General features: G+C 63.8%; 53 protein-coding genes. 35 read left to right on the top strand and 18 right to left on the bottom strand.

Annotation, left to right across the window (positions count from 1 at the left end):
* Positions 1 to 16: 16 nt before the first annotated feature.
* The 7 genes from QM672_RS24105 to QM672_RS24075 all read right to left on the bottom strand — a co-directional run bounded on the left by QM672_RS24105 (position 17) and on the right by QM672_RS24075 (position 6642).
* A complete protein-coding gene (locus tag QM672_RS24105) occupies positions 17 to 1204 on the bottom strand; it encodes a serine hydrolase domain-containing protein (RefSeq protein WP_415085655.1) in 1188 nt (395 codons plus the stop codon).
* Between the two features lie 14 nt (positions 1205 to 1218).
* Positions 1219 to 1941 carry a glutamine ABC transporter ATP-binding protein GlnQ gene (gene glnQ / locus QM672_RS24100; protein WP_415085685.1) on the bottom strand — a complete coding sequence of 241 codons (723 nt, stop codon included), beginning with the start codon at positions 1939 to 1941 and terminating at the stop codon, positions 1219 to 1221.
* A 2-nt stretch (positions 1942 to 1943) separates the two neighbouring features.
* Positions 1944 to 2600: a glutamine ABC transporter permease GlnP gene (gene glnP / locus QM672_RS24095; RefSeq protein WP_311936622.1), complete on the bottom strand. Its 657-nt coding sequence runs from the start codon at positions 2598 to 2600 to the stop codon at positions 1944 to 1946.
* Positions 2601 to 2714: 114 nt separating this feature from the next.
* Positions 2715 to 3467 (bottom strand): transporter substrate-binding domain-containing protein, encoded by a 753-nt coding sequence (locus QM672_RS24090; RefSeq protein WP_415085652.1) that lies wholly within the window; start codon positions 3465 to 3467, stop codon positions 2715 to 2717.
* A 65-nt stretch (positions 3468 to 3532) separates the two neighbouring features.
* Positions 3533 to 4420 (bottom strand): PhzF family phenazine biosynthesis protein, encoded by an 888-nt coding sequence (locus tag QM672_RS24085; RefSeq protein ID WP_415085650.1) that lies wholly within the window; start codon positions 4418 to 4420, stop codon positions 3533 to 3535.
* A 78-nt stretch (positions 4421 to 4498) separates the two neighbouring features.
* Positions 4499 to 5374 (bottom strand): helix-turn-helix domain-containing protein, encoded by an 876-nt coding sequence (locus QM672_RS24080; protein ID WP_367624640.1) that lies wholly within the window; start codon positions 5372 to 5374, stop codon positions 4499 to 4501.
* 248 nt (positions 5375 to 5622) lie between these two features.
* Positions 5623 to 6642, bottom strand: coding sequence for a 1-aminocyclopropane-1-carboxylate deaminase (locus QM672_RS24075; RefSeq protein WP_311936614.1), 1020 nt, complete (start codon positions 6640 to 6642; stop codon positions 5623 to 5625).
* 137 nt (positions 6643 to 6779) lie between these two features.
* Between QM672_RS24075 and QM672_RS24070 the strand changes: the two genes are divergently transcribed.
* From QM672_RS24070 to QM672_RS24010, 13 genes are all read left to right on the top strand, one after another.
* On the top strand, positions 6780 to 7256 hold the full coding sequence (locus tag QM672_RS24070) for an Lrp/AsnC ligand binding domain-containing protein (RefSeq protein ID WP_367624639.1): 477 nt from the start codon (positions 6780 to 6782) through the stop codon (positions 7254 to 7256).
* Positions 7257 to 7466: 210 nt separating this feature from the next.
* Positions 7467 to 8870, top strand: coding sequence for a rhamnulokinase (locus QM672_RS24065; RefSeq protein ID WP_415085647.1), 1404 nt, complete (start codon positions 7467 to 7469; stop codon positions 8868 to 8870).
* A gap of 36 nt (positions 8871 to 8906) precedes the next feature.
* Entirely contained in the window at positions 8907 to 9662 is a 756-nt protein-coding gene (locus QM672_RS24060; protein ID WP_415085645.1) for a DeoR/GlpR family DNA-binding transcription regulator, read from the top strand.
* A gap of 97 nt (positions 9663 to 9759) precedes the next feature.
* Positions 9760 to 10443 (top strand): class II aldolase/adducin family protein, encoded by a 684-nt coding sequence (locus QM672_RS24055; RefSeq protein ID WP_367624637.1) that lies wholly within the window; start codon positions 9760 to 9762, stop codon positions 10441 to 10443.
* Between the two features lie 66 nt (positions 10444 to 10509).
* Complete coding sequence (locus QM672_RS24050; protein ID WP_367624636.1) at positions 10510 to 11283, top strand: SDR family NAD(P)-dependent oxidoreductase; 774 nt, start codon at positions 10510 to 10512, stop codon at positions 11281 to 11283.
* A 248-nt stretch (positions 11284 to 11531) separates the two neighbouring features.
* Positions 11532 to 12629, top strand: coding sequence for a LacI family DNA-binding transcriptional regulator (locus tag QM672_RS24045; protein ID WP_367624635.1), 1098 nt, complete (start codon positions 11532 to 11534; stop codon positions 12627 to 12629).
* Between the two features lie 85 nt (positions 12630 to 12714).
* Positions 12715 to 14064, top strand: coding sequence for an extracellular solute-binding protein (locus tag QM672_RS24040; RefSeq protein WP_311936595.1), 1350 nt, complete (start codon positions 12715 to 12717; stop codon positions 14062 to 14064).
* A gap of 150 nt (positions 14065 to 14214) precedes the next feature.
* The gene (locus QM672_RS24035; protein WP_415085641.1) at positions 14215 to 15147 is read left to right on the top strand and encodes a carbohydrate ABC transporter permease; all 933 of its coding nucleotides are present in this window, start codon (positions 14215 to 14217) and stop codon (positions 15145 to 15147) included.
* A complete protein-coding gene (locus QM672_RS24030) occupies positions 15140 to 15961 on the top strand; it encodes a carbohydrate ABC transporter permease (protein WP_415085639.1) in 822 nt (273 codons plus the stop codon). The genes QM672_RS24035 and QM672_RS24030 overlap by 8 nt, the downstream gene beginning before the upstream one ends.
* A gap of 129 nt (positions 15962 to 16090) precedes the next feature.
* The gene (locus QM672_RS24025) at positions 16091 to 16861 is read left to right on the top strand and encodes an SDR family NAD(P)-dependent oxidoreductase (RefSeq protein WP_367624631.1); all 771 of its coding nucleotides are present in this window, start codon (positions 16091 to 16093) and stop codon (positions 16859 to 16861) included.
* Between the two features lie 35 nt (positions 16862 to 16896).
* Positions 16897 to 17790, top strand: coding sequence for a sugar phosphate isomerase/epimerase family protein (locus QM672_RS24020; RefSeq protein ID WP_311936583.1), 894 nt, complete (start codon positions 16897 to 16899; stop codon positions 17788 to 17790).
* A gap of 23 nt (positions 17791 to 17813) precedes the next feature.
* Entirely contained in the window at positions 17814 to 18881 is a 1068-nt protein-coding gene (locus tag QM672_RS24015) for a sn-glycerol-3-phosphate ABC transporter ATP-binding protein UgpC (RefSeq protein WP_311936580.1), read from the top strand.
* Between the two features lie 232 nt (positions 18882 to 19113).
* Positions 19114 to 20910 carry a flavin-containing monooxygenase gene (locus QM672_RS24010; protein ID WP_415085636.1) on the top strand — a complete coding sequence of 599 codons (1797 nt, stop codon included), beginning with the start codon at positions 19114 to 19116 and terminating at the stop codon, positions 20908 to 20910.
* An 82-nt stretch (positions 20911 to 20992) separates the two neighbouring features.
* Here QM672_RS24010 and QM672_RS24005 read toward each other — a convergent pair whose 3' ends face one another.
* From QM672_RS24005 to QM672_RS23965, 9 genes are all read right to left on the bottom strand, one after another.
* The gene (locus QM672_RS24005) at positions 20993 to 21784 is read right to left on the bottom strand and encodes a glucose 1-dehydrogenase (RefSeq protein ID WP_367624629.1); all 792 of its coding nucleotides are present in this window, start codon (positions 21782 to 21784) and stop codon (positions 20993 to 20995) included.
* An 11-nt stretch (positions 21785 to 21795) separates the two neighbouring features.
* Positions 21796 to 22767 (bottom strand): sugar-binding transcriptional regulator, encoded by a 972-nt coding sequence (locus QM672_RS24000; RefSeq protein WP_311936572.1) that lies wholly within the window; start codon positions 22765 to 22767, stop codon positions 21796 to 21798.
* Between the two features lie 140 nt (positions 22768 to 22907).
* On the bottom strand, positions 22908 to 23672 hold the full coding sequence (locus QM672_RS23995) for an SDR family oxidoreductase (RefSeq protein ID WP_415085633.1): 765 nt from the start codon (positions 23670 to 23672) through the stop codon (positions 22908 to 22910).
* Between the two features lie 14 nt (positions 23673 to 23686).
* A complete protein-coding gene (locus QM672_RS23990) occupies positions 23687 to 25186 on the bottom strand; it encodes a sugar ABC transporter ATP-binding protein (RefSeq protein ID WP_367624627.1) in 1500 nt (499 codons plus the stop codon).
* 147 nt (positions 25187 to 25333) lie between these two features.
* Complete coding sequence (locus QM672_RS23985; RefSeq protein WP_415085630.1) at positions 25334 to 26272, bottom strand: sugar ABC transporter substrate-binding protein; 939 nt, start codon at positions 26270 to 26272, stop codon at positions 25334 to 25336.
* Positions 26273 to 26350: 78 nt separating this feature from the next.
* Positions 26351 to 27331, bottom strand: a complete 981-nt coding sequence (locus tag QM672_RS23980; protein WP_415085628.1) for an ABC transporter permease — start codon at positions 27329 to 27331, stop codon at positions 26351 to 26353.
* Between the two features lie 66 nt (positions 27332 to 27397).
* Positions 27398 to 28879, bottom strand: coding sequence for an FGGY-family carbohydrate kinase (locus tag QM672_RS23975; protein WP_415085626.1), 1482 nt, complete (start codon positions 28877 to 28879; stop codon positions 27398 to 27400).
* Positions 28879 to 29853, bottom strand: coding sequence for a transketolase family protein (locus QM672_RS23970; RefSeq protein ID WP_311936554.1), 975 nt, complete (start codon positions 29851 to 29853; stop codon positions 28879 to 28881). Before QM672_RS23970 ends, QM672_RS23975 begins: the two co-directional genes overlap by 1 nt.
* On the bottom strand, positions 29850 to 30764 hold the full coding sequence (locus QM672_RS23965) for a transketolase (protein WP_367624624.1): 915 nt from the start codon (positions 30762 to 30764) through the stop codon (positions 29850 to 29852). The genes QM672_RS23970 and QM672_RS23965 overlap by 4 nt, the downstream gene beginning before the upstream one ends.
* A gap of 393 nt (positions 30765 to 31157) precedes the next feature.
* On the opposite strand from QM672_RS23965, the gene QM672_RS23960 reads away from it, so the two are divergent.
* The 5 genes from QM672_RS23960 (at position 31158) to QM672_RS23940 (ending at position 37323) form a co-directional block, all read left to right on the top strand.
* Positions 31158 to 32219, top strand: a complete 1062-nt coding sequence (locus tag QM672_RS23960) for a LacI family DNA-binding transcriptional regulator (RefSeq protein ID WP_311936548.1) — start codon at positions 31158 to 31160, stop codon at positions 32217 to 32219.
* A 27-nt stretch (positions 32220 to 32246) separates the two neighbouring features.
* Complete coding sequence (locus QM672_RS23955) at positions 32247 to 33491, top strand: ABC transporter substrate-binding protein (protein ID WP_376717669.1); 1245 nt, start codon at positions 32247 to 32249, stop codon at positions 33489 to 33491.
* A gap of 104 nt (positions 33492 to 33595) precedes the next feature.
* On the top strand, positions 33596 to 34477 hold the full coding sequence (locus tag QM672_RS23950; RefSeq protein WP_367624880.1) for a carbohydrate ABC transporter permease: 882 nt from the start codon (positions 33596 to 33598) through the stop codon (positions 34475 to 34477).
* Positions 34474 to 35334: a carbohydrate ABC transporter permease gene (locus QM672_RS23945; protein ID WP_415085623.1), complete on the top strand. Its 861-nt coding sequence runs from the start codon at positions 34474 to 34476 to the stop codon at positions 35332 to 35334. Before QM672_RS23950 ends, QM672_RS23945 begins: the two co-directional genes overlap by 4 nt.
* 24 nt (positions 35335 to 35358) lie before the next feature.
* Positions 35359 to 37323 (top strand): glycoside hydrolase family 127 protein, encoded by a 1965-nt coding sequence (locus QM672_RS23940; protein WP_415085621.1) that lies wholly within the window; start codon positions 35359 to 35361, stop codon positions 37321 to 37323.
* Between the two features lie 107 nt (positions 37324 to 37430).
* Here QM672_RS23940 and QM672_RS23935 read toward each other — a convergent pair whose 3' ends face one another.
* Positions 37431 to 38129 carry a GntR family transcriptional regulator gene (locus QM672_RS23935; protein ID WP_311936539.1) on the bottom strand — a complete coding sequence of 233 codons (699 nt, stop codon included), beginning with the start codon at positions 38127 to 38129 and terminating at the stop codon, positions 37431 to 37433.
* Between the two features lie 94 nt (positions 38130 to 38223).
* Between QM672_RS23935 and QM672_RS23930 the strand changes: the two genes are divergently transcribed.
* From QM672_RS23930 to QM672_RS23885, 10 genes are all read left to right on the top strand, one after another.
* On the top strand, positions 38224 to 38826 hold the full coding sequence (locus tag QM672_RS23930; protein WP_311936536.1) for an amino acid synthesis family protein: 603 nt from the start codon (positions 38224 to 38226) through the stop codon (positions 38824 to 38826).
* A 16-nt stretch (positions 38827 to 38842) separates the two neighbouring features.
* A complete protein-coding gene (locus QM672_RS23925; protein ID WP_415085618.1) occupies positions 38843 to 39688 on the top strand; it encodes an alpha/beta fold hydrolase in 846 nt (281 codons plus the stop codon).
* A complete protein-coding gene (locus QM672_RS23920) occupies positions 39685 to 40620 on the top strand; it encodes a flavin reductase family protein (RefSeq protein WP_311936530.1) in 936 nt (311 codons plus the stop codon). Before QM672_RS23925 ends, QM672_RS23920 begins: the two co-directional genes overlap by 4 nt.
* Entirely contained in the window at positions 40617 to 41654 is a 1038-nt protein-coding gene (locus QM672_RS23915) for an LLM class flavin-dependent oxidoreductase (protein ID WP_367624619.1), read from the top strand. Before QM672_RS23920 ends, QM672_RS23915 begins: the two co-directional genes overlap by 4 nt.
* Positions 41655 to 41658: 4 nt before the next feature.
* A complete protein-coding gene (locus QM672_RS23910) occupies positions 41659 to 43122 on the top strand; it encodes an aldehyde dehydrogenase (protein WP_367624618.1) in 1464 nt (487 codons plus the stop codon).
* A gap of 4 nt (positions 43123 to 43126) precedes the next feature.
* Positions 43127 to 43477, top strand: coding sequence for an NIPSNAP family protein (locus tag QM672_RS23905; RefSeq protein WP_415085615.1), 351 nt, complete (start codon positions 43127 to 43129; stop codon positions 43475 to 43477).
* Between the two features lie 18 nt (positions 43478 to 43495).
* On the top strand, positions 43496 to 44506 hold the full coding sequence (locus QM672_RS23900) for an ABC transporter substrate-binding protein (protein ID WP_415085613.1): 1011 nt from the start codon (positions 43496 to 43498) through the stop codon (positions 44504 to 44506).
* Positions 44507 to 44671: 165 nt separating this feature from the next.
* Entirely contained in the window at positions 44672 to 45544 is an 873-nt protein-coding gene (locus QM672_RS23895; RefSeq protein ID WP_311936515.1) for an ABC transporter permease, read from the top strand.
* A gap of 1 nt (position 45545) precedes the next feature.
* Positions 45546 to 46346 carry an ABC transporter permease gene (locus QM672_RS23890; protein WP_311936513.1) on the top strand — a complete coding sequence of 267 codons (801 nt, stop codon included), beginning with the start codon at positions 45546 to 45548 and terminating at the stop codon, positions 46344 to 46346.
* Positions 46343 to 47425 (top strand): ABC transporter ATP-binding protein, encoded by a 1083-nt coding sequence (locus tag QM672_RS23885; RefSeq protein WP_415085610.1) that lies wholly within the window; start codon positions 46343 to 46345, stop codon positions 47423 to 47425. Before QM672_RS23890 ends, QM672_RS23885 begins: the two co-directional genes overlap by 4 nt.
* Before the next feature lie 68 nt (positions 47426 to 47493).
* Here the strand turns inward: QM672_RS23885 and QM672_RS23880 are convergent, their stop codons facing one another.
* Positions 47494 to 48135 carry a TetR/AcrR family transcriptional regulator gene (locus tag QM672_RS23880; RefSeq protein WP_367624614.1) on the bottom strand — a complete coding sequence of 214 codons (642 nt, stop codon included), beginning with the start codon at positions 48133 to 48135 and terminating at the stop codon, positions 47494 to 47496.
* A 307-nt stretch (positions 48136 to 48442) separates the two neighbouring features.
* Here QM672_RS23880 and QM672_RS23875 point away from each other — a divergent pair, with 307 nt between their 5' ends.
* From QM672_RS23875 to QM672_RS23845, 7 genes are all read left to right on the top strand, one after another.
* On the top strand, positions 48443 to 49555 hold the full coding sequence (locus QM672_RS23875) for a sugar ABC transporter substrate-binding protein (protein WP_367624613.1): 1113 nt from the start codon (positions 48443 to 48445) through the stop codon (positions 49553 to 49555).
* Between the two features lie 185 nt (positions 49556 to 49740).
* Entirely contained in the window at positions 49741 to 50706 is a 966-nt protein-coding gene (locus tag QM672_RS23870; protein ID WP_415085607.1) for an ABC transporter permease, read from the top strand.
* Between the two features lie 7 nt (positions 50707 to 50713).
* On the top strand, positions 50714 to 52219 hold the full coding sequence (locus QM672_RS23865; protein ID WP_415085605.1) for a sugar ABC transporter ATP-binding protein: 1506 nt from the start codon (positions 50714 to 50716) through the stop codon (positions 52217 to 52219).
* Between the two features lie 11 nt (positions 52220 to 52230).
* A complete protein-coding gene (locus QM672_RS23860; RefSeq protein ID WP_149249472.1) occupies positions 52231 to 53172 on the top strand; it encodes an ABC transporter permease in 942 nt (313 codons plus the stop codon).
* A 16-nt stretch (positions 53173 to 53188) separates the two neighbouring features.
* Positions 53189 to 54223 carry a zinc-dependent alcohol dehydrogenase gene (locus QM672_RS23855; protein ID WP_415085603.1) on the top strand — a complete coding sequence of 345 codons (1035 nt, stop codon included), beginning with the start codon at positions 53189 to 53191 and terminating at the stop codon, positions 54221 to 54223.
* 86 nt (positions 54224 to 54309) lie between these two features.
* Complete coding sequence (locus QM672_RS23850) at positions 54310 to 55809, top strand: aldehyde dehydrogenase family protein (RefSeq protein WP_415085601.1); 1500 nt, start codon at positions 54310 to 54312, stop codon at positions 55807 to 55809.
* Positions 55809 to 57407: a GMC family oxidoreductase gene (locus QM672_RS23845; protein ID WP_415085599.1), complete on the top strand. Its 1599-nt coding sequence runs from the start codon at positions 55809 to 55811 to the stop codon at positions 57405 to 57407. The genes QM672_RS23850 and QM672_RS23845 overlap by 1 nt, the downstream gene beginning before the upstream one ends.
* Positions 57408 to 57547: the final 140 nt, after the last annotated feature.

Genomic DNA, 57547 nt, shown 5'->3' with positions numbered 1-57547 from the left:
TGAAGCTGCCGGGCTCTCAAATGATCTTCGCGATCGCGTCGAACAGCGCAAGATTGAGATCCTTGGCGTCGTCGACCACGGCCTCGGGCTGGGACGAGACCTTGGCGACGACCATTTCGGCTTGCGGGTCGACATAGAGCCACTGGCCGTGAATGCCGAGGGCGAAGAAGGCGCCGTTGCCGGTGCCGGTCTGGTACCATTTGTTGCGATAGCGCCCTTGCGGCAGCCATGCCGCGGAGGTGCCTTCGGCCCAGGCCCTGGAGGAGCCGCCGATAGTGGTGTCGGTGACCCATTCCTGCGAGACGATCCGGCGTCCATTGGCCATGCCACCCTGGCGCATCATCTCGCCGATGCGGGCGAGATCGCGCGGTGTCATGTTGATGCCGCCGCCGGTGCGCGGCGTACCGGCCCTGTCGACCGTCACATAGGCGTCCTGCCGGGCCCCGAGCGGCTGGAACAGGCGCTCTGATGCGAGGTCCGGAAAGCGCTGTCCCGAGGCGCCCTGGATGATCAGGCCGAGGACGTCGGAATTGGGCGAGGCATAGTGATAGGGGCCACCGTGGGGAGCCTTGCCCTTCTTCAATCCGGCAATGAACTCAACGACCGTTTCGATCTTGTCGTCGGGGTCTGGCGGGTCCAGGAGACCGGCACGCCGATAGCGGGCATAGGGACCGCGCGGGTCGTGGTAGATCTCCTCGAAATCCAGGCTCACCCTCATGTCAAGGACGTCCCTGACGCGCGCATCGCCATAGGCCGAGGCTTTGAGGGCCGGCACATAGCGCGATACCAGCTCGTCGAAATCGAGCAGCCCGTCGTCGCGGAGGATCCCCGCGATGATCGAGGTGACGGATTTGCTGGTCGAGAACAGGATATGCCGGCTCTGCAGCGTAAAATTCGGGGCGTGGAAGTCTGCAATGATGCGGCCGGACTTCATGACGACCATGGCGTCGGCGCAAGTCTTGCGGAGGAGTTCGGCCACCGTGACAGGCCGCCCTTCGAGCCTCACTGTCTCGTCCAACAGGTCCCTCGCATCGACGACCGGCTCCTCCGCCAGGCCGGGCGTGGCTGCGATCCGAGCTGTCGGAATGAGTTCGCAGACATGGCGAAACGCCCAGACGTTCCAGGGCGCCGCGCGCCAGTTGCCGAGCCGGACCGCGTCCCTGGCGAAACCCCACGCCGCCTCGAACGCCGATGGATAGGTCATCAGGGGATACTCCGTCAGTCGATATGCTTGAGGAAATCGGCAAAGCGCTCGCTTGGCGGATCCGACAGCAGGTCCGCGGGCTTGCCATCGTGGACGAGTTGGCCGCCATCCATGAAGAGCAGACGTGAGCCGACACGCTTGGCAAATCCCATCTCGTGGGTCACGACGACCATGGTCATGCCTTCGAGCGCCAATGTCTGCATGACCTTCAGAACCTCCTGGCGCAGTTCCGGATCGAGCGCGGATGTCGGTTCGTCGAAGAGCATCAGCTTGGGCCCGACGGCCAGGGAGCGGGCGATGGCGACGCGCTGCTGCTGGCCGCCGGAAAGCTGCGAGGGGTAGTGGTCCATGCGTTCGCCGAGGCCCACCTTCTGCAACAGGGCGGCGGCGATGTCGCGCGCCTCCGCCTTGCTCTTGCCGCGCGCTCGGATCGGGCCGAACATCACGTTCTGAAGGGCGGTGAGATGCGGGAACAGGTTGAACTGCTGGAAGACCATGCCGGCCTCGAGCCGGATGCGCCGCACATCGCGCGACGTGCCGGGGACGCTGATGCCATCGACCAGGAGGGTGCCTTCACTCACCCTTTCCAGCACGTTGATGCAGCGGAGCATGGTCGACTTGCCGGACCCGGATGGGCCGATCACGACGGCAACCTCGCCGGGATCGATGGCAAGATCGATTGATTTCAGAACGCGATGGCTGCCGAACTGCTTCGAGACCTTGGAGAATTCGACCAGGCTCATGGCAAGCGCGCCGCCCGTTCGACAAACCGCAGGCTGACGGCGAGAATGCTGATGACGATCAGATAGATCACGGCCACCGCCGTCCAGATCTCCACGGCACGAAAGTTGCCGGACATGATCTCCTGCCCGCGCCTGGTCAATTCCCCGACACCGATGACGAGAAAAATCGAGGTGTCCTTGACCACCGAGACGAGCTGATTGCCCATGGCGGGAAGAGCGCGCCTGACAGCTATGGGGGAGATGACATGGACGAGCACCTTGCGAAAACTCAACCCCATGGCGAGGCCGGCCTCGCGCAGGCCCGCCGGAACGCTCTCGAGCGCGCCGCGAACGATCTCGGCATTGTAGGCACCGGAATTGATGATCAAGGTCAGAATCCCCGCGCTGGCGGCGCTGATGCGGACATCGATGAGGATGGGCAGCGCGAAATAGATGAACATCACCTGCACGGTGATCGGCGTGCCGCGGATCAGGGCGACATAGAGCTGAGCCGGAACCTGCGCCAGCCACCCTCCATAGGTGAGCAGGGCGCCGGTGATGGCCCCGACAACCACGCCGCCGGCCAGGCCGGCCAGAGCGATCAGCATGGTTACCTCGAGGCCTTGCAGCAGCTCGGGTAGAGCGTCGAAGACGGCCGTCCAGTCAAAAGTCATCAGGGGTCCCGTCGATGGTTGACCACATGACAAGTGGGCTAGGCGAGATGACAAGTGGGCTAGGCGAGCCTCGGCTGTGATTGCGCCTCGGCTCTCGATGGCTTGCCGCCGAGCTCACGCCGGGTCCTGTCCAAACCATTTTTCGCGAATGGCCTTGAGCCGCCCGTCGGCCTTCATCGCCGCCAGCGCCGCATTCGCCGGCATCACGAGCGGGCTGCCCTTCCTGAAGCCGATACCGACATCACGGCCTTCGAGGGTCGGGCGTATGACCCGGACTTTGCCCTTGCCCGTGTTGTTGGCGTAGTACATCAGGGCCGGCGTGTCATAGATGACCGCGTCGGTACGCCCGGCCTGAAGCGCCAGCAAGGCGTTGTTGATGCTCGGCAACTGGTCGAGCGTCGCGCCCTTGATGTGGTCCTTGATGTAGTCGACGGCGATGGTTCCGGTCTCGGTGCCGATCGCCTTGCCGGCCAGGTCGCCGGGCGTGTTGATGGTGGTGTTGCTGGCGCTCGTCACCGCCACCAGCCCGCTCTGGTAATAGGGGGCCGAAAAATCGATGACTTTCTGCCGCTCGGGTTTGATGAACAGCTGCGAGACAATCGCATCGATATTGCCCGTCTGCAGGGCAGGGATGAGGGCGCCGAAGTCCATCGGCTGCACGCGCCATTTGCGGTTCAGGGCCTTGGCGACTTCGGCGAACATCTCCATGTCGAAGCCGGAATAGTGATCGCCATCCCTGTAGGCGAAGGGTGGGCTGCCGACATTGGAGCCGACGATGAGCTCGGCTTCGTCGGCCCTTGCCGGGCCAGCGAGAATTGTGGCGGGCACCGCCAGAAGGCCGAGCTGGAGAATCTGTCTGCGATCCATTTTTTTCCCCTTTGTTATGGCAGGCATCAGAGCGCTGGTGCCTGTGTGATCGGGCCTGTTGCCTGTCAGGACCTGGCTCGGTCACGCCCTTCCAGGCGGACGGTCCCTCCCAGCCAGCAGCCGGCAGGGCGCCCATGGCCGAGTTGAAAACGCACCAGGATTTCCGAGGGGCGCCGCATTGCCCGTCCCTGGCGGATGGTTATCGGGCGCTCTGATGCTTCCACCATGGCGTTCGCGAGCAGGCCGAAGGACAGGGCCGATGCGGCAATGCCGGTGGCTGCGTCCTCGGGATAGCCGGATGCCTTGGGGAACTGGCGAGCCTCGACGATCTGGGCGTCCCCATCGAGCACCGCGTAGGGATAGAGGCCGGTCGAGCCGATCCGGTCGCATAGGTCCTCGATCCTGGCGAAATCGGGGCTCAACCCGTTCAGGGTCTCGGCGCTCTTCAGGGGAACGAGCGTCTTGACCCGGCTGGTCGACGCGTTCTGGATCGGTCTTGGTGCGAGATCGCCCGATCCCACCCCGAGAACCTCGAGGATGCCGGCGGTATCGCCATCGCCGAGCGTTTCGACCGTGCCGACCGGCTGCGAGATTTCGACAGCCGCACCGCGTTCGGTTCGTTCCCGAATTCTCGCCGCAACGCGGCCGCTCTTGGTCCAGATCGCAAGCTCGTTACCCGGCAGCCGTCTCAGCCGATCCAGCAGCCACAAGGCGCCGACGGTCACATGTCCGCACATCGACATTTCGTGGTTGGGCACCCAGAAGCGGAGTTCGAAATCGCAATTCGAGGCGGGCGGTGGCGGAAGAACGAAGCCGCTTTCATAGCCGGAGGAACGTGCAACCTGCTGCATGTCCGCATCGGACATTCCAGCGGCATCGATCACGATCGGTGCCGGATTGCCTCCATTGGGGCCCGCCGCAAACACACTGACTATCTCAACGTCCGAACCCATTGCCAACCTGCCTGTCGCGCAGAATTTACGGCGTGCAGGCTATCGCGGCGGTCCTCGCTCCGCGCGTCCGAACGGGCCTTAGATTTTGATCGACCGGGCCAGGCTCTTGCGGATGTCGGAAGGGGATCGGCCCTCGGCGCGCCGCATGGCATGGGCAAGCGCCGCTCCGCTCTCGAAACCCACCCGGAAGGCGATCTCGCCGACCGGCAGGTCGGTTCCGGTAAGGAGTTCGCATGCCGTCCGCAGACGGATCCGCAATTGGAACTCGCCCACCGAGAAGCCGGTGCCTTCGCGGAACAGGCGCGTGACGTGGCGCCTCGAGACGCCGAAGCGATCCGCCAGGGCGTCGAGCGGAACCTGCTCGTCGGCATGAAGCGCCAGATAATGCTTGAGATCCTCGACCAGCGCCATGCCGTGTTCGTAGCGTGAGGCAGCAGGCGCGATCTCCCCTGCCATGACTTCGGCGATGCATTGCACGAGCAGGGCGGATGTCAGCGCCTGCCTGACCTTGCCATCGCCGTAGGCGCCCTGGCCATTTCGAAGCGATAGCGCCTGCAAGGCTTTCACGGCGGAGGTGCGGTGAACCAGGATCGTGGTGCGCGTGCGCCGGTGAAACTCGCTGAGCGAGCCCGCTTCCCGGTCGAGCCGGCTGAGCGTGGCACCCGTCACATAGATGGCAAGGTGACGATGAGCGCCGATGGCCGCCCTCGTTTCATGCGCCTGGTTCGGGGGCACCACCGCAAACCGGTCCTGCGACAGCCAGGCCCCCTCGCGGCGGCCTTCGTGCTTGAGTTCGACGGTCCCCTGGCTGGGCAGGATGAACATCAGACAATCGTGCCAATGCCAGGGCATGGCATAGCTGCCGCTACCTGCCACCGCCGCATGCTCGTCGTCGGCGGCTATGAGCAGATCGGACCTTGCCGTGTCGCGCAATTGCTCGAATGACCGCAGCATCCTTGATCTCTGATCCCTTCCTTCGCACAGAGTAACAGCGGTAGGTGGGAACCGGCAATGCAACTCTGTGTGCCCGTAGCCAGTCAGCCCACGCAAGGGCTGCGCATCGGTGTCTTCGCGTCAGGCGTGGCCGCTGCTACCGCCCGCAGAGCGCCAATGCGGCATGCGCTGGGCGGGGGCGGACCTTTTTCGGATCCGCCCCCTCGGCCACCCGCTTGCCGGACAGGCGCGGGAACGCACGATCCCTGTCAGCCTTCGCGATAGTAATAGCTGTAGCCGTTCAAGGCCGGCGCACCGCCGAGATGGGCGTAGAGCACGCGCGAGCCCTCGGGGAAGAACCCCTTGCGTGTCAGGTCGATCAGCCCCTGCATCGACTTGCCCTCATAGACCGGATCCGTGATCATCGCCTCGGTACGGGCGGCGAGGCGGATCGCCTCGTTGGTCTCGTCCGACGGCACGCCATAGGCCGGATAGGCGTAGTCCGGGTTGATGACGATCTCGTGCTCGCCGATCGTGCGGCCGAGGCCGACCAGTTCCGCGGTGTTGTCGACGATGGAGCGCACCTGCGCCCGCGTCTGTTCGAGGGTGCCCGAAGCATCGATGCCGATCACGCGATCGGCGCGCCCCTGCGCGGCAAAGCCGACGATCATGCCGCCCTGGGTCGAGCCGGTGACGACGCAGACCACGACATAGTCGAACGTGAAGCCAAGCTCAGCCTCCTGCCTGGCGACCTCCTCGGCAAAGCCGACATAGCCGAGGGCGCCGAACTTGTGCACCGACGCGCCGGCCGGGATCGGATAGGGCTTGCCGCCGGCCGCCTCGACCGACTGGATCGCATCCTGCCAGCTCTTGCGGATGCCGATATCGAAGCCGTCATCGACGAGCCGGGAATCCGCGCCCATCAGCCGGGTCATCAGGATGTTGCCGACGCGGTCATAGACGGCGTCGTAATGCGGCACCCATTTCTCCTGGATGACCACGCATTTCATGCCGATCTTGGCAGCGGTCGCCGCCACCATGCGAGTGTGGTTGGATTGAACGCCGCCGATCGACACCAGCGTGTCCGCACCCGAGGCGATGGCATCCGGCACGATATATTCAAGCTTCCTGAGCTTGTTGCCGCCCATGGCGAGGCCGGAATTGCAATCATCGCGCTTGGCATAGATCTGGACCTTGCCGCCGAGGGCCTGGGTGAGACGCGGCAGGTGCTCGATCGGGGTTGGACCGAAGGTGAGCGGATAGCGCTCGAACTTTTCAAGAAGGGACATTGGACGGGCTCCATGAGACGGAACGGAGCCTAGTCGAAAAGCTCTGGATGGTGCTTCCGAATTTGACCTTCGGCTTTCACGAGAATGAAAGCCGAACTATCATTACGACATAATATCTCTCATCAAGAAGTATAAAAATGAAAGAATCTTCCATCAGCGATCTCGATCGCATCGACATCAACATCTTACGGGCACTGCATATCGACGGCCGGTTGAGCAATGCCGATCTCGCCGCGCGCGTGAATGTCAGCCCGGCCACCTGCCACAGGCGCACGCAGCGCCTGTTCGACGAAGGTTTCATCACCGGTGTGCGTGCCGAAGTCTCTCCGACGTCCGTCGGGCTCGATGCCCTCGTGATGGTCGGTGTGGTGCTTGACCGTTCGACACCCGAGAGCTTTGCGGCCTTCGAGGGAGCAGTGCTCAAGCTCAAGGAAGTTCTGGACTGCAACCTGGTGGCGGGCGATTTCGACTATCTGCTGAAAATCCGCGTCCGCGACATGGCGGATTTCAACAAGCTGCACGGGCAGAAACTGATCGCATTGCCGGGCGTGAGGCAGACCCGCACCTTCTTCGTCATGAAACAGGTCAAGGACAATGCGCGCCTGCCATTCTGATGGCGGGGCTCCCGGTACCGCGAGAGGGCGGCGCCGTGCCGGCTCGGGATTCATGGCTCCAGAGGATGGATGCTGTACGGCACGGTCATGGGTTGCCGATCAGGCGCGTGGGGGCGTAAGGTCGCATTCGGACTTTTTTCAACAATCGGCCTGGCAAGATTTGCCCGATAATGTTGTTTGTCGAAGAAGATGAAACCGGAAGGAGTGCCGATGGCGCGCTGTCTCGTCCTCGACCTCGGAGCCGGTAGTGGTCGCGCGATGCTGGCGACGTTTGAGAATCGTCGGCTGCGGCTCGATGAAATTCACCGCTTCGACGGCTACGCGGTCGAACGGGACGATGGCCCGCATTGGTGTCTTTCGCGCCTGTTCGACGGGGTAGAGGAGAGCCTGCGCCGGTGTAGCGCCGCGGTGAGTTCGCTCGATTCCATCGGCGTGGACAGCTGGGGCCTGGATTACGCGCTGCTGGATCACGCCGGCGGCATCGTGGAAGAGCCCTGCCACTATCGCCATCCGCGTTCGCAGCGCGGGCGGGATGCCCTGCCGCTCGCCCCGGAGGAGCTCTATGCGATCTCGGGTGCGCAGGACCTGCCGGTCAATACGATCTGCCAGCTTTTCGACCAGTCGCGGCACGCCTCCGGGACGTTGGCGAGAAGCCGCAACCTCCTGATGATGGCCGATATCATCAACCATCATCTGACCGGCAGGCTGCGGTCCGAATTGACCCTGGCCCGTACATCCGGGCTCGTCGATGCCCGCACGGAGGATTGGAGCGCCGAACTCTGCCAAAGGCTCGGCCTGCCGCGGCGGTTGCTGCAGCCCATCATCCGTCCCGCCGAGGTCTATGGCAGGTTGCGCGGCGAATTTGCCGACAGGCTGGGGCCGGTTCCGGTGATCTCGGTCGCGGCCCATGACACGGCCAGCGCCGTGGCGGCTCTCGATCTTGCGGATGGCGGTGGCTTCGTGATCTGTGGATCCTGGTCACTGATCGGTCTGGAGCGGCGCGCCCCCGATCTCGACGATGCCGTGCGGGCGGCGGGATTCGGGAACGAGGGCGGTGTCGATGGCCGCACCTTCCTGATCAAGAGTTTGAACGGCCTGCATCTCATCCAGAAGCTGCGGGCCGCCTGGCAGCAGCGCGATGGCCGGCCCGTGACGTTTGCCGGGATCGCCGATCAGGTGATGGAGGCCGCCCGTCTGGACGATACGCCCGCCATCGACTCATCCGATCCGCTCTTCTTCAATCCTCCCGATATCATCGAGGCGATCCGCCGGTCCTGCGCGCGGAACGGCACCTTTCCCCCTTATGACCTCGGTGGTCTGGCGCTGGCCGTCTATAATGGCCTCGCCTCAGAAATCGGCTCTGCGGTCCGGGTGATCGAGCAGCTGACAGGCCGCGTGCTGCCGAGCCTCACCTTGTGCGGGGGCGGCGCGCAGGACGCGATTTTGTGCGACCGGATCGCAGCCTGTTCCGCAAAGGCCGTGCGCATCGGTCCAATCGAGGCGAGTTCCTGGGGTAACGCCTTGGTCCAGCTCCTTGGTCTGGGGCAGATAAAATCCTTGGAAGAAGGCCGGGCTCTGGTTGAACGATCCGTCGACATTCGCAATCTTGTCTGAAACGTTCCGATATTTGGTCAGGTGATCTGGTGATGCATGTTGGCGGCTGAGCGAAAAACCAGGATACTCGACCTTGTCACCCGTAATCGCAGCGTCATGGTGACCGCGCTCAGCCAGGAATTGGCGGTTACCGAAGAGACCATACGGCGCGATCTCAACAAGCTCGAGAAAGAGGGTCTGCTCAGCCGGACGCATGGGGGCGCGGTCGCGCTCAAAGGCGAAGCCGAAGACCTGCCTTATCGGACACGACATCTCATCAATATCGGGGCCAAGCGCCTGATCGCCCAGAAGGCATCGGCGCTGGTCAAGGATGGCGATGCGGTGATGATGGACTCATCCTCGACGGCCTATGAAACCTTGAGAGGTCTCGGCAACCGGCGAGATCTGACCCTCATCACCAATTCCGTCCGCGTCCTGTCGGACCCTAGCTTGCCTGCCTATACGATCATGTCGGTCGGCGGAGAATTGCGGCGCCGCTCGATGACCTTCGTCGGCCCGCTGGCCAGCCGGACCATCGCCCAGTTCAATGCGGATGTCGCCCTGATCAGCTGCAAGGCAATCTCGCTGGCTGGCGGCCTCATGGAGGCGAACATGGCCGATGCGGAGGTGAAGCGGGCCTTCATCGCCAGCGCACAACGGGTTTGCCTCCTCGTCGACGGCGAGAAGTTCGGCAAGACGGCCTTGATCAGCATCTGCGGCTTCGAATCCATCGATTTCGTGGTCACGGACCGGGAGCCATCAACGGAATGGCGCGACTTGTTCGAAAGGAACAAGGTGAAGCTGATCGTGTGATGGGCAAGATCGGGCAAGTTCAAAAATAAAATGTCCGAATAGTTGACTTTCTGACCGAATTTGCGATAGCTCGGGCCAACCCAGCGAGGTGCCCGGCATGCAAGACGATCTCCGATTGCGCGAATATATCTGTGAAATCGGGCGCCGCGCCTATGCGCGCGAGATGGGCGCCGCCAATGACGGCAACTTCTCGGTTCTGCTGGACGACGGCACCTTGCTGTGCACCCCGACCAGCGTGTCCAAGGGGTTCATGACGCCGGAGATGATCTGCCGGATCGACCGGCAGGGGGCACTCGTCGAGGACAAGGGCTTTCGTCCCTCGACCGAGATCAAGATGCATCTATGCGTCTATGATCATCGGCCCGATGTCCGGGCGGTCGTGCACGCCCATCCTCTCTATGCCACGGTTCACGCCATCTGCGGCAAGCCGATCACGCAGCAGATCATGCCCGAATCCACCATGTTCCTCGGCGAGGTGCCGCTGACGCCCTACGCGCTACCCTCGACGAGCGAATTGTCCGAGGCGATCGCGCCCTATCTCGACCGATATGATGCGCTGCTGCTGGAAAACCACGGCGCACTCTCCTACGGCCACGATCTCACCAGCGCCTATTTCAAGATGGAAGCGCTCGATTACTACGCCAAGGTCGTCTATCTCGCGGCCCATTATGGCGGCGCGAAGGAATTCAACGCCGAGCAGATCGAGAGGCTTCTCGATATCCGCCGCACCAAGTTCGCCCAGCCCGGTCGCCATCCTTTCCTCGACCGCGCCGCCGAATAGGGCCGGCCTCGACGGGCATTCCCACAAAATCTTGCATTCCCACAAAATCTGGAACGGGAGGACGCCATGTATGCACGCAAGTTCCGCCTCGACGGGAGGGTTGCCGTCGTCACCGGCGGTGGGCGCGGCATTGGCCTGAGTTGCGCCGAAGCCCTGTTGGAAAACGGCGCAAAAGTCGTCATTGCCGACATCGACCTGTCGATCGCCGCCGAGGGGCGGGCGGAACTGGCGCGCAAGGGCTACGAAGTCGATGTGCGCCAGGTCGACGTGACCAAGCCCGCCGAGGTCGAGGCCCTGGCGGAGGATGTCGTGAGGGACCATGGCCGGGTGGACATCCTGGTTGCCAATGCCGGCATTGCCCGTTCTGGAACGGCGGCCGAGGATGTGAGTGACGAGCATTGGCTGCATGTGAACGACGTCAACTACAACGGCGTCTTCTGGTGCAATCGTGCATTCGGCCGCCACATGCTCAAGGCCGGCCGGGGAGCCATCGTGAATATCGGCTCGATGTCCGGCCTGATTTCGAACCGCCCGCAAAAGCAGACCTACTACAATGCAGCCAAGGCTGCCGTGCACCAGATGACCTCGTCGCTGGCCGCCGAATGGGCCGATCGGGGCGTGCGGGTCAATGCGGTGGCGCCGACCTATATCGAGACCGCCATGACCATGTATCGCCACGACAATGACGGCATGATCGACGTCTGGCTGCGCGACACGCCGATGCATCGTCTCGGCAAGCCGGACGAGATCGCCTCGGTGGTGCATTTCCTGGCTTGCGATGCCTCCAGCCTGATGACGGGCACCACGGTGGTGGCGGACGGCGGCTTTACCTGCTGGTGATGGCGGCCGGCGGAAGGGCCCGCGGCCTTCACCGTCGACAGCCCTTTGCAACGATTTCCTTCGGTCCCGATGGCGTCTTGGCGGGACGCTGAGGCGTGGACGCTACCGCTCGCGGCCGTCTTCTCTCCTGTGATCGGGTCTCCGTACTAAAACGATTCAGTAAGGTGTTGACAAACACGATCAGCTGGTGAATCGTTTTATTAAATCGTTTAAGTAAGAATGACAGGGAACGGAAACGTTGGGCTGCCATGCGCAAACCTAAGCGTATTTCCATCAGGAATGTTGCAACGCGGGCCGGCGTTTCGCCGGCGACGGTGTCGAACGTCCTCAATGGCCGCCAGGGGGCGGCAACCCCGGAGGTCGCCGAGCGCGTGCAGGCCATTGCGCGTGAATTGGGCTACGAGGTCGACCGGGTTGCCTCGCAACTCAGAACGGGAAAGGCGCGCGTCGTCACCGTTCTGGTACCAAGTCTCGACAATCCCTATTTCAGCGCCGTCATCGCCAGCCTGGAACGTTGCGTCCAGGATGAGGGCTACGACATCATCGTGGCGAGCTCGAACGAGAATGAAGAGGTCGAGCGATCCCGCCTGTCGGCCCTGCTGTCCTGGCGTCCGTCGGGCGTCGTCATCATTCCGAACGATGATCGCTTCGCCACCCGCACGCTTCTCGACGATGTCGGCGTGCCCTATGTCGTCGTCGACCGCATAACCGAGGGTTTCGAGGGCGATACCATCGGCAGCGACAATTTTTCCGCCGGGCGACACGCCGCCGAGCACCTCCTGGAATATGGGCACAGCAATGCCCTGGTGGTCGCAACCACCACGCGTATCGCCAATATTCGCGAGCGCTGCGCCGGCATTGTGCAGGTCTTCGAGCAAGCGGGCCTGCCTGCTCCGCCCATTCTCGAAGTCGGCCAGACATTCGAGACCGTCGCCGAGGGCCTGCAACGCTGGTTCACGGCCAATGAGCGGCCCACCGCCGTCATCGCCCTCACCAATTTCGGGACCCTCGGTGTTCTTGCCGACATGGCCCAGCGCAATATCCGGATTCCCGAGGACATCTCGCTGGTCGGCTTCGACGACTATGCCTGGATGCGCGCGACGGCGCCGCCCATCACAGCCATGCGGCAGGACGTCGAGCAGATCGCCGCGCAGGCTTGGGCGACCATTCGCGCCAGGATCGACGATCCGGCTGCCGTGCCCCGGCATGTCCGCCTGCCTTGCGAACTCATCCTGAGAAACTCGACCAAGAGGATCGGCCTGCCGATCCGTCGCCTGCCTGCCGCCGAAGAGCCGGCCAAGGGCGGAACGCGACGAAAATCCGTGGCCAGGCAGCCCAGGGTCTAGCTCGCCAGCCCCTTCGCGATCTTGAAACGACGCGCCGTCACCGGCACCGGCGCGCCCATAAGAACGGCCGGAATGGAGGATCAATATGAAACGCCCCGCATTCAAGCAGATCATGGTCGGCACGGCGTCCGCGCTTGCCTGTCTCGTCGGTCTGGCCGCACACGCCCAGGACATCGATTGGAAAGGCAAGCTCGCCGACCAGGCGGGCAAGACGCTGAAACTGATCAGCATCAGCGACCCCTTCATCGAGGCGATCAAGGCCACCAAGGACGATTACACCAAGCTCACCGGTGCCAAGGTGGAGGTCGATGGCAATGGCTACGACGCCCTGCACGACAAGGAGCTGTTGAACTGCTCGCAGAACGACAGCAGCTATGACGTGCTGCTCATCGACGGCATCTGGATCGGCGAGTTCGTCGAGGCCGGCTGCATCGATGCCCTCGACGACCGCATCGCCAAGGAGGATCCCAAGGTGATCGCCTGGGACGACTACACCTCCTCGGGCGCCGGCCAGGCGAGCTGGGACAACAAGAAATACTGCCTGCCCGTCGCGATTTACTACGAGCTGATGTATTACCGCACGGACCTGTTCGACAAGGCGAAGATGCAGCCGCCCAAGACCTTCGACGAATTGCAGAAGGCTGCCAAGTTCTTCACCAACAATCCGGATTTTCCGGGCGTCTATGGCTATGCCATGAACAATCAGCGTGGCGCAGCAGCCGGCCAGCAATATTTCGAATGGATCTTCAATGCCGGCGGCTCACCCTGGAAGAGCAATGTCATCGGCGCGGCTGATCCCTATGCCGACATGACGCCGACCCTGAATTCGCCCGAGTCCCTCGATCTCGTGCAATTCTTCAAGGACATGGTGAAATTCGGCCCGCCCGGCGTCGAGAGCTACGCCTGGGACGAACGTGCCAGCGCCTTTGCCAGCGGCAAGCTCGCCATGATGAACGACTGGTCGGTGCGCGCCCAGATCGCCAACGATCCCAAGACCAGCCAGATCGCCGGCAAGTTCGGCAGCGTCCTGATGCCGTCCAAGGCAGGCAAGCCGGTTCCGCCGGTCGGCGGCTGGGTCATGTGCCTCAACGCCCATGGCACCCAGAAGGACGCGGCCTGGGATTTCATGAAATGGTATGCGAGCCCGGCCGAGCACAAGCGCTATGCCCTGGCGGGCGGCACGCCGAGCCGCCTGAGCGCCATCAACGATGCCGAGGTCCAGGCCAAGTTCCCCTGGACCAAGACCATCGCCGAGGCCCAGAAGACGGCCTGGACGGAGGTCCGCCCGCGCATTCCCGCCACCTTCCAGCTGATCGACACCATTGGCGTCAACGTCAACAAGGCGATCATCGGCGAGATGTCGGTGAAGGATGCCATGGACGATGCCAATGCCAAGGCCACGCAGCTCCTGAAGTCCTCGGGCGCCCTGAAGTAAGCCTATAGCGTTTTGCTCTAGTGGGCATAACCCGCTTCATGTCCTGATCGGACGACCCTCCTCCGGCATGGGGGAGGGGGATCGCCGAGATCCCTGGCGGTTTGCATCCGCCAGGGTCCGGCCGGCAGCCAACCAGAGAGGCGGACCTCCATGCAGCCCGCGGCCCTAGCATATTCCCAAGACCTGCCCCGGCGGCGGCTTGCCTTCCTGCGCAACGACCGCCTGCAGCAGACGGCCTTTATCCTGCCGACCTGTCTCTTCCTGCTGTTCCTGACCATCTATCCCTTCGTCTATTCGGTCTATCTCAGCCTGCATCAGGTCAAGCTCACCACGCTGCAGCGCGCCGTGTTCACCGGCTTCGACAATTATCTCTTTCTCCTGCATGACGGGCTGTTCCTGCGCGCCCTCCTCAACACGGCCATCCTGGGCGTCAGTTCGATCTCGCTGGAGATCGTCATCGGCTTCACCGCCGCGAAGGTGTTCTACGAGCTGTCGCATCTGCGCTGGGTCGGGGCGCTGCGCTCGCTCTATCTGATGCCGATGATGGTGACGCCGCTGATCGTCGGCATGATCTTCGCCTATCTGTTCAACCCGACATTGGGGGTGGTGAACTACGTCATCCAGCTCGTCGGGCTGACGCCCGTTTCCTGGTTCGGCGAGCCCGTCACGGCTATGGTCTCCATGGTGCTGATCAATGTGTGGCAGTGGTCGCCCTTCATGATGCTGCTGTGCCTGGCGGCCCTGACCTCGATCCGCACCGATCTCTATGAAGCCGCCCGCGTCGACGGCGCGCGCTGGCACCATATCCTCTGGTCGCTGGAGGTGCCCTCGATCCTCAACGTCGTGCTGCTCGGCGTCATCCTGCGCATCATCGATGTGCTGCGCTTCTTCGACGTCATCTATGTCACCACGCGCGGCGGCCCGGGCGATGCCACCATGGTGGTGACGCTCTATGCCTACCAGCAGGATTTCCAGTATTTCCAGATCGGCGTCGGCTCGGCCGCCGCCGTTCTCATCCTCGTCATCAGCATCGTCATCACCACCTTCGCGGTTCGCCTGCTGAGGAGCGTGGAAAATGCATAGCATTCGTGGCAAGGACATCGGGCTCGTCATTGCGGCTCTCGCCTTCACGGCCTTCGCCGTCGGGCCGTTGCTGTGGATCGGCCTGAGTTCGTTCAAGAACACCAGCGACATCATCGCCATTCCGCCGGTCTGGATCCCGGACTTCACCTATCTCGACAATTACGCGCATATCTTCAGCGACTACTGGCCCTTCATCCTGAATTCGGTCGTGGTCACGCTTGGCGCCACCGCGCTGGCGCTGCTGTTCGCCATTCCCACGGCTTTCGGCCTGGTGAACTTCCAGATGCGCGCCTCCAACGCGATCGCCGACTGGATCCTGTCGACCCGCATGATGCCGCCGATCGCAGCCGCCGTGCCGCTGTTCGTGATCTTCAGGGGGCTCGGCCTTCTCGACAGCGTGTGGGCGCTGATCATCGCCTATGCGGGTTTCAACCTGCCCTTCGCGGTCTGGGTCTCGATGTCCTTCCTGCGCCGGGTCCCGCGCGAGGTGATCGAGGCGGCGCGCCTGGAAGGCTGCAGCTGGACCCAGGTGCTCGCGCGGATCGCCCTGCCCATGAGCCTGAGCGGCGTGATGACGGTGGCGACCTTCGTCTTCATCTTCTGCTGGAACGAGTTCCTGCTCTCGCTGTTCCTGACCACCCGCTCGGCCCGCACGCTGCCGGTGGTGATCTCCTCCTTCATCGGCACGGGCAAGGTCTATTGGGACCTGATCGCCGCCGCCTCGATCATCCAATGCGTGCCACCGGTAATCTTCACCCTCTTCATGCAGCGCCACATCGTCTCGGGAATGACGATGGGCGCTGTCAAGGACTGACCTCAAAGCGTTTTCCAGAAAAGTTGATCGACTTTTCGATCAAGAAAACACGTTAAAACAAAGGGTTATAGCAAAATGACAATAAGGGGAATGTCATTTTGCTCTAGAACAAGACCACGGAGATCCCACATGTCTGAATTAGCCCAGCGCGGCCGGAACCGCGCAGCCGTCGTCACCGGCGCGAGCCGTGGCATCGGGCGCGCCATCGTCAAGCGTCTGGCGGCCGAGGGCTACCACGTCGTCGCCAACGACATCGAACGCCAGCACGAAGAAATGGAAAAGCTGCGGGCCGAGGTCGAGGCCAGCGGAGGGCGCTGCGACATCGCCTATGCCGATGTCAGCAATCCCGATGACGTCGCCTCGCTGGCGGAATACGCCCTTGCCCGCTGCGGCACCATCGATGTCCTGGTCAACAATGCGGGCGTCCTGTCCGTCCACAAGGTCGAGGACATCGAGCCGGACGAATGGGACCGCATGTATGACGTCAACACCAAGGGCACCTTCATGGTGACCAAGGCGTTGCTCGGCCATTTCCGGCAGCGCAAGGCAGGCCGCATCATCAACATCGCCTCCATTGGCGGCAAGCGCGGCGGCGTCGGCCAGGCCCATTACTGCTCGTCCAAGGCCGCCGTGATCAGCTTCACCCATATCCTGGCTATGGAGGTCGGCCTCGACGGCATCACCGTCAATGCGGTCTGCCCCGGCATCATCGACACCGACATGGGCCGCAACAATTATCGGGACGAGGAGTCGCTCAAGAAAGTCATCGAGAAGACCACGCTCGGCCGCCTGGGATATCCTGAGGATGTCGTCGGTTCTGTCGCTTTTTTCGCGTCCGATGATGCATCCTTCATCACCGGGCAGGCGCTCAACGTCTGCGGCGGCATCATCTTCCACTGAAACCATCAACCTCTGCTGAAAGAAAGACCAGCATCGTGAACAATAAACTGGGACTGCACGCCTTTGTCTGGACGCCCGGCTGGAGCCACGAGCAATGTGCTCGGGCCATCGGGAAGACGGCGGAACTGGGCTATGACATCATCGAGGCGCCGGCCCTGGATCCGAGCGTGTTCGACGTGGACTTCACGCGGCGCGAGCTCGAGAAGGCCAATGTCGGCATCACCTTCTCCCTCGGCCTCGATGCCACCACCGATATTTCGAACGGCGACCCGGAGATGGCCAAGCGCGGGGAACGGCGCCTTCTCGACATCGTCTCGATTGCCCGGGACCTCAAGGGCACGCATATCTGCGGGATCATCTATTCGGCGTTCCAGAAATATGCCGTGCCGCCCACCAAGGACGGCGTCGCCCGCGCGGTCGAGGTCCTGCAGCGGGTCGCCGAGCAGGCGGCCAAGAGCGACATCACCCTCGGGCTGGAGGTGGTCAACCGCTATGAGAGCAACGTTCTCAACACGGCGGCGCAGGCGGTCGAGATGTGCAAGCGGATCGGTGCGCCGAACGTCAAGGTCCATCTCGACTGCTATCACATGAACATCGAGGAAGCTGACGTCGCCGCCGCCATCGTCGAGACCGGACCGCTGCTCGGCTATTTCCATACCGGCGATTCAAACCGGGGCTATCTCGGCACCGGCTCGATCGATTTCAAGATGATCTTCCGCGCCCTCGCCAAAGCCAACTACCAGGGGCCGATCACCTTCGAATCCTTCTCCTCCCGGGTCGTCGGCCAACCTCTCGAAGGCATCCTCGGCATCTGGCGTGACCTGTGGGACGACGGGGATGACCTCGCCGCGCACGCCAAGATCTTCACGCAGGCTCACCTCAAGGCCGCCTACGAGACCGAAAAGCGCGGCCGCAGCGGCCTCGTCTAGATCTCAGCCATCAGGAGGTGACCATGGGAAGCATCCAGTTCGACCGTGTCAGCAAGAAATATGGGTCTCACCAGGTCATCTCCGATGTCAGCCTGGAAGTGAAGGACGGGGAGTTCGTGGTGTTCGTCGGCCCGTCGGGCTGCGGAAAGTCGTCGCTGCTCCGGCTGATCACCGGTCTGGAGCAACTGTCGGACGGCCGTGTCTTGATCGACGGCAAGGATGTCTCCCGGCTCGCGCCGGCGGATCGCCGCATCGCCATGGTCTTCCAGTCCTATGCGCTCTATCCGCATATGAGTGTGCGGGACAATATCGGCTTCGGCCTGAAGATCGCCGGCATGTCCAGGCAGGAAATAGCCGGCAAGGTGGCGGAAGCCTCGCGCATCCTGGCCCTGGAGGACTACCTGGACCGCAAGCCCCGCCAGCTTTCCGGCGGCCAGCGCCAGCGCGTGGCGATCGGGCGGGCCATCGTGCGCTCGCCCACCGCCTTCCTGTTCGACGAACCCCTGTCCAATCTCGATGCGGCCCTGCGCGTGCAGATGCGCATCGAGCTGATCCGGCTGCACCGGACCCTTCGCACCACGATGATCTACGTGACCCACGACCAGGTCGAGGCCATGACGATGGCCGATCGTATCGTGGTGCTGCGGGCGGGCAATGTCGAACAGTTCTCTACGCCGCTCGAACTCTACGACCATCCCGCCAATCTCTTCGTCGCGAGCTTCATCGGCTCGCCCAAGATGAACTTCCTGCCGGCGGCGCCGAGCGGCGACAGGGACCTGGAGCTTCCGGGTGGCTCGACAGTCGCCCTGCCGGATGGGTGGCACTCGCGACTGGACCAGAAGATGACGCTCGGCATCCGCCCGGAGCATGTTCTCTACTCGCCCGATGAGGGCCTGTGGGAAGGCACGGTGTCCCTGGAGGAGCAGTTGGGCAGCGATGCCCTGCTCTATGTCGAGGTTCCATCGCTCGGCACCATCACCGTGCGCGCCGTGGGCGAAAGACGCTTCAAGACCGGCGACAGGATCTTCCTGACGCCGGATGCGTCCCGCGTCCATCTCTTCGATGGCGGCGGAACGGCGATCGCCGCATGAGGGGTGCTTCCATCCCAGGTACTTCTGACTTCGAAATTACTTGACACATACTTTGCAATCACTTCCCCTTGATGCTGAAAGAACGAGGTGCAAGAAGAATCCATAGTATTACGTTTTGATATACGGTTGGTTGGCGAGGCAGATTGCCGGTGTGCGTCGTCAAGCCGCCGCTTTTTACGAGCGCCCGCATCACAATGAGGCGCGATTTGAAAAACCATAGGGATGAAATGTCATGAGTAGACCGGATGCAAAGGGCCAGCTTTCGAGGTGGCTGGATCGCTTTGCTCTCGCCGCGGCGGCTGCCGACAGATCTGCGCTCCTCGCTTTGTTCGCCGAGGATTGCTATTGGCGCGATCTGCTGGCGTTCACCTGGAACCTGCACACCGCCGAGGGCAGGGAAGGCGTCGGTGACCTGATTGACGCGACCTTCGCACGCACCCGGCCCAGCGCCTTTACCGTGCAGGACGAGGCGTCGGAAACCGATGGCATCACCGAAGGGTTTTTTACGTTCGAAACCACAGAGGCACGCTGTCGCGGCTATGTCCGCCTCAAGGGCGATCTTTGCTGGACGCTGCTGACTTCGATGGAGGAGTTGAAGGGCTTCGAGGAAAAGAAGGGGCGCCGGCGGGTCATGGGGGCCCAGCATGGCGTTCACCGCGATCGCCAGACCTGGTTGGAGCGACGGCAGGAAGAGGAGGCTTCCCTCGGCTCCGAGACCCAGCCCTATTGCCTGATCGTCGGGGCGGGGCAGGGCGGCCTGGCGCTCGGAGCCCGGCTGAAGCGCCTCGGCGTGCCGACGCTCATCGTTGAGGCCCATGCGCGGCCGGGCGATTCATGGCGCAAGCGCTACAAGTCGCTCTGCCTGCATGATCCGGTCTGGTACGACCACATGCCCTATCTGCCTTTCCCCGACGACTGGCCGGTCTATACACCCAAGGACAAGATGGCCGACTGGCTCGAGGCCTATGCCAAGGTGATGGAGCTCGATGTCTGGAGTTCCTCACCCTGTCGCAAGGCGTCCTTCGATGCCGAGCGAGGGCAATGGAGCGTGGAGGTCCTGCGCGAGGGCAGGCCGGTTACGCTCGCGCCCAGGCATCTCATTCTAGCGACCGGCATGTCCGGCATTCCCAATGAGCCCACTTTTCCCGGCATGGATCTCTTCGCAGGCGAGCAATGCCATTCCAGCCGCTACAAAAGCAGCGAAGCCTATAGCGGCAAGAAATGCGTCGTCATCGGCTCGAACAATTCCGCCCACGACATCTGCGCGGATCTGTGGGAGAAGGGCGCCGATGTCACCATGGTGCAGCGTACCTCGACGCATGTCGCCACCTCGGACGCGCTCTTCCGGTTCGGCACCAGCCGGCTCTATTCGGAGGACGCCCTCGAGCGGGGCATTGATACCGACAAGGCCGATCTGCTCAACGCCTCGGTGCCCTACAGGCTCATGCCGGAAATCCTAAAGCCCGTGACCGCCTCCATCAAGGCTGCGGATGCCGATCTCCTGGAGAGGCTCGAAAAGGCAGGCTTCCTGCTCGACTTCGGCGACGACGAATCCGGCCTGTTTCTCAAATATATGCGGCGCGGTTCGGGCTACTACATCGATGTCGGTGCTTCCGACCTGATCGCGAACGGGGATATCAAGCTGAAAAGCGGCGTCGGGGTCCGCGAAATCACCCGGAACGGCGTGGTGCTCAGCGATGGCACCGAACTGCCGGCCGATCTCATCGTCTACGCCACCGGCTATGGTTCGATGAACGGCTGGGCCGCCAGGTTGATTTCGCAGGAGGTGGCGGATCGGGTGGGCAAGGTCTGGGGGCTCGGCTCCGATACCACCAAGGATCCCGGCCCTTGGGAGGGCGAGCCACGCAACATGTGGAAGCCCACCCGGCAGGATGGGCTCTGGTTCCATGGCGGGAACCTGCACCAGTCCCGCCATTACTCCCAATATCTCGCCTTGCAGCTGAAGGCGCGCCTGGAGGGAATACCCACGCCGGTGTTCGGCATCCCGCCGGTTCATCACCTGGCCTGACGAGGGGAAAGGTCGTCCGACGGTCGATCGTCGCGGCCTGCGCCCGGTGGTCGGTATCGATCACCGGGGGTGGATGGCTGCTTCACGACATGATCAGCCCGCCATCGACATTGATGGTCTGGCCGGTGATGTAGGCGGCGTCGTCGCTGGCCAGGAACGCGACCAGGCCGGCGACGTCCTCGCCATTGCCGGCACGGGCCATCGGGATGTTGCGAACCCATTCGGCCATCAACTCGCCGGGCTTGTAGTTGCCCAGCAGCTTGCCCCAGGCCGTGTCGTTATAGGCCCACATGTCCGTTTCGATGATGCCGGGGCAGAAGGCGTTGACGGTGATGCCTTCCTTCGCGACTTCCTTGGCCAGGCTCTGCGTAACGCCGACGACGCCGAATTTCGAGGCGGCATAATGCGGCGTGAAGATGAAGCCCTGCCGCGCCTGTCCCGAGGCGGTGTTGATCAAGCGGCCTCCCTGGCCATGCTTGCGGATACGCCGGATCGCTTCCTGGCAGCACAGGAAGACGCCCTTGGTGTTGACGTCCATGACCTTGTCCCACTCCGCCTCGGTCATGTCCTCGATCCGTGCGATGGTGATGACGCCGGCATTCTGGACCGATATATCCACTTTGCCGAATTGCTGCTCGGCGATATCGTAAAGTGCCGTCACGCTGGCCCTATCCGTGACGTCGGCGACGAAGGCCGCCGCCTTGCCGCCTTGCGCCTTGATCTCGGCAGCCACCTCCTCGACGCGCGCCTCGTTGGCGCTCACGACGACCGCCGCGCCTTCCCGGGCAAAACGTCGTGCAATGGCGGCGCCGATGCCTCGACTGGCGCCGGTGATCACGACGGTCTTTCCGGTGAAGCGGGAGGGGGCGGTCATGGCTCTTCCTTTCAGGTCTTTCGGGGGGGATCGCCGCTGAGTAACTGCTCGGCGGTGAAGTGATCGGTAATGAGGACGTCGATGTAGCCGCCGAGCATGGCGGCCCGAATGGCCGGCACCTTGCGGCTGCCGCCGGCGACGGCGACCACCCGCTTGGCGGCCTTGATCTCTTCGAGGGGTATCGAGATGACCCTGTCGTTGAGGGGGGTGATCACCGGCCGGCCTTCCGCATCGAAGAAGCGCAGGCCCATGTCGCCGACGGCGCCATGGGCGGCCAGTTCGTCCAGCTCCTCGCGCGTGAAGGCATTGCCTGAATTGACCAGCATGTAGGACGGCGTCATCGAGCCGATGCCGACCAGCATCAAGGTGATCTCGCGAAAGCAGCGCACCGTCTCCTCGACGAACGGGTCGGCCATCAGGACGTTCCTGCTCTCCGGCGAGCCGGCGACGCCCGGAGCAGGCAGGAATTGCGGTTTGGCATTGGTGAGCTGGGCGAGGCGCGTGACGATGTGCTGGGCATGGGACTGCATGGTGGGATTGCCCATGCCGCCGAAGATCTGCACCACCTTCTGCGCCTGGACGCGCTTGATCGGCGTGATCGCATCGACGGTGCGCATCAGCGACAGGCTCCATGAGGAAACCCCGATCACCTCGTCATCCGCAATCGTCGATTCGAGGAAATGGGCGGCGGCATCGCCGATGGCGGCCAGAACGGTTTCGTCCCGTTCGCTGAGCGCCTCGGCAACGATGGCCTCCTCGATGCCGAAACGCTCGCGCAGGCCGGCCTCCAACTCCGCGAAGACCCCCGGCGGCGGCGTGATCGAGATGCGGACGATGTTCTCGTCCAGGGCCTTCTTCAGCAGGCGCGAAACCCGGGCCTGCGGGATGTGCAGGCGCTCGGAGATATCGGACTGCTTGATGGCATCAAGGTAATACATCTGCGCAACGCGTGTGATGAGGCGGAGTTCGTCGGCCCTGGACATGGCTTCAGTCGTTATCCGGCGAGAGAGCTATTTTCGCGGGCAAGCTGCCGCACGAGGCGAACCCGCATTCTCGACCGGATCGTCGAAGGGCGACAAGCACGGATCTCACTCTTGCACCGTGACGTTGCCCTGTGCGGCATTCACCAGCACTCGAAGCCGCCATCGACCAGCAGATCGACACCCGTCACGAAGGACGAAGCGCGCGAAGCAAGGAAAACGGCCGGTCCGACCATTTCGTCGACGGTTGCCATGCGGCCCATCGGGGTCTCGGCTTCGAAGCGCTTCACCTGTTCGGCGACCTCAGCGCGCAGATTCATGGGCGTCGAGGTGTAGCCCGGGCTGATCGCATTGACACGGATGCCGCGATCGACCCACTCCATCGCCAGACTCTTGGTCAGATGGACGACACCGGCCTTGGAGGTGTTGTAGTGGATCTGCTGGATGCCCCGATTGACGATCGAGCCGGACATCGAGGCGATGTTCACGATGGTGCCTCTCCCCCGCGGCAGCATGACGCGAGCCTCGGCCTGGCACGACAGGAAGATGCCGGTCAGGTTGATGTCCAGCATGCGCTGCCATTGCTCGAGCGGCATGTCCTCGGCCGGCGCCGCATTGGCGATTCCAGCGGCATTGACGGCGATGGTCAGCGGACCCACCGCCTCCTCGGCCTCCCGGATGCCGTGGGCAAGATCCTCCGCCTGGGCGACGCTGCCCGCCAGGGCGACGACCTTGCGGCCGAGCTTTTCGATGGCGCTCACAGTCTGGCCGATGGTCGCCGAGCCCGGCAGGTCGAAGCAGGCGACGTCGGCGCCCGCCTCCGCAAGGCCGATGGCGATCCGTTGGCCGATGCCGCTGCCGGCACCCGTCACGAAGGCGGCCTGGCCATCCAGTCTGAAGATTTCCATGTTCGCTCCTGGCGTCAGAGTGTGGCGCGTTCCATCACGGAGACGCGATTGGCTTGATTGCGATCGAGAATGCCGCGATTGAGGCCGCGGCTGAGCACCATCACGCGATTGGACAGGCCCAGGACCTCGTCCAGGTCCGAGGAGACCACGATGACGGCGAGCCCCTGCTGGGCGAGGTCTGCGATCACCTCGTAGATCTGGGCGCGGGCGCCGACGTCGATGCCGCGGGTCGGCTCGTCGAGGATGACCACCTTGGGACGGCGCGAGATGCACTTGGCCAGGACGACCTTCTGCTGGTTGCCCCCTGAAAGATGGCCGACGGGCTGACTGGCGCTGCCTTTCACGCCGAAACGCTTGATGTTCTGGTTGGCGTAGCTGCGCACGGCGCCCGGCGTCACGAAGCCGGAGGGGGCGATCCGCGGATAATTGCCCAGGGCGATATTGTCGCCGATCGTATGCTCCAGGATGAGGCCCTGGTCCTTGCGGTCCTCCGGCACCAGCACGATGCCGGCCGTCAGGCTGTCGGCCGGGCTTCGCGGGGAAAGCGGCCGGCCGTCGATGGTGATCGAGCCGGCGGCAATGGGATCGGCGCCCGCGATGGCGCGCACCAGCTCGGTACGGCCGGCACCCACGATGCCGGCGATGCCGAAGACCTCGCCGGCACGCACGTTGAAACTGATGTCGCGAAAGGATTTGTCGGGTGCGCTCAGACCTTCGATGCGCAGGACCTCCCGGTCGCCCGGCGTGGTCATGGCAGGAAACATGCGTTCGACCGAGCGGCCGACCATGGCCTCGACCAAGGTCTTTACCGGCACCTGCGCCGTCGCATAGGTGCCGACCAGCCGCCCATCCCGAAGCACGACGACGCGATCGGCGATGCGGGCGATCTCGTCCAGGCGATGGCTGATATAGACGAACCCCATGCCCTCCTGCTTCAGGCGCTCGATCTGTTCGAAGAGGTGATCGGTTTCCTCGCCGCCCAGGGCGGCGGTCGGCTCGTCGAGGATCAGGAGCTTGGCGTCGAGGGTGAGCGCCTTGGCGATCTCGACCTGCTGCTGGGCAGCGACGCGCAGATGGCGCACCAGGGTGGAAGTGGGCACGTCGAGACCCAGGCGATGGAGCTGCTCGGCGGCGCGCCTTGCCATATAGGCGCGATCGACCCGGCCTGATTTCGTAGGCTGGCGGCCGACGAAGACGTTCTCCGCGATGGTGAGATCGGGCAGGAGCCGCATCTCCTGGTGGATCAGGCCGATGCCGCGGGCGAGTGCATCGGCGGGGCTGGCCGGCGCATAGGGTTCGCCGTTCCAGGTCATCGTGCCGGCGGTCGGCTGGATCAGCCCGGCGATGATGGAGGAGATGGTCGATTTGCCGGCCCCGTTCTCGCCGAGCAGCGCGACGACTTCGCCGGGCCGGACATCGATGTCGACGCCTTCGAGCACCGTCACCGGCCCATAGCGCTTGGAGGCGCCACGCACCGACAGGCCGGCGGTGAATGGTTCTGGGGATTCATTCATGACGGGCCTCCTGGAGAGGGCGCCCCGGCCGCCGTGGCCGGGGATCCGATGAAGAGCGGGCGTGCTCGCGAGGAGCGTTCGCAAGGGGCGTTCGCAAGGGGTGTTCGAGTGTCTGCGGCGCGGGACGCGCCGCAGACGGGTCGGGCCTCAAGGGTGCTCGGCGATGTACTGATCCACATTGTCCTTGGTGGTCAGCGCCGCGTCCTGCAACTGCTCGGCCGGCACCTTCTTGCCGGCGACGAGGTCGAGCGCCGATTGCAAAGCGAGCTTGCCCATGAACTGGGTGCGCTGCGTCATGGTCGCGTCGAGTGTACCGTCCTTGACGGCCTTGAGGCCGGCAAGGTCGCCGTCGAAGCCGAAGACCCAGACCTTGTGATCGGAACCGGCGGCCTTGACTGCCTGCGCGGCGCCGAGGGCGAGAGCATCGGCCCGCCCGAAGAAGATGCTGACGGTGGGATCACGCTGCAGCATGTTCTGGGCAATGTTGAAGCCCTCGTCCTTCATCCACATCTTGGAGGCTTCGCGGCCGACTTCCTTGATGCCGGGGCAATTGGCCATGGCTTCCTTGAAGCCCTTGTCGCGGTCCTGCTCCGGCGTGGTGCCGATCTGGCCCTGGATGATAGCGAGTTCCCCCTTGCCGCCGGTGACCTTGCAGACATAGTCGCCGAGCGTCTTGGCCGCGGCTACCGAGTTGGTGGCGATGAAGGTATCGCCCGGGGCGTCGGCCGGGTTGCGGTCGACGGCGATGACCGGAATGCCGGCAGCCTTGGCGGCCTTGACCGGAACGCTGGCGGCTGCCGCGCCGGCGGGAATGTAGATGAGGGCCTGGACCTTCTGCGTGATCAGGTCCTGGATCTGGCTGACCTGGGTGGCGCCATCGCCCTTGGCATCGACGGTGACGACCTCCGCTCCCATCGCCGCGGCGTTCTTCTCGACGGACTGCTTGATCTGGTTGAAGAAATCGGCCTGAAGATTGGCGACGGCAAGGCCGACCTTGACCTTGTCGGCGGCCCAGGCGCCGGAGACGGCGAGGGGCGAGACGGCAAAGGCGAGCGTCAGGCCGAGAGCGCGGATGGTTCTGCTCATGGGTGGTTTCCTCGGTTGGAGTCTTTGTTGCAGGCGTAGTTGGAGATATCGGGGAGGGCAGCGCCCGCCCCGATCGGGTTACCGGCGTCGCCGGATGAGGGTGTCGAAGGCCACGGCGGCCGCGATCATGATCCCGATGATCACGTCCTTGTCGTAGGTCTGCGCGCCGATCTGGCTCAGGCCCGAATTCAGCACGCCGATGATCAGGATGCCGATGAGCGTGCCGCCGATGCTGCCGACGCCGCCGGAGAGGGACGCCCCGCCGATCACCACGGCCGCGATGGCGGTGAGCTCATAGCCAAGCCCGTCATAGGGCTGGGAGGTCTGCAGCCGGGCGGCATTGGCCATGCCGGCGATGGCCGAAAGGGCGCCTGCGACGGCGTAGACGACGACGATCTGCAGTTTCACCGAAATGCCGGCCAGGCGCGCGACTTCCGGATTGCCGCCGATCGCATAGAGATTGCGCCCGGCCGGGCGGTATTTCAGGAAGGCCCAGGTCAGCACGACGAGCAGGAGAAAGAAGGCCGTGGTGGCCGTGATCAGCCCGAAATGGCGGTAGGTATTGAGCGTGTTGAAGGCGTCGGGCCAGCCGGAGACGACGTTTCCGTCCGTATACTTGTTGGCGAGGCCGCGGGCGACCGTCATCATGGCGAGCGTCGCGATGAAGGGCGGCAGGCGCGCCTGTGTGATCAAGAGGCCCGAGACCAGCCCGCAGGCAGCCCCGGCGAGGATGCCGAGGAGCAAGGCCGGCACGAAAGGCAGCCCGACGGTGGAGAACAGCCAGCCCGTGGTCATGGCCGAGAAGGCCAGGACGGAGCCGACCGACAGGTCGATCCCGCCGGTGATGATCACCAGCGTCATGCCGATGGCGAGGATGCCGTAGACCGTGACCTGGTCGAAAATGATGATGGCATTCTGTACCGTGAAGAAGTGTGGCGCCCGGATCGAGAAGAAGGCGATCAGCACGAGGAGGCCGATCAAGGGCCCCCAGACCCCTCCGGTCAGGTCGATCTTGAAGCGGGGTCTCGCTCGATCGGAATTCTCTGCTTGGGCTGACATGGTCCCTCCTTCCCGCTTTGGTTCTTCCGCCCTCGTCGTGGCTCTTGTCGTGGTGGTGATGCCGGTCTAGGCGCCTGGCCGGAAGCGCGAACGCGCGACGGCATCGAGCCAGCGCCGGCGCTCGGCCTGGCGCTCGGCTGGCCGCATCGATGGTTCGAAGACATCCCGCGGACGTTCCAGCCCTGCCAGTCTCCCGGAATTCCAAAGCCCGGCCTTGAGACCCGCCAGATGGGCGACACCCAGTGCCGAGAGCTCGGCCGTATGCCCTCGCAGGATGGGTCGGCCGATCATGTCGGCCTCCATCTGCATGAGCTGGTCGTTGCAGGTGGGGCCGCCATCGACATGCAGCCGGCGCACGGGCGAGCCGCTGCGCTCGAGGGCCTCGACCACATCGGCGATCTGGTGTGCGATGCTGTCGATTGCCGCCCGTGCGATACAGTTCCTGTCGGTGCCGAGCGTGACCCCCGTCAACAGGCCGACGGCTTCGGCGTCCCACCATGGCGCGCCGAGGCCGGTGAATCCGGGTACCAGGGTAACGCCGCCGGCCGATGCCGTCTTCGCCAGCCTTGCCAATTCGTCCGTATCGACGCCCAGAATGCCGGCCACCCATCGCAGGGTGGAACCTGCCGCGCGGATATTGCCTTCGGCCGCCAGAGCGAGATGCTCGGGCCCGATCCCGTCGATGGCCCAGGCGATGGTGAGGCAGAGGCCCGGGTCGAGCGCGGTGCCATTGGGGATCAGGCCCATCACGGACGAGCCGGTGCCCTGCGTGGCCTTGACTTCGCCGGGCTGGATCGCGCCATGCGCGAACAGCGCCGAATGGGAATCGGCCATCACGGCCAATAGGGGAATACCGTCCGGCAGGGGCGCGAGACCGCGAAGGCTTGGAAAGGGGCCACTTGAGGCGGTAAGGCGCGGCAGTGCTTCGGCTGGCACGCCGAACAGCTCCAGAAGGCCTTCATCCCAGCGCCCCTTGGCGACGTCGAGCAATTGCGTGCGGGAGGCATTGCCCGCCTCGATGAGATGATCGTCGGACAGGCGGCCCAGCAGCCAGCTATCGATGGTGCCGACGCGGATGTCGCCGGTGCGGGTCTTGGTGCGATCGGGATCGACCTGGTCGAGCAGCCAGCGCAGCTTGAGGGCGGAGAACATCGGGTCGAGCGGCAGGCCACTGACGCGGCGCACCAAGGAGAGCGCATCGGGCGTGCCGATCGCCTGCGCGAGAGAGGCGGTTCGCTGATCCTGCCAGGACAGCACGGGCGAGAGCGGAGCGCCCGTCTTGCGGTGCCATAGCAGGCAGGATTCCCTCTGCGTGCTGATCCCGGCAGCAATGACGGCTCGGGCCTGCTCGGGTGTGACGCAGGCCGCGACGGCTGTCCGGATGCTGTCCCAGATCTCCCCGGCATCCTGCTCGACCCAGCCGGGCTGTGGATGGTTCTCGCGCAGCGGTGCCTGTCCGCGCGCGACCACGGCGCCGGCGCTGTCGACCAGCAGGCACTTGGTCGAGCTCGTGCCCTGATCGATGGCGAGGACGAGCGGGCCGGTCATCAATGTGCTCCCTTGCCCAGGAGAGCGAGCGCCGCTTCGACGATGCCCTTGGCGTTCAGGCCGAAATGGTCGAGCAGGAACTGGGTGTCGCCCGTCGGTGCAAAGCCGGGCACGCCGAGAATGCGCATCGGCACGGGATGGTGCTGGGCAACCGTCTCCGCGATGGCACCGCCGAGACCCCCGACATTGATTGCTTCTTCCGCCGTGACGATGCGGCCGGTTTCGCGCGCTGCCTTCAGGATGGTTTCCTCATCCAGCGGCTTGAGGGTCGAGACGTTGAGGACACGGGCGGAGACGCCCTGTGTCGCGAGCAGGTCCGCCGCCTCCAGCGCCCGCGATACCATGGTGCCGATGGCAGCCAGCGTGACGTCGCCGCCCTCGCGCAGCGTGCCGATCCTGCCCGGCTGGAAATCGTCGCCCGGCCCGTTCACGGCAGGGATCTTGAAGCGTCCGACACGCATGAACACGGGCTTGCCCGCATTGGCTGCCCAGCGGACGGCCTGGCGGGTCTCCTGGGGGTCGGCCGGAGCCATCACCGTGAGCTCGGAAATCGCCCGCATCCAGGCGAAATCCTCGATGGAATGATGGGTCGGGCCCAATTCGCCATAGGCCATGCCGGGCGACATGCCGCACAGCACTACCGGATATTGCGAATAGGCGCAGTCCGCCTTGATCTGTTCGGTCGCCCGGCCCGTGAGGAAGGGAGCGGCAGCGCAGACGAAGGGGATCAGGCCGGCATTGGCAAGGCCGGCGCCGACGCCGACCATGTTCTGCTCGGCGATGCCGACATTGATCAGGCGGTCCGGGAATTCCTTCTGGAAGGCACCGAGATTGCTCGACCCGACGCTGTCGTTGCAGACCGCTACGATGCGGCTGTCCGTCCGGGCGAGGGCGGTCAGTTCCTCGGCAAAGGCCACCCGGCAGTCGAACGTCTCGGGGGCGCCGGCGGGGCGGGGGGCTTCGGGGGCGCTCATAGCGACAATTCCTTCAATGCGATCTCGACCTGCTCGGCGCTCGGCACCTTGTGATGCCACTCCACGCGGTCTTCCATGAAGGAGACGCCGCGGCCCTTATAGGTCTTGGCGATGACGGCCCGGGGCCGGTCCGTGCCGCGGGCGGCAAGCACGTCGAGCAAGGCCGCGGTGTCATGGCCGTCGACGTCGATGGCTTCCCATCCGAAGGCTCGGAACTTGTCGGCAAGCGGTTCGAGCGTGTTGGTGGCCTCCGTGCCCGCGCCCTGCTGGAAGCGGTTGCGGTCGACGATGGCGGTGAGGTTGGACAGCTTGCGATGACCGGCAGCCATGGCTGCCTCCCAGTTCGAGCCTTCCTGCAGCTCACCGTCACCGAGCACCACGAAGGTACGCCAATCCTGACCGGCGATCTTCGCGCCGACGGCCGCGCCGACTCCGATCGGGAGGCCATGGCCCAGCGGACCCGTATTGGCCTCGACGCCCGGGATCTTGCGGCGATTGGGATGGCCGTTGAGGGCCGCAAGGGGCCTCATGAAGGTGTCGACGGCGGCGGGATCAAAGAAGCCGCGCAGCGAAAGAACGCTGTAGAAGGCGGCGGCGCAATGCCCCTTGGAGAGGATGAAACGATCCCGGTCCGGCTTGGTCGGGGCAGAGGGATCGACGTTGAGCACGCCGAAATAGAGCGTGGTGAGGATGTCGGTCACCGAGAGGTCGCCGCCGACATGGCCAAGGCCTGCCTGTGCGATGGTCCTGACGATCTTGATCCGCACCTGGCGGGCAATTTCCGCCAGGGCCACGGGATCGGCCGTCTTCTCGAAGCTCGGATGGGCAACGGCTGCCAGCGGCACCGGAAACGAGGCAGGGCCGGACGCGGCGGCATCAACGAGATTCAAAGCGTGAGGGGGCGCCGTCATCAGTCCTCCATGTCGATATGAATATTTATTCATATGTGATATTAAATTCATTCTGAGACTAGATATCGACCTTGTCAAGCGTTGTGAACGCCGACAGTTCGCAGAAGGGAGACCAGGCCGTGGAGGAAGGGGCAGCAACTGGTCTTGGAATGTCGTCGAGCGTCCTGAACGACGCCGGCTAGGGGAGGTCCTGTTGTCTGCGGCGAACCGGCCAATCGGCGGAGGAGAAAAGGGCTCTCCAGCCATTTCAATCATCCGACGAATAATCCTTGTCGGAAGCCTTGATCTCCTGTAAAAGTGAGAAAACCTTTTCTCACACAAAAGCAGCGCCTTTTGCTCAAGGTGATGCTTAGATCGAGAAAGAGAAAACCTTTTCTCAATCGGGGAGCTTCGATGACGAAGGGAGGCGAGGGGGCGTCGGAGCCAGTCACGTTGCGCGACGTTGCCGCTGCCGCCGGCGTCAGCCTCGCCACCGCGTCCAAGGCGCTCAACGACCAGGGGCGGATGACGATCGAAACCCGCAAGCGGGTGCGTGAGGTTGCCGCACTCCTGGGATTTCGCCCCAATGCCCTGGCGCAGAGCCTGCTCCGCCGCCGCAGCTTCACGGTGGGGTTGCTGACCAACGATACCTATGGCCGCTTTTCGCTTCCGCTGATGGCCGGAATTACAGAGGCCCTCGTCGACAAGGGGGTCTCGGTCTTCCTGTGCAATGTCGAGGACGATCCGCGCCTGGCGCAGCTCCACGTCAATGCCATGCTCGACAAGCGCGTCGATGGCATCATCGCCACCGGCAAACGGATCGACCGCCGGCTCCCGGTCGACCTCTCGAATCTCGGCATACCGGCGGTCTACGCCTTCACCGAACCCGATCCGGGCGCGGCGGCGTTCGTCTCCGACGACGAAGCCGGAGCCCGACTGGCGACCGAACACTTTCTGGGTCTCGGCAGACGCCGGATCGCCCATGTTACCGGTCCGGCGAGTTTCTCCGTCGTGCATCTTCGCGCCAAGGCCTGCCACGACGTGCTGGCCCAGGCCGGATTGCCGCCCTTACCGGCCCTGATGGGGGCCTGGTCCGAGGCGTGGGGGCATGAAGCGGTGGGGCAGCTCTTTGCGGGGCGAGGTACCAAGCCCGATGCGATCTTCTGCGGCAACGACATGATTGCGCGGGGGGTGATCGATGCCCTGCGCGAGCGCGGCCTCAGCGTTCCGGGAGATGTGGGGGTCATCGGTTTCGACAATTGGGAGATCATCGCCTCCCAGAGCCGGCCGCCGCTGACCTCCATCGACATGAATCTCGCCGCACTCGGGCGGCAGGCCGGGCTGGCGCTGCTGGCCCAGGTCGATGGCCGGCCAGTCGAGCCGGGCGTCAGGAAATTGCCTTGCCGGCTTGTGGTGCGGGAGTCCTGCGGCGGCCCGCTCCATGACAATGAGACCCCATCAACAAGGGGTGGCTAAGTCGATGATACCAAAGGGGAGGAGACAATGAGAAAGCTGATGATAGGCTTGGCGACTTTGATCGCCACGGCGGCGATCGGGCTGCCGGCATGGAGCGCCGAGACCGCGACCATCTGGGTCCGCGCCGACGCCTCCAACTTCATGCCGAAAGTGGTCGAGGCGTTCAACAAGAGCCACGACAACCAGATCAAGCTCGACATCATTCCCAATGCGGAGATCATCACCAAATACGGGGCTGCCGCGGCGGGTGGTACCGCGCCCGACGCCTTGTCGCTCGACCTGATCTATACGCCGGCTTTCGCCGCGTCGGGGCAGTTGGAAGACATTACCGATTGGGCCAAGTCGCTGCCCTATTTCGCCGCGCTGTCGCCGGCCCACGTGAAGACGGGCACCTATCACGGCCGGATCTATGGCCTGCCATTCTCGGCCGATAGTTCCGTACTGATCTGGAACAAGAAGCTGTTCAAGAAGGCGGGGCTGGATCCCGAAAAGGGCCCGGCCAACTGGGCCGAAATCGAGGCGGATGCCGAAAAGATCAACGCGCTCGGCGGGAACATCAAGGGCTATTACTTTTCCGGCAACTGCCCGGGCTGCAATATTTTTACCCTGACCCCACTGGTATGGGCCTCGGGCGGCGACATTCTTTCCGACGACGGCACGAAGGCGACCCTGGAGGGACCGCAACTGCGCGCCGCCATCGATTTCTATCGTTCCATGATCAAGAAGGACCTGGTGCCGGCCGGTGCCCAAAGCGATACCGGCGCCAATTTCTTCGCCGCCTTCGCCGCCGGCAATATCGGCATCAGCCCCTCGGGCGCCTTCGCCATCGGGGCGTTGAACACGCAATATCCCGATATCGACTATGGCATCACCTTCCTGCCCGGCAAGGATGGCGGCTGGTCATCCTTCGCGGGCGGAGACAATTTCGTCGTCACCAAGGGGACACCCAAGGTCGCGGTGGTGAAGCAGTTCCTCGAATTTGCCTATTCCCTGGAGGGGCAGACCCTGCTGGCCAAATATGGCAGCCTGCCGGTGCGCAGCGATATTGCCAAGCAGGCCCTCAAGGATCTCGATCCGCGCTACCAGATCGCGGCAGAAGCCATGGCCAAGGGCCGCACACCCTACAGCACGGTTTTCAACGACATCATCAACTCGGCCAATGGCCCGTGGAACCAGCTGATCGGGGAGGCCCTCTACGGCGATGACGTCGAGGCGGCCATCACCACCGCCCAGAAGACCATGCAGTCCATTATCGACACCGCCCCGCAATAACGCCCGGTAATTGCCGCCGCCTCGGCAGAGGCGGCTCGATGGCCTCGCATCGACAGGAGTGGACGATGAGTGTCTCGGCAGCCTTGCCGCGCGCGCGGACGCGAATGCGCCGCCGCAGTTCGGGCAATCTCATGGGGCTGGTCTACATCGCGCCGGCGATCGCCCTGGTGAGCGTGTTCTTCATCATGCCGCTGTGCATGACGGCCTGGATGTCGCTGCACAACTGGCCCTTGATGGGAGTGCCGCGTTTCATCGGCATCGCCAACTATCTGGCGATCGCCCATGACACACGCTTCTGGTCGGCCCTCGGCTTTACCGCCTACTACACCGGCATCGTGACGGTGGCGATCTTCGCCGTCGCCTTTCCGCTGGCCCTGTTCATCGAAAGGCCGCGGCCGGGCGTCGGCGTCTACCGGACCTTCTTCTTCATGCCGGTGGTCGTCGGCTTCGCTTCCGCCAGCCTGTTGTGGTCCTGGTTGCTCAACGTCGATTCCGGCCTCTTCAGCCCGGCTCTGTTCGACCTCGGCTTGACGCAGAAGAAGATCAATCTTCTCGCCAGTTTCCAGCCGGCGTTCTGGTCGATCATCGCCATGGTGGTGTGGAAGGTCGCCGGCTTCACCATGGTCATCCTGATGACCGGCCTGCAGTCCATACCCGGCGAACTGCACGAAGCGGCCAAGATCGACGGGGCAGGGGCCCTGGCCCGGTTTCGCCTGATCACGCTGCCCCTGATGCGGCGCACGTTGGCGCTTGCGCTGATCCTCTCGGTATCGGGATCGGTGCTGGCCTTCGACCAGTTCTACATCATCCTTCGGGGCGGCCCGAACAACCAGACCCTCACTGCCGTCTACTGGATATTCAACCAGTCCTTCGTTTCCTTCAAGCTCGGCTACGGCGCCGCCCTTTCGATGGTGCTGCTAATCGTCCTGATCGTCCTGAGCCTGATCCAGTTGCGAATCCTCCGCCAGCCGGAGGGCGTGGAATGAAGACGGCTGGCGCAACCGAACGAGGATCCCCCGTCTCCTTTCTGGGGACCCATGCGATCGGCGTGTTCATTGCGGTCGTGTTCGCCGCGCCGATCGTCTGGACGGTCCTCTCCAGCCTCAAGTCACCGATGGAGGCGCGCCAGCCGCCCTTGCCGCCCTGGCCGAGCAGCGGCCTGTCGCTGGAGAACTATGCGGCATTGAATGGCTTCGGCAACGGCCTGGCCCAGCCGGCCCTGAACAGTATCTATGTCACCGGCATGACGGTGCTGCTGTCGGTATTGATCAGCGTTTTCGCCGGATACGGCTTTTCCCGCTTCCGCTTCCCGTTCAAGAACCTGCTGTTCATGATGATCCTGTCGACCATCATGATCCCGTTCCAGTCGATCCTGACGCCGATCTTCCTGATCCTGACCAAGCTCGGCCTGCACAACACATTGACGGGCCTGGTCGGGGTCTATGTGACGCTGCAACTGCCCTTCTCCATCTTCATGATGCGCAACGCCTTCGATGCAGTGCCGCGAGAGATCGAGGAAGCCGCCCGCATGGACGGGGCCAACGACGTCAGCCTGCTGATCCGCGTCATGCTGCCCCTGGTCTGGCCGGGGATCGTGACGATCGCGCTATTCGCTTTTCTCGGTGCCTGGAACGAATTCCTTGCCGCCCTGGTGCTGATGACGGACCAGAGCAAGTTCACCCTGCCGGTCATGATGACGGCCCTGCAGTCGGGCCGCTTCGGCGCCATCGACTGGGGAGGGGTGCAGGCCGGCGTCACCGTGATGATGATCCCCTGCCTCCTGCTCTTCCTGCTCTTGCAACGCTACTACATCCGCGGGCTCACGGCCGGCGCGGTGAAGTAGCCGACATCACCTGGAGATCCGTTCATGCCTGGTTTCAGTGCCGCACCATCCAACGCGCCCGCCAACACGGCCTTTCGCCCACCCTCGGTGGCGCAAGTCGAGATCGCCGGGTTCTGGGGTGACCGCATCGACGCGGTTGCCTCGCGCACGGCCGACATCCTCTACGATCGCTGCGTCGAGGCCCGCATGCTCGAGCAGATCGATCCCGACGTCCCGTCGCCGGGCGTGGTCATTCCGTTCCATTCGATGTCGCCGACCGGCAACGAGTTCACCGGCGCCACGGTGACGACCCAGATGTTCTGGGACTCCGACTGGGGCAAGACGATCGAGACCGCCGCCTATTCGCTCTATCGCCGCCGCAATGACGAACTGGAACGCAAGATCGACGCGGTCATCGACATGTTCGGCAAGCTTCAGCAGGCGGATGGTTATCTGTCGAGCTGGTATCAGCGTATCCAGCCGGGATTGCGCTGGACGAATTTGCGCGACTGTCATGAGCTCTATTGCGCCGGCCATCTCATCGAGGGAGCGGTCGCCTATTTCCAGGCCACCGGCAAGCGCAAGCTCCTCGACATCATGTGCCGGTTTGCCGATCACATCGCCGATATGTTCGGGGCGGAGGCCGGCAAGCGCAAGGGCTATTGCGGCCATGAGGAGATCGAGCTCGCTTTGGTCAAGCTGGCGCGCGTAACGGGCCAGCGCAAATATCTCGAGCTGGCGCGCTATTTCGTCGACCAGCGCGGCCAGCAGCCGCATTACTTCGACGAAGAAGCAAGGGCCCGTGGCGCCGACCCGAAGGATTACCATTTCAAGACGTATGAATATAACCAGTCCCACAAGCCCGTACGCGAGCAGGACAAGGTCGTCGGCCATGCCGTCCGGGCGATGTATCTTTATGCCGGCATGGCCGACATCGCCGCGGAATTCGCGGATGACAGCCTCCGGACGGCGTTGGAGCGCCTGTGGGACGACCTCACGACCAAGAACCTCTATGTCACCGGCGGGCTCGGCCCATCGGCGGCCAATGAGGGCTTCACGTCCGATTACGACCTGCCCAACGATACCGCCTATGCCGAGACCTGCGCCTCGGTCGCCCTGGTGTTCTGGGCGAGCAGGATGCTCGGCGTGGGCCCCAATGCACGCTATGCCGACGTGATGGAGCAGGCGCTCTACAATGGCTCGATCTCGGGCCTGTCGCTCGACGGCTCGCGTTTCTTCTACGAAAATCCGCTCGAAAGCCGTGGCCGGCATAATCGCTGGAAGTGGCACCGCTGCCCCTGCTGCCCGCCCAATATCGGACGGATGGTCGCCTCGATCGGCACCTATGCCTATGGCTTGGCCGAGGACGCGGTTGCGGTGCATCTCTATGGGGACAGCACCATCCGGTTCGAGGTGAACGGACAGAAGGCGGTGCTGACGCAGACCAGCCGCTATCCCTGGGATGGCGCGGTCTCGATGACGATCGACACCGAGCGGCCGCTGCGCTTCAAGCTGCATCTGCGCGTTCCCGGCTGGTGTCCCCGGGCGCAACTGGCGGTCAATGGCGAGACTGTCGATCTCCCGGCGGTGCTGGCCGATGGCTATGTCACGCTCGATCGCGAATGGAAGGCGACGGATACGATCCGCCTCGACCTCGACATGCCGGCGCGGCGCCTCTACGCCAATCCCAGGGTTCGCCAGGATGCCGGCAGGGTCGCGCTTGCCAGGGGGCCGGTGATCTATTGCGTGGAGGAGGTCGACAATTCCGAACCGCTCCATAGCCTTGTCCTGCCGCCGGCCGCTACGATCGAGGCCACCGAGGCGCCGGATCTACTGGGCGGCGTGGTGACGCTGTCGGCGCAGGCTGTTGCCGATCGGACCTCGGATTGGGGCGATTCCCTTTATCGCAACACCCCTCCCGACAGGGAACGGGCCATGGTGCGGGCTGTCCCCTATTTTGCCTGGGACAACCGGCAGCCGGGCGACATGCGGGTGTGGCTGCGGGAGTAGCCGCCGCCGCGCTGAGCGGCGGGCGGTGTGACATGTCGTTCCCATCGCCGCCTTGGGCAGCCGCTCTCCGCCTGCCATGGATGTCATGAACGGCCAGGGGCGCGGCTTTACGCCCTGGCCTGCATGTCGCCCAGAACCACCTCGGCAATCGCAGCGGCGGCCGAAATGTGCCGCCGACAGGCTGCTGCTGCGGCGTCCGGATCGTTCTTCTCGATGGCGTCGAAAATCTCGCGTATCTGCGCCGGGCCGGTGACCATGCGGTTGGCGGTCGACAGCGTCATCACGCGCAGCCTGGAGATACGGCTGTTCAGGCGGCTGACGATGTCCCAGGCGATCTTGTGGCCGCCAGCCTCGAAGATGATCTTGTAGAGCTCGGTCGTCGCGTCGATGATCGCGGCTGGGGAGCGTTGCCGCGACGTGCGGTCGAGATTGTCCAGCGCTTTCCTCAGCCGCCTCTTCACGTCGGCATCGGCAAGGCGGGCACAGTCGGCAACGGCCGTCGATTCAACCGCGGCCCGGATGGCATAGATCTGGCGGGCATCGTCCCAATCGAGCCGCGCCACGATCGGCCCCTTATTGAGAAGCATCGTCACCAGACCCTCGGCTTCCAGGTGACGAATGACCTCGCGAATGACGGATCGGGAAACGCCGAGCTGATCGCACAGGGTGCGCTCGACGAGACGCTCCTCCGGCTCGAAGAGGCCGTTGATGATCGCCCGCCTCATCCTCTCCAGAGCGATTTCACGCAATGTCGCGGGCGGATTCTCGATTCTGAGGGCGGCGAGATTGTCGGCGTTCTTGCTCATGTCTTGGTGTAGCCGCAAAAAATCATCCGGGCAAGCATTGACACGTGATATTATGGTATACCATAAGATGCAATGACCGTATGAGGATATTTCCATGGCCATCCAGATCCGCAAGACATTGCTTCAGGTCGAGACGACGTTGATCGAAGGAGGGAAGGCTGCTCCCCGGCCTCTGAAGCTCTTTGCGGCCATCGCCGTGGTGAAGAACCCCTGGGCAGGCAGGGGCTTCGTCGACGATCTGAAGCCCGAGATCCACGCCGTCGCGCCTGTCCTGGGCGAATTGCTGACCAAGATGATCCTCGATGCGGTCGGCTCCGGCGAGGCGGTGGAAGGCTACGGCAAGTCCGCCGTCGTCGGGCTGGACGGCGAGATCGAGCATGCCTCGGCCCTGATCCACACGCTGCGCTTCGGCAACCACTATCGCCAGGCGGTCGGCGCCAAATCCTATCTCGCCTTCTGCAACACGCGTGGCCCGGCCAATGCTCCCATCATGATCCCGCTGATGGACAAGAACGACGAGGGGCGGCGTTCCCATTATTTGACGATCCAGGCTGCGATCGCGGATGCCCCCGCCGCCGACGAAATCGTCGTGGCCTTGGGCGCCTCCGTTGGCGGGCGTCCCCATCACCGCATCGGCGATCGCTACCAGGATCTGAAGGATCTCGGGCAGGATGTCGCCAATCCGGCCGGCGTCTGAGCAGGCGGGCGCTGCCATGCAGACCGGACCCGCAACGCCATCCAGCGATACCGACCTGGCAGCCGCCGGGACGTTTCCTCGCCAGAAAAGCGCACGGGGAGCGGCCTATTTCGAAGCGGGTGAGGGTGATGCGCTGCTCCTCATTCACGGGGTCGGCATGCGCCTGGAAGCCTGGGCCCCTCAGATCGAACGGTTCTCGAAGACGCATCGTGTCATCGCCGTGGACATGCCGGGACATGGCGGGAGTGACAGGCTGCCGGTGGGAAGCAGCGTCACGGATTTCGTCGCCTGGCTCGGCCGGTTTCTTGATGATTTGAACCTGGGGCGCACCAGCATTGCAGGCCATTCCATGGGCGCGATGATTTCGGGTGGCGCCGTTGCGAGCTTTCCTGGGCGGGTTGCCCGCGTCGCCTATCTGAATGGCGTCTACCGGCGGGATCCGCAGGCGAAGGCGGCTGTGCTGGCCCGGGCCGAGGCCATCCGCGCGGAGGGCGTCGACAAGGAAGGCCCGTTGGCGCGCTGGTTCGACGACGAGCCGAACAATCGCCGCGCCCGCGAACTGACCCGAGCCTGGCTCGAACAGGTCGATCCGGAGGGGTATGCTGTTGCCTATACAGCCTTTGCCGGTGGCGACGAAACCTATGCCGACTGCTGGCCCGAGGTGGCTTGTCCCGCGCTGTTCCTGACCGGATCGGGCGATCCCAATTCCACGCCGGAGATGGCGCGGGCGATGGCTGCCGCCGCTCCGAAGGGGTGGGCTCGCATCATTGAGGGCCACCGGCACATGGTCAATCTGACGGCGCCCGAAGCGGTCAACGCCGTCCTGGCGGAATGGCTGGTGGCAGAGGAGAAGCCGGCATGAGCGCACCAAACCTCGATCCCAAAGCCCTTCGTGACGCCTTCGGTGCCTTCGCTACCGGCGTGACCGTGGTGACGACGCGCGATGCGGCGGACAAGCCGATCGGTTTCACGGCCAATTCCTTCACCTCCGTGTCGCTTGATCCGCCCCTCCTGCTCGTCTGCCTCGCCAAGAGTTCACGCAACTATGCGGCGATGACGGAGGCCGGCGCCTTTGCCATCAACATCCTGTCCGAGACGCAGAAGGATGTTTCCAACACTTTCGCGCGGCCGGTCGAGGACCGCTTCGCGGCTGTGGATTGGCGTCCTGGCGCCCAGGGTTGCCCGATCCTTTCCGGCGTATCGGCCTGGTTCGAATGCGCGATGCATGAGGTGGTCGATGCCGGGGACCATGTCATCCTGGTCGGCCGGGTCCTGGTCTTCGACAATTCCGGCCTGAATGGCCTGGGTTATGCGCGGGGCGGGTATTTCACGCCCAATCTTTCCGCCAGGGCGGTATCGGCGGCGGCCGAGGGCAATATCGAGTTCGGTGCGGTCCTCGAGCGCGAGGGGGAGGTGCTGCTGCTCGGCGAGGGCCCGATGACCCTTCCGGCCTGTCGCGGCGGTGATGGCAATCCCACCGATGTGCTGGCGCGCTACCTGGAGGAACTCACGGGACTGTCCGTCACCATCGGCTTTCTCTACTCGGTCTATGAGGACAAGGGTTCGGGCTTCCAGCACATCGTCTACCGTGCCTTCGCGGGCGAGGGGGAACCGAGGGTCGGTCGGTTCATCCGGCCGGACGCGGTCCGTGCCGGTGAGGTCAAGGATCAATCCACCGCCGACATTCTCGCGCGCTTTGCCCTGGAAAGCTCCATCGGCAATTTCGGCGTCTATTTTGGGAGCGAGACGGCCGGCAGGGTGCATTCCATTTCTACGAAGGGACCCCGTCCATGAAGTTCTCGCTATTCGTGCACATGGAAAGGCTGGATGCCGGCCAGTCCCACAAGCAGCTCTACGACGAGTTCGTGGCGCTGTGCGAAATCGCCGACAAGGGGGGCATGCACGCCATCTGGACCGGCGAGCATCACGGCATGGACTTCACCATCGCGCCGAACCCCTTCGTCACCATCGCCGACCTGGCGCGGCGTACCAGCAAAGTCCGCCTCGGCACCGGTACGGTGATCGCGCCCTTCTGGCACCCGATCAAGCTGGCCGGCGAAGCCGCGATGGCGGACCTGATCAGCGACGGGCGTCTGGACGTGGGCATCGCCCGCGGCGCCTACTCCTTCGAATATGAGCGCCTCCTGCCGGGTCTCGATGCCTGGCAGGCCGGCCAGCGCATGCGCGAGCTCATCCCTGCCGTCCGGGGTGTGTGGGCAGGGGACTACGCCCATGACGGCGAGTTCTGGAAATTCCCGGCCACGACCTCCGCGCCCAAGCCGCTGCAGGATCCGGTGCCGATCTGGGTCGCCGCCCGCGATCCCAACAGCCATGAGTTTGCGGTCGTCAATGGCTGCAATGTGCAGGTCACCCCGCTCTGGAATGGCGATCGGGAGATCGAGAGCCTGATGGAGCGTTTCGAGGCGGCCTGCGCGAAGGCGCCCGAGGTTCCCAGGCCCAAGATCATGCTCTTGCTTCACACCTATGTCGGCGCGGATGCGGCCGACGTGGCGCAGGCGACCCGGGAATTGAGCGTCTACTACAACTACTTCTTCGCCTGGTTTAAGAACGAGCGGCCGATCCATCAGGGGCTGATCCAGCGGCTGAGCGAGGAGGAAATCGCGGCAAATGCCACGCTCTCGCCGGAGGTCATGCGGGCCAATCTCGCGCTTGGCACGGTCGACGAGGTCATTGCCCGCCTCAAGCACTACGAGGCGCTGGGCTATGACGAATATTCGTTCTGGATCGACACCGGCGTGAGTTTCGAGCGCAAGAAAGCCTCGCTCGAACGCTTCATCGCCGACGTCATGCCTGCCTTCAAGGATTGATGCGATGCAGCGCTTCCAGCTCTACATCGATGGGGCCTTTTGCGACGGCGAGGCTTCCTTCGACAGCGTGGATCCGGCAACCGGCAAGGCCTGGGCCCAGATGCCCGAGGCGCGTGAGGCTGACGTCGACAGAGCGGTCGAGAGCGCACACAAGGCGCTCTATGACGGCCCCTGGTCGAAGCTGACGGCCACCCAGCGTGGAAAGCTGCTTTACAAGCTGGCGGATCTCGTTGCCGCCAATGCAGCCAGGCTGGCCGAACTCGAGACCCGCGACACCGGCAAGATCATCCGCGAGACATCGGCCCAGATCGCCTATGTGGCGGAATATTACCGCTATTATGCCGGCATCGCCGACAAGATCGAGGGCTCCTATTTGCCGATCGACAAGCCGGACATGGAAGTCTGGCTGCGCCGGGAGCCGGTTGGCGTGGTCGCCATGGTCGTGCCCTGGAACAGCCAGCTCTTCCTGTCGGCCGTCAAGCTCGGTCCTGCGCTCGCCGCCGGCTGCACCCTGGTGCTGAAGGCCTCGGAGGACGGGCCGGCGCCGCTCCTCGAATTCGCCCGGCTGGTGCATGAAGCCGGTTTTCCGCCGGGCGTCGTCAACATCATCACCGGTTTTGGCCCCTCCTGTGGCGCTGCGCTCGGCCGGCATCCCAGGATCGCCCATGTGGCCTTCACCGGAGGACCGGAGACGGCGCGCCATGTCGTGCGCAATTCCGCCGAGAACCTGGCCTCCACCTCGCTGGAACTGGGCGGTAAGTCGCCCTTCATCGTGTTCGCCGATGCCGATCTCGAAAGCGCCGCCAATGCCCAGGTCGCGGGGATCTTCGCGGCAACCGGCCAGTCCTGCGTCGCCGGCTCGCGCCTGATCGTCGAGGCAAGCGTGAAGGATCGCTTTCTCGCGCTTCTCAAGCGCAAGGCCGAGGCCGTGCGCATCGGCAGTCCGCTCGACATGGCGACCGAGGTCGGGCCGCTCGCTACGGCGCGTCAGCGCCAGCATATCGACGCGCTGGTCGAGCGCTCGTCCGCAGCGGGTGCCAGGGTCGTCACCGGCGGCCGGGTGCCTGTCGGGGAGGGGTTCTACTATCCCCCGACCATTCTCGACTGCGACGGCGTGGATTCGCCGTCGCTGGCCGAGGAATTCTTCGGGCCGGTTCTATCCGTCGTCTCCTTCGAGACGGAGGAGGAAGCCCTGCGTCTGGCCAACGACACCGTCTATGGCTTGGCGTCGGGGGTGTTCACCCAGAACCTGACGCGCGCCCATCGCCTGATGAAGGGCATCCGCGCCGGTGTCGTCTGGGTCAACACCTACCGCGCCGTCTCGCCGATCGCGCCTTTCGGTGGCTTCGGGCTTTCCGGCCATGGCCGCGAGGGCGGCCTCGCCGCGGCGCTTGATTACACCCGGACGAAGACGGTCTGGCTCAGGACCTCGGACGACCCGATCCCCGATCCCTTCGTGATGCGGTGACGCCATGTTTTACGAGGTCCGCACATACAGGCTCAGGAACGGCACGGTGCCAGCCTACCTCAAGGTCGTCGAGGACGAGGGCATCGCGATCCAGAAGGAGCATCTGGGGCATCTGGTCGGCTACTTCTTCTCGGAGATCGGTCCGATCAACGAAATCATGCATATCTGGGCCTATGCGAGCCTCGACGACAGGGAACGGCGCCGGGCCTCGCTCGCCTCCGATCCGCGCTGGCAGGCCTTCCTGCCGAAGATCCGCGACCTCATAGAAACTGCCGAAAACAAGATCATGAAGCCGGCCGCCTTCTCTCCGTCGGAGGGGTACCGTTCACATGACATATCCAGACAAGAGCCCTGACAACCGGAGCGTGGGAACATGAAATCGACATCGATACTGGCCGCCTGTGCGGCATTGCTGATCATGGCGTCACCTGCAGTCGCAGCGGACCTGGTCTTCTCGAGCTGGGGTGGAACCACCCAGGACGCCCAGAAGGAAGCATGGGCGGACAATTTCACGGCGAAGGCCGGCGTCAATGTCGTACAGGATGGGCCGACAGACTACGGCAAGATCAAGGCCATGGTCGAGGCCGGCAATGTCACCTGGGACGTGGTCGACGTGGAAGGTGACTACGCCGCGCAGGCCGGCCCTAAAGGCCTTCTGGAAAAGCTCGACTTCGGCGTCATCGACAAATCCAAGCTCGATCCGCGCTTCGTGACCGACTATTCGGTCGGCAGCTTCTATTATTCCTTCGTGATCGGCTGTAACGCCGATGCGGTCGCGGCCTGCCCGAAGACCTGGGCGGATCTGTTCGACACCGCCAAATTCCCGGGCAAGCGGACCTTCTACAAATGGTCGGCGCCAGGCGTGATCGAGGCCGCGTTGCTGGCTGACGGTGTCCCGGCGGACAAGCTCTACCCGCTGGATCTCGACCGCGCCTTCAAGAAGCTCGACACCATCAAGGCCGACATCATCTGGTGGTCGGGCGGGGCGCAGTCGCAGCAGCTGATCGCTTCGGCGGAAGCCCCGTTCGGCAGCGTCTGGAATGGCCGCATGACGGCGCTCGCCAAGACTGGCGTCAAGGTCGAGACATCCTGGGAACAGAACATCACGGCGGCGGACTCGCTCGTCGTGCCCAAGGGCACGAAGAACAAGGATGCCGCCATGCAGTTCATCGCCTTCGCCACCTCGGCCCAGGCCCAGGCGGACATGGCTGCTACGACGGGCTATGCGCCGATCAACCTCGGTTCCGCCAAGCTCATGGATGCGGAGACGGTCAAGACCCTGCCCGATCAGCAGAAGGCGAGCCAGGTCAACGCCGACATGACCTATTGGGCTGCCAACCGCGATGCGATCGGCGAACGCTGGTACGCCTGGCAGGCAAAGTAAACTGGCAGGCAAAGTAAAGCGGAGCAGCGTGCAAGGGGAGGGAGCGCTCCCTCCCACCCGTTCCTGCCCGGCAGCAACATCGAATGATGCAAGGATGGCCCGGACGGGAGCCGGAACGGCGGACTGTTCGGGCTTCCCGATATGTCCCATGCGGAAAGGATTGCCATGTCCCAGCAGATAATAGCCGGCGCCGCGGTACAGCCTGTTTCGCGCCCGACCAGGCCGACGGGCCTGGCCTGGATCATGCCGGCCCTAGCCTTCGTCGCCCTCTTCTTCGTCGTGCCGGTGGCCCTGCTGCTGCTGCGAAGCGTCCTGGAACCCGTGCCGGGCTTCGGCAATTATGCCGAACTGCTGGGTTCCTCCACCTATCTGCGGATCTTCTTCAACACTTTCCTGGTGTCGGCGGTGGTGACGGTGGTTTCGCTGGCCATCGGCTTTCCCGTCGCCTGGGCGCTGGCGATCATGCCTAGGAAGCTCGCCGCCATCGTCTTTGCGATCCTCTTGCTGTCGATGTGGACGAACCTGCTCGCCCGTACCTATGCCTGGATGGTGCTGCTGCAGCGCACCGGCGTGATCAACAAGCTGCTCATGAGCATCGGGCTGATCGACAAGCCGCTGGCGCTGGTCAACAATCTCGTCGGCGTGACGATCGGCATGGTCTACATCATGCTGCCTTTCATCGTGCTGCCGCTCTATGGGGTGATCCGGAAGATCGATCCGGCGATCCTCCAGGCCGCTGCCCTGTGCGGCGCCACGCGCTGGCAATCGCTGACGCGCATTCTCCTGCCTCTGGCGGTGCCGGGCATGGTCGCCGGCGCGCTCATGGTCTTCGTGATGTCGCTCGGCTATTTCGTCACCCCGGCCTTGCTCGGCGGTACCGCCAACATGATGCTGGCCGAACTCATCGCCCAGTTCGTGCAGTCCCTGGTCAATTGGGGCATGGGGGGCGCCGCAGCGCTGGTCCTCCTCGTCGTCACGCTCTCGCTTTACGCCGTGCAGCTGCGCTTCTTCCGCGACCATAGCCTGGGAGGGCGCTAGCATGCTGCTGAACTTCGAACGCCTGGGCTGGTGGAAATTCGTCCTGCTCGCCATCACGGCCCTGACCGCTGCCTTCCTGCTGCTGCCGATCCTGTTCATCGCGGCCCTGTCATTCGGCTCGTCGCAATGGCTGATCTTCCCGCCGCCGGGCTGGACGCTGAAATGGTATTCGGATCTGTTCGCCGATCCGCGCTGGCTGCAGTCGGCCTGGACCAGCTTCAAGATCGCGGCGATCGTGACGGTGCTTTCCGTCCTGCTGGGGCTCGTCACCTCCTTCGGCCTGGTGCGCGGCCGGTTCTGGTTCCGCGAAGGGCTGAAGGCCCTGTTCCTGACGCCGATGATCCTGCCGGTGGTGGTGCTGGCCGTCGGCCTCTATGCCTTCTTCCTGAAGATCGGGCTGAACGGCACCATGACCGGATTCGTCGCCTCCCATCTGGTCCTGGCGCTGCCCTTCTCCATCCTCTCGATCAGCAGCGCCCTCGAGGGCTTCGACAAGTCGATCGAGGATGCGGCCGTGCTGTGCGGGGCATCGCCGCTCGAGGCCAAGATCAGGATCACGCTGCCCTCGATCAGCCACGGCCTGTTTTCCGCCGCGATCTTCTCCTTCCTGACCTCGTGGGACGAGGTGGTGGTGGCCATCTTCATGGCAAGCCCCACCCTGCAGACCTTGCCGGTCAAGGTCTGGGCGACCTTGCGCCAGGATCTGACGCCGGTGGTCGCGGCAGCCTCGACGCTGTTGATCCTGCTGACCCTGGTCCTGATGACGCTGGTCGCTCTCGTGCGTAAAGGATTGAAATCATGACGCAGCCCTTCCTGCAAATCCAAGGCATCCGCAAGGAATACGGCACTGTCGTCGCGGTCCAGAACGTCAACCTCGATGTCGAGAAAGGCGAATTCCTGACCTTTCTCGGCCCCTCCGGTTCGGGCAAGAGCACGACGCTCTATATCCTGGCCGGCTTCGACAATCCGACGGCGGGCGATATCAAGCTGAACGGGGCGACGTTGCTGTCCACCCCCTCGCACCAGCGCAATATCGGCATGGTGTTCCAGCGCTACACTCTGTTCCCGCATCTGTCCGTCGGCGAGAACATCGCCTTTCCCCTCAAGGTCCGGCGCAAGCCCAAGGCCGAGGTCGATGCCAAGGTCAGGCAGATGCTGCGGCTCGTCCGGCTGGAGGGGTATGAGGACCGCAAGCCGGCCAACATGTCGGGCGGCCAGCAGCAGCGCGTGGCTCTCGCCAGGGCGTTGGCCTATGACCCTCCGGTGCTGTTGATGGACGAGCCCTTGTCCGCGCTCGACAAGAAGCTTCGCGAGGAGATCCAGTACGAGATCCGCCGCATCCATCAGCAGACAGGTGTGACCATCCTCTATGTGACGCACGACCAGGAAGAGGCGCTGCGCCTGTCCGATCGCATCGCGGTCTTCTCCAAGGGGGTGATCGACCAGATCGGAACCGGGCCGGAACTCTATGCCAATCCGGCGACGCGTTTCGTGGCCGAATTCATCGGCGACAGCAATTTCCTGCCCTGCGAGATTCTCTCGTCAGCCCCCGGCCGTGCCAGCATCTCGATCTGCGACACGATGACGGTGCCCGATGTGCCCATGCACGGCTCGGCCTCCGGCAGCAAGGCTTCGGTCATGCTGCGGCCGGAACGCTTGTTCTTGTCGAAAGCGTCGCCGGACAAGGGGGTGCCCGTCACGGTCAGCGACATCACCTTTTTGGGCAACAACATTCATGTGGTGACGAGGACAGGCAAGGGACACGAACTGTCAGTAAGGCTGCCGTTCGGCCACGAGGCTATTGCCGGCCTCAGCTGCGGCGATGCGGTATGGCTGCGGTTCGATGCAGAGGCGGCTCACGTCTTCGGCGACAGCCGCTGATTTTCGGCAAGGACGATGCGATTCATCCCTGCCCGCGACAGCTCGGTTCGCGTTGACCCGTTCATGCGTCAGGCTTCTACAAGTCGCATGATGGTATCGACATTGAAACGGATCCGTTCTTCCAGTGCTTCGGGGGTCATAAGGTCGCGCTGAAAGACGATCGACCCGGTATAGCGGTTCGTAAAATAGTAATATCCGATTGCCGCGATCGTTATATTCAGCTGTACAGGGTCGATGCCCGATCGGAATTCGCCGGTCTCGACGCCGCGGTCGAGCAGGTTCCCGACCATGTCGACAAAGCGCGTGCTCACCTGGCGAACGACCTCGGATTTCTTGATGTGCTTCGCCTTGTGGAGATTGGCGCTGTTGACGAGCGTCAAGAATTCCGGGTTCTTCAGGTAATAGGTCCAGGTAAAGCGCACCAGACGTTCAAGCGCTTCCTTGGGTGGGAGGCGCTCCAGGTCGAGTTTTTGCTCGGCCGTCCGTATGTCGGAATAGGCGTCTTCCAGAACGCGCTGAAACAGATCTTCCTTGCTGTTGAAGTAGTGATAGATCATGCGCTTGTTGGCCTTGGCGCGTTCGGCAATGATATCGACCCTCGCGCCGCCAAGTCCGTTCTTCGCAAATTCCTTCTTTGCTGCGGCCAGGATTCTTGCCTGGGTGGCTTCCGCGTCTCTGATCCGAGGGCGCTTGGGGGACTTGGTGAGCATTCCTACCTCATTGGCGTTGCCTGACGCGCTGCCGTCCGTGATCTCGTTCCAGTTGCACTTTGTCCGCTGCTAGCCGGATTCGCTCAAGAATTTTGGTAACTTACTGGTTACTTTGGCGCGGCGCCAGTGCCGTATGCACTTTCCCGCACTCCCCTGCTGCAACGATCCGAGGCCAGATCCGTGCATCCAGCGGCGTTGACACGCCATCGATAACGAAGTAACTAGATAGTGCAATATCGAAAATGCGGCAGCGTCCGGTGACGCTCAAAAACGCGGTGCGATGCACGGGTCCGCAGGGGAGGAAGGCATGTCGTTCATCAAGAAATTCATCGAGCAGGAGACGGTCAATCGCCGCAATCTGCTGCTGGCATCGGCCTATGGCCTGGGAGGCCTGGCGGCGCTCGGCGCGCTGGGATCGGGGCCCGCACGAGCGGCGACAACCAATCCGACGATAGCCTGGAGCTATCGCGACAGGACCAATCCCTACTGGAACTACATCGTCTCGGGCGGCGAAGCCTTCGTCGAGAGCCTGGGGCTGCCCAAGACCGCCCTGGTTAATCTCATCAACGAAGGCTCCAGCGAAAAGTCGCTGGCGGACGTCAAGGCGCTGCTCGGCAAGAATGGCAGTAACGTCGCGCTGGCGATCGATGCGAACGATGCGCCGAACTGCCGTCCCGTGGTGGAGGCCGTCGCCGCCGCCGGCGCCTATGTCTCCACCATCTGGAACAAGACCGACGATCTGCATCCCTGGGACTTCGGCGACCATTACGTCTCCCACATGACCTGGTCGGATGAGGGACCGGCCGAGCAGACGGCCCGCATCCTCATGGACGCCATGGGCAAGAAGGGCGGCGTGGTTCACCTGGGCGGGATCGCCTCCAACAATCCTGCCATCGAGCGCCTCAACGGACTCAAGAAGGCCCTCAAGGATTATCCCGACGTGCAACTGCTCGACGCGCAGCCGGCCGATTGGGATACCCAGAAGGCCAACCAGGTCATGGCCGGCTTCATCACGCGCTATGGCGACGAGATCAAGGGTGTTCACTGCGCCAATGACACGATCGCCTATGGCGTGCTCGAGGCACTGCGCGCCGAGGGTATCGAGGGAATGCCCGTCGTCTCCTATGACGGCAACCAGCAGGCTGTCGAACTCGTCGCCAAGGGCCAGATCCTGGCGACCGTCTTTACCAACCCCTATTGGGGCGGCGGCATCAGCGCGGCGCTTGCCTATTACGCGGCTACGGGGGCCTTCAAGCCCTCGAGCGAACCCAAGGAACACCGCGAGTTCTACGGGCCGACGATCCTGGTCACGCCCAAGGACGCCCAGGAATTCAAGGCCAAATATCTCGACAGCAATCCCAAATATGACTGGAAGGACTTCTGGGGCCCGAGCAAGGGACAGATCCAGTACAAGTCCTGATCCCTTCCTTCCGCATCGGTCGTACGCCGCCCTCCAGAGCAAAGCGCGTTCAAGCGTGAACGCTTGTTTGCTCTGGTTCCCTGTTTCGACGCGTCTTTGCGTTTCTTGGTGCTTCCACCAAATCGCAAAACGCCATGGGGAGGGCGTGCGCCTGCATCCCGTTCCCTCTGACGCAAGAGCGCGACATGGATAGCCTGCTCACCAAGGACAATATTCAGAAATGGGCGCCCGTCCTGGTGCTCCTGGCGCTGGTGTTGTTCTTCTCGGTCGTCAATCCCAACTTCCTGTCGGTGCGCAATTTCGCGCGCATCGCGATTTCGTCGACGCCGGCGCTGATGGTCGCGGTGGGCGTGACATTCGTCATCCTGATGGGCTCGATCGACCTGTCGATGGAAGGCTCGGTCGCGGTCTGCGCGGTGCTTTTCGCGACGCTGTTCGGAGCCTTGGGTGGTTCCCTGGCCGGTTGGGGCTGGTTGGCGATCCCGGGCGCCATGGCGGTCGGAGCGATCTTCGGCGCGGTGACCGGCCTGGTCCATGTCCGCCTCAAGATTCCCTCCTTCATGGCCAGCCTTTCGATGGGCTTCGTCGGCATCGGGCTTTCGCTGCTGATCACGGGCGGTGACCGCATCCTGGTCGAGGATCCGCTCTTTCGTTCGCTGCTCACCTACCGTCTCGGCGGCTTTCCGCTGATGGCCTATGTGGCGCTCGCGGCGGTCATCGCCGGCTGGTTCGTCCAGACACAGACGACCATCGGCCGGAATTTCTACGCCGTCGGCGGCGGCGAGGACCTGGCCCATGCCTCGGGCCTCAATGTCTCCAGGGTACGGGTCATCTGCTTCATGATCGCCGGCGTCTTCTATGCCCTCGGCGCCATTCTCGCCGTGGCCCAGATCGGCATCGCCGAGACCGTGACCGGCCGCAACTTCATGTTCGTCTCGATCACCTCGGTCGTCGTCGGCGGCACGGCGCTCTGGGGCGGCGCCGGCGGTGTCTGGAACACGCTGGTCGGCGTGCTGATCGTCAACGTCATCGGCAACGGCATGGTGGTGGTCGGCCTGCCGAGCTACGTCCAGGACGGCGTCCTCGGCCTTCTGGTCATCACAGCAGTCTATCTGTCCACCGATCGTCGATCGCTGGCCTTCGTGAAATAGGCGCGCCATGTTCGAACTTCGAAACGTCGAAAAACGCTTCCCCGGCGTCCATGCCCTGAAGGGCATCAATTTCCAGATCGACCGCGGCGAGATCATCGGGCTCGTCGGCGAGAACGGCGCCGGCAAGTCGACGCTGATGAAGGTGATCTATGGCGCCGTCCAGCATGACGGCGGCGAGGTGCTCGTCGACGGCAAGGCCGTCCGCTTCCAGAACCCGCGTGAAGCGATGGATCGCGGCGTGGGCATGGTTTTCCAGGAACAGTCGCTCATTCCCAACCTGAGTGTGATGGAGAACATCTTCCTCGGATTCGAGAAGCAGTTCGCCCGCTTCGGCAAGATCGACTGGAAGCGCATGGCCAAGGCGGCCGGCGAACAGCTCAAGAAGGTCAAGCTGCAGATCGATCCCAGGACGGTCACTGCCAAGCTCTCCTTTGCCCAGCGCCAGCTCGTCGAATTGGCGAAGGTGCTGACGCTGGAGGAGCGCGTGCAGGGCCATCTCGTGATCCTCCTCGATGAGCCGACATCGGTACTTTCGAAGGAGGAGATCGGGCTGCTGTTCGGCCTGGTGCGCGACCTGCGCAAGCGTGCCTCGTTCATCTTCGTCTCACATCGCCTCGACGAGGTCATCGAACTGTCCGACCGCATCTATGTGCTCAAGGATGGTGCGGTGGTCGATGTCGTCAAAGGCGCCGAGGCCAAGGCCGAAGCCATCCAGCAGCGGATGGTCGGGCGCGACATCAACCAGGAATATTACCGCGAAGAAAAGCAGCGCCCCTACGATGTCCAGAAGCTGCTGTTGCAGGCGGACCGGATCAGCCTGCCCGGCCACTACAAGGACATTTCCGTCAAACTGCATGCCGGCGAAGTGCTGGCGCTCGTCGGGGTCGAAGGGTGCGGCAGCGAGGCGATCCTGCGCACGATCTTCGGCCTGGAGCGCATGCAATCGGGCACCTTGGCGCTCCATGGCAGTCCGGTGAACGACTTCGGTCCTTCGCAGGGTGTCGCCCGCGGCATCGGCTATGTCCCCAGGGAGCGCAAGATCGAAGGCATCGTCGGCGGCATGAACGTCTTCGAGAACATGACGCTCTCGCAGCTCGGGAACTATGCCAGGGCCGGCGTTCTCGACATCGGCTCCGAGCGCAAGCTCGCGCGCGTCTGGATCAAGCGCCTGTCGATCAAGGCCTCCTCGGAGAACGCCGATTGCGGAAACCTCTCGGGCGGCAACCAGCAGAAGGTCGTGCTCGCCAAATGGCGCAGCGGCGGCTCGAACATCATCCTCCTCGACCATCCCACGCGCGGCCTCGACATCGGTGCCAAGGAGGACGTCTACGAAATGATCCGGGAGATGTCGGCCGATGGGGTGGGCATCGTGCTCATCGCCGACACGCTCGAAGAGGCCATCGGCCTCAGCCACACCATAGCCGTTGTCAAGGATGGCGAGATCCAAAAATGGTTCAATTGTCAGCCAGGCGCAAAGCCCTCCCTTTACGACCTGCTTCATCACATGACGTGAGCGCCAGGGTGATGAATCTCCACCAGCTCAAGCGCCATTTCCCCTGGATCACGCTTCTCGTGCTGATCCTGCTTGTCGGCATCATGGACCCCACCTTCCTCAGGCCGCAGAACCTGATGGAACTCGGCGCCGACATTGCGCCGCTGTTCATCATGGCGCTCGGCATGACGCTCGCCATCTATATCGGCGGCATCGATCTTTCGGCCCAATCGGTAGCGAACATGACGACGGTGCTCGCCACCTTGTCGCTGCCCTATCTCGGCGTCTTCAGCGCCCTCCTGATCGCGCTGGTCGGCCTGCTGTTCGGCGCTGTCTCCGGGTTGGTGACGACGAGGCTCAAGGTGCCCTCCTTCATCGCCACTTTGGCGGTCGGCGGCCTGGCCCTTTCGGTCGGTCAGTTCGCGTCGGGCCAGCGCGCTCTGCACATGGATGTGGCAGCGAGGGACCAGGCGTTCGGATGGATGTTCGGCAGAACCGCCGGGATACCCCACGAACTGGTCGTGTCCCTGGGGCTGCTTGCGATCGCATGGTTCATTCAAAGCCGGACGACCGCCGGGCGCACGCTGAAGGCCGTGGGCGCTGGCGAACTTGCGGCCGTGGCATCGGGCATCCGGGTCGAGCGCTACAAGGTCCTGGCCTTCGCCCTTTCCGGCCTGTTCGCGGCGATCGCGGGGCTGATGTTCTCGGTCAAGCTCTCGGGTGGCTCGCCGACCCTGGCCGAGGGCTTTTTGCTGCCGGCCATCGTCGCGGTGCTTGTCGGTGGCACCCCGCTCACCGGCGGCGTCGGCGGCGTCGTCAACACGCTCATCGGCGCGATGATCGTGGCCGTCGTGCGCGCCAGCATGCTCTATCTCAACATCCCCGCCACGGGGCAGCAGATCTTCTTCGGCATCGTGCTGATCGTTGCGATCGCCCTCACCATCGACCGCTCGAAGATGCGGATCGTGAAATAAGCGAGGGGTTGGCGACATGGACATGATGCGAGCTGCAGTGCTCACCCACCCCGGGAGGTTCGAAGTCCGGGAGGTGCCCATCCCCCAGATCGGCCCGGATGACGCTCTCATCAGGGTGGATCGCTGCGGCATCTGCGGCACCGACATCCATATCTTCAGGGGGCACTATGCCGCCGATACCCTGCCTTTCATCCCGGGGCATGAGTTCACCGGCACGGTGAGCCGCGTCGGCGACAGGGTCCAGGGCCTGCAGGTCGGGCAGCGCGTCGTCGCGGACGTCAATATCGGCTGCGGGCATTGCTTCTTCTGTCGCCGCGGCGAGGTTCTGAACTGCCAGGCGGTCAGCCAGATCGGCATCCATCGCGATGGCGGCTTTGCCGAGTTCGTCGCGGTTCCGGCGCGTCTGGTCATTCCGGCGCCCACCGAGGCGAAGCCAGAGCTGCTGGCCCTCACGGAGCCGGTCGCCTGTGTTGTCCGGGCTGCGCGCAAATCGGGCATCGGTTTCGGCATGTCGGTCGTCGTGCTCGGCGCCGGGCCGATCGGCAACCTCCACATCCAGATGATGCGCCTCGTCGGCGCCGCGCCGATCATCGCGGTGGAACCCTCGCAACCTCGTGCGGAACTCGCGAAGAAGGCCGGCGCCGATCTCGTCATCACCGACCCCAAGGACGCTCGCAGGCTCGTCGCCGAGGCGACCGAGGGGCGCGGGGCGGACGTGGTGATCGAAAGCGTCGGTGCGCCCGCACTCTACGCCGAGGCTTTCAGGCTCATCCGCCCCGGCGGCCATGTTGCCGCCTTCGGCATCACGGGCCCTGGTGACAGCGTGCCGCTTCCCTTGCTTGAAACGGTGCTGCGGGAAAACTCGGTCAAGGGTTCGGTGGCCGGCATCGGCCAGGACATGCACGATGCCCTGACGCTGCTCAAACACGGGCGCTTCCAGGTCGAGCCCTTCACCGGCACGGTCGTGCCGCTGAGCGCGATTCAATCGGCCTTCGAAACCATCCAGGACCGGCCGGCCGTCTTGAAGACCCAGATCGACACGACCGCGTGACGGCATTGGCAGATCACTTCGAAGCAACGAAACAACTGCGCCTTCGGCGCCCCGATAATTGCTCATAGATCGAGAGGATTCAGAATATGGATCAGGTCGTCGGTAGACAGTCGCTTCCCGACAGTCCCAGGACGTTCGGCTTTTTTGTCGATGGCAAGCGGATGGAGGCGGGAGACCGGGCCTATTTCGAGCGCCGCAGCCCGGGACATGACGTGCCGGTGACGCGCATTCCGAAGTGCACCAGGGAGGATCTGGACCTTGCCGTCAAGGCTGCGCGGCGTGCTTTCGAGGACGGGCGCTGGTCGAGGATCCCGGCCGTCGAGCGGGCGAACGTGCTCCTGCGCGCCGCCCAGATCCTGCGCAGCCGTGCCGCGGAACTGGCTTATTGGGAAACCCTGGAGAACGGCAAGCCCATCAGCCAGGCGCGGGCGGAAGTGGATGGCTGCGCCGGCATGTTCGAATATGCCGCCGGCCTCGCCAGGACGCTGCATGGCGATGCCTTCAACAATCTGGGCGACGGCATGTTCGGCCTGGTCACACGGGAGCCGATCGGCGTGGTCGGCCTGATCACGCCGTGGAACTTCCCCTTCCTGATCCTCTGCGAAAGGGTGCCCTACATCCTTGCGGCCGGCTGCACCATCGTCGCAAAGCCCTCCGAGGTGACATCGGCCACCACTCTCATGCTGGCCGAGATCCTGTCGGAAGCGGGGCTGCCCGACGGCTGCTACAATGTCGTCACCGGTTCGGGCAGCGTCATCGGCCAGGCCATGACCGAACATCTGGATATCGACATGGTGTCCTTCACCGGCTCGACGTCCGTGGGCCGGCGCTGCGTCGAGGCCGCCGGCGGCAATTTCAAGAAGCTCGGGCTGGAACTCGGGGGCAAGAATCCGCAGATCGTCTTCGCGGATGCGGATTTGGAGGATGCCGCCGATGGCGTGGCGTTCGGTATCGGCTTCAACACCGGCCAGTGCTGCGTGAGCGGCAGCCGCCTGATCGTCGAACGCTCGGTGGCGGCGGAGTTCGAGAAGCTGGTCGCCGCCAAGCTGGCCAGGGTCAAGGTCGGCGATCCGCTCGATCCGACCACGCAGATCGGCGCCATCACCACCACGGCCCAGAACACCACCATTCTGGGCTATATCGCCAAGGGCAAGGAGGAGGGCGCGCGGCTGGTCTGCGGCGGGGAAGCGCTCGACTTCGGTCGCGGCCAGTATATCGCGCCCACTCTGTTCGGGGACGTCACCGGTTCGATGGCGATCGCCCGCGACGAGATTTTCGGCCCCGTGCTTGCGGTCATGCCCTTCGACAGCGAGGACGAAGCGATCGCCATGGCCAATGACACCGTCTACGGCCTGGCCGCGAGCGTGTGGACCAAGAATATCGACAAGGCCTTGAACGTGACGCGCCGCGTTCGTGCCGGCCGCTTCTGGGTCAACACCACGCTGGCCGGCGGCCCGGAACTTCCGCTCGGCGGCTTCAAGCAGTCGGGCTGGGGACGCGAGGCTGGCTCCTACGGCATCGAGGAGTATACCCAGATCAAGTCCGTCCATATCGAGATTGGCAAGCGCGAGCCTTGGGTGCGCTGATGAAGGAAGATGGCTACGATTATGTGATCGTCGGCGGCGGCTCGGCGGGCTGCGTGCTTGCCGCCCGCCTCAGCGAGAACCCGGCCGTGCGCGTATTGCTGCTGGAGGCCGGCGGCCGCGACAGCAACCCCTACATCCACATGCCGGTCGGCTTCGCCAAGATGACGGCGGGGCCGCTGACCTGGGGGCTCAAGACGGCACCGCAGCGCCATGCCTGCGACCGGGAGATCCCCTATGCCCAGGCCAAGGTGATTGGCGGCGGCTCCTCGATCAATGCGGAGATCTACACACGGGGCCACGCCGCCGACTTCGACCGCTGGGCAGGTGAGGAGGGGGCGGCCGGCTGGTCCTACAAGGAGGTGCTGCCCTATTTCATCCGCTCCGAAGGTAACACCATTCTGTCCGGCGACATGCACGGGGCGGACGGGCCACTGGGGGTCTCGAACCTGCCCGACCCGCAGCCGATGTCGCGTGCCTTCGTCCAGGCCTGCCAGGAGTTCGGCATGCCCTATAATCCGGACTTTAACGGCAGGGCACAGGAAGGCGCCGGCATCTACCAGACGACCATCCGCAATGGCCGGCGCTGCTCGGCTGCCGTCGGCTATCTCAGGCCGGCAGCGAAGCGATCCAATCTCACTGTCGAGACCGGTTGCCTGGTCCGGCGCATCCTGTTCCAGAAGGCGCGCGCCATTGGCGTCGAATTCGTCAGGAATGGCCAGCTCGTTACCGCGAGAGCCGAGAGCGAGGTCCTCATCACGTCCGGGGCGATCGGATCGCCCAAGATCATGATGCTTTCGGGGGTCGGGCCTGCTGATCATCTTAGGAAATTGGGGATCGAGGTGGTCGAGGATCTGCCCGGCGTGGGCGAGAACCTCAACGACCATTTCGGCGTCGACATCGTGGCTGAACTGAAGGGACCGACCAGCCTCGACAAGTACAACAAGTGGCATTGGATGCTATGGGCGGGGCTCCAGTACCTGCTCTTCAAATCCGGGCCGGTGACCTCCAATGTCGTCGAAGGGGGTGCCTTCTGGTATGGCGATGCGGATGCCGCGATACCGGACCTGCAATTCCACTTCCTGGCCGGCGCGGGCGCCGAAGCGGGCGTGCCTACGGTTCCCTCCGGATCGGGCATCACGCTGAACTCCTACACGCTTCGCCCGAAAAGCCGCGGATCGGTCCGGCTGTCTTCCTCCGACCCTGCCACCAATCCGATCGTCGACCCGAATTTCCTGGCTGAGCCGGACGATGTCCGCGTGTCCGCCGAGGGGGTGAGGATCAGCCGGGAGATCTTCGCCAGGCCTTCCCTGCAGAAGTTCATCAAGCGGCTGCACTTGCCCGGGGACGACGTCAGAACCAACGCCCAGTTTGCGGACTATGCGCGCCGCTACGGCAGGACCTCCTATCACCCCAGCGGCACCTGCAAGATGGGCATCGACGCGATGGCCGTGGTCGATCCCCAGTTGCGGGTGAGGGGCCTCGAGCGGATCCGCATCTGCGACAGCTCGACCTTCCCCAGCCTGATCGGCTCGAACACCAATGCCGCCGCGATCATGGTCGGCGAGAAGGCTACGGACCTGATCCGCGGGAATATGTAGAGAGAGCGGTTTTTCTGGGATCGCAGGCATCCTTGCCTGCTTTTCCCGCGGTCTGGCTAACGCTTCCAAAAGCAGGCAGGGATGCCTGCGATCCCTGTGTAGTTAGACTGTGTCAGGATGGGTGCGGGCGAGAGACCGTG

It is taken from the genome of Labrys sp. (in: a-proteobacteria) (genome assembly GCF_047605565.1).
In the GTDB taxonomy this organism is placed as follows: domain Bacteria; phylum Pseudomonadota; class Alphaproteobacteria; order Rhizobiales; family Labraceae; genus Labrys; species Labrys neptuniae.
This window is presented reverse-complemented; position numbering and strand designations above follow the sequence as displayed.

Bases quoted from the DNA above. Each gene is read 5' to 3' on its own strand.
- QM672_RS24105 (WP_415085655.1), bottom strand. From the start codon at position 1,204: ATGACCTATCCATCGGCGTTCGAGGCGGCGTGGGGTTTCGCCAGGGAC.
- glnP (WP_311936622.1), bottom strand. From the start codon at position 2,600: ATGACTTTTGACTGGACGGCCGTCTTCGACGCTCTACCCGAGCTGCTG.
- QM672_RS24090 (WP_415085652.1), bottom strand. From the start codon at position 3,467: ATGGATCGCAGACAGATTCTCCAGCTCGGCCTTCTGGCGGTGCCCGCC.
- QM672_RS24085 (WP_415085650.1), bottom strand. From the start codon at position 4,420: ATGGGTTCGGACGTTGAGATAGTCAGTGTGTTTGCGGCGGGCCCCAAT.
- QM672_RS24080 (WP_367624640.1), bottom strand. From the start codon at position 5,374: ATGCTGCGGTCATTCGAGCAATTGCGCGACACGGCAAGGTCCGATCTG.
- QM672_RS24075 (WP_311936614.1), bottom strand. From the start codon at position 6,642: ATGTCCCTTCTTGAAAAGTTCGAGCGCTATCCGCTCACCTTCGGTCCA.
- QM672_RS24070 (WP_367624639.1), top strand. From the start codon at position 6,780: ATGAAAGAATCTTCCATCAGCGATCTCGATCGCATCGACATCAACATC.
- QM672_RS24065 (WP_415085647.1), top strand. From the start codon at position 7,467: ATGGCGCGCTGTCTCGTCCTCGACCTCGGAGCCGGTAGTGGTCGCGCG.
- QM672_RS24060 (WP_415085645.1), top strand. From the start codon at position 8,907: ATGTTGGCGGCTGAGCGAAAAACCAGGATACTCGACCTTGTCACCCGT.
- QM672_RS24055 (WP_367624637.1), top strand. From the start codon at position 9,760: ATGCAAGACGATCTCCGATTGCGCGAATATATCTGTGAAATCGGGCGC.
- QM672_RS24050 (WP_367624636.1), top strand. From the start codon at position 10,510: ATGTATGCACGCAAGTTCCGCCTCGACGGGAGGGTTGCCGTCGTCACC.
- QM672_RS24045 (WP_367624635.1), top strand. From the start codon at position 11,532: ATGCGCAAACCTAAGCGTATTTCCATCAGGAATGTTGCAACGCGGGCC.
- QM672_RS24040 (WP_311936595.1), top strand. From the start codon at position 12,715: ATGAAACGCCCCGCATTCAAGCAGATCATGGTCGGCACGGCGTCCGCG.
- QM672_RS24035 (WP_415085641.1), top strand. From the start codon at position 14,215: ATGCAGCCCGCGGCCCTAGCATATTCCCAAGACCTGCCCCGGCGGCGG.
- QM672_RS24030 (WP_415085639.1), top strand. From the start codon at position 15,140: ATGCATAGCATTCGTGGCAAGGACATCGGGCTCGTCATTGCGGCTCTC.
- QM672_RS24025 (WP_367624631.1), top strand. From the start codon at position 16,091: ATGTCTGAATTAGCCCAGCGCGGCCGGAACCGCGCAGCCGTCGTCACC.
- QM672_RS24015 (WP_311936580.1), top strand. From the start codon at position 17,814: ATGGGAAGCATCCAGTTCGACCGTGTCAGCAAGAAATATGGGTCTCAC.
- QM672_RS24010 (WP_415085636.1), top strand. From the start codon at position 19,114: ATGAGTAGACCGGATGCAAAGGGCCAGCTTTCGAGGTGGCTGGATCGC.
- QM672_RS24005 (WP_367624629.1), bottom strand. From the start codon at position 21,784: ATGACCGCCCCCTCCCGCTTCACCGGAAAGACCGTCGTGATCACCGGC.
- QM672_RS24000 (WP_311936572.1), bottom strand. From the start codon at position 22,767: ATGTCCAGGGCCGACGAACTCCGCCTCATCACACGCGTTGCGCAGATG.
- QM672_RS23995 (WP_415085633.1), bottom strand. From the start codon at position 23,672: ATGGAAATCTTCAGACTGGATGGCCAGGCCGCCTTCGTGACGGGTGCC.
- QM672_RS23990 (WP_367624627.1), bottom strand. From the start codon at position 25,186: ATGAATGAATCCCCAGAACCATTCACCGCCGGCCTGTCGGTGCGTGGC.
- QM672_RS23985 (WP_415085630.1), bottom strand. From the start codon at position 26,272: ATGAGCAGAACCATCCGCGCTCTCGGCCTGACGCTCGCCTTTGCCGTC.
- QM672_RS23980 (WP_415085628.1), bottom strand. From the start codon at position 27,331: ATGTCAGCCCAAGCAGAGAATTCCGATCGAGCGAGACCCCGCTTCAAG.
- QM672_RS23975 (WP_415085626.1), bottom strand. From the start codon at position 28,879: ATGACCGGCCCGCTCGTCCTCGCCATCGATCAGGGCACGAGCTCGACC.
- QM672_RS23970 (WP_311936554.1), bottom strand. From the start codon at position 29,853: ATGAGCGCCCCCGAAGCCCCCCGCCCCGCCGGCGCCCCCGAGACGTTC.
- QM672_RS23965 (WP_367624624.1), bottom strand. From the start codon at position 30,764: ATGACGGCGCCCCCTCACGCTTTGAATCTCGTTGATGCCGCCGCGTCC.
- QM672_RS23960 (WP_311936548.1), top strand. From the start codon at position 31,158: ATGACGAAGGGAGGCGAGGGGGCGTCGGAGCCAGTCACGTTGCGCGAC.
- QM672_RS23955 (WP_376717669.1), top strand. From the start codon at position 32,247: ATGAGAAAGCTGATGATAGGCTTGGCGACTTTGATCGCCACGGCGGCG.
- QM672_RS23950 (WP_367624880.1), top strand. From the start codon at position 33,596: ATGCGCCGCCGCAGTTCGGGCAATCTCATGGGGCTGGTCTACATCGCG.
- QM672_RS23945 (WP_415085623.1), top strand. From the start codon at position 34,474: ATGAAGACGGCTGGCGCAACCGAACGAGGATCCCCCGTCTCCTTTCTG.
- QM672_RS23940 (WP_415085621.1), top strand. From the start codon at position 35,359: ATGCCTGGTTTCAGTGCCGCACCATCCAACGCGCCCGCCAACACGGCC.
- QM672_RS23935 (WP_311936539.1), bottom strand. From the start codon at position 38,129: ATGAGCAAGAACGCCGACAATCTCGCCGCCCTCAGAATCGAGAATCCG.
- QM672_RS23930 (WP_311936536.1), top strand. From the start codon at position 38,224: ATGGCCATCCAGATCCGCAAGACATTGCTTCAGGTCGAGACGACGTTG.
- QM672_RS23925 (WP_415085618.1), top strand. From the start codon at position 38,843: ATGCAGACCGGACCCGCAACGCCATCCAGCGATACCGACCTGGCAGCC.
- QM672_RS23920 (WP_311936530.1), top strand. From the start codon at position 39,685: ATGAGCGCACCAAACCTCGATCCCAAAGCCCTTCGTGACGCCTTCGGT.
- QM672_RS23915 (WP_367624619.1), top strand. From the start codon at position 40,617: ATGAAGTTCTCGCTATTCGTGCACATGGAAAGGCTGGATGCCGGCCAG.
- QM672_RS23910 (WP_367624618.1), top strand. From the start codon at position 41,659: ATGCAGCGCTTCCAGCTCTACATCGATGGGGCCTTTTGCGACGGCGAG.
- QM672_RS23905 (WP_415085615.1), top strand. From the start codon at position 43,127: ATGTTTTACGAGGTCCGCACATACAGGCTCAGGAACGGCACGGTGCCA.
- QM672_RS23900 (WP_415085613.1), top strand. From the start codon at position 43,496: ATGAAATCGACATCGATACTGGCCGCCTGTGCGGCATTGCTGATCATG.
- QM672_RS23895 (WP_311936515.1), top strand. From the start codon at position 44,672: ATGTCCCAGCAGATAATAGCCGGCGCCGCGGTACAGCCTGTTTCGCGC.
- QM672_RS23890 (WP_311936513.1), top strand. From the start codon at position 45,546: ATGCTGCTGAACTTCGAACGCCTGGGCTGGTGGAAATTCGTCCTGCTC.
- QM672_RS23885 (WP_415085610.1), top strand. From the start codon at position 46,343: ATGACGCAGCCCTTCCTGCAAATCCAAGGCATCCGCAAGGAATACGGC.
- QM672_RS23880 (WP_367624614.1), bottom strand. From the start codon at position 48,135: ATGCTCACCAAGTCCCCCAAGCGCCCTCGGATCAGAGACGCGGAAGCC.
- QM672_RS23875 (WP_367624613.1), top strand. From the start codon at position 48,443: ATGTCGTTCATCAAGAAATTCATCGAGCAGGAGACGGTCAATCGCCGC.
- QM672_RS23870 (WP_415085607.1), top strand. From the start codon at position 49,741: ATGGATAGCCTGCTCACCAAGGACAATATTCAGAAATGGGCGCCCGTC.
- QM672_RS23865 (WP_415085605.1), top strand. From the start codon at position 50,714: ATGTTCGAACTTCGAAACGTCGAAAAACGCTTCCCCGGCGTCCATGCC.
- QM672_RS23860 (WP_149249472.1), top strand. From the start codon at position 52,231: ATGAATCTCCACCAGCTCAAGCGCCATTTCCCCTGGATCACGCTTCTC.
- QM672_RS23855 (WP_415085603.1), top strand. From the start codon at position 53,189: ATGGACATGATGCGAGCTGCAGTGCTCACCCACCCCGGGAGGTTCGAA.
- QM672_RS23850 (WP_415085601.1), top strand. From the start codon at position 54,310: ATGGATCAGGTCGTCGGTAGACAGTCGCTTCCCGACAGTCCCAGGACG.
- QM672_RS23845 (WP_415085599.1), top strand. From the start codon at position 55,809: ATGAAGGAAGATGGCTACGATTATGTGATCGTCGGCGGCGGCTCGGCG.